Origin of the sequence: Blautia sp. MSJ-36 (assembly GCF_018917985.1) — a bacterium.
Lineage (GTDB): Bacteria > Bacillota > Clostridia > Lachnospirales > Lachnospiraceae > Blautia_A.
Window position 1 is genome coordinate 1 of record NZ_JAHLPQ010000027.1, and the last position, 42,297, is coordinate 42,297.

A 42,297-nucleotide genomic window follows, 5' to 3' on the forward strand; every position below is an offset into this window, starting at 1 on the left:
TTGTATGACTTAAACTGTTCTTATCCATTTTGGATACCTCCTTGATAATATTATGTGAGTTTTGCGGACCCACTTTTATATTATCACAGGAGGTTTTTTACTTGAAGCTAAAGCTACTCCCTCCACCTGCCGAGCAGGTGGTTTATTTTTCTGCCATACAACAAAACTGCACCGGGATCCATCTCAGGATCTTCCGGTGCAGTTCTTTTATTTTTATGAAATTACTGGAAACTTTGAAAATTTCTGTTATTTATGCCATCAGTTCATCCAGTCTTGCTTTGACAGCAAGGATAAATTCTTTACTGTTCAGCACCTGTACATCTTTCAGGGAAGTGATCAGCGCAAGGTCTTTTGTCATCTTTCCGCTCTCAATGGTATCCAGTGTTGCTTTTTCCAGTTTTCCCGCAAAGTCAGCAAGTGCTTCATTTCCGTCCAGCTCTCCTCTCTTGCGGAGTGCTCCTGTCCATGCAAAGATTGTTGCCACGGAGTTTGTGGAGGTTTCTTTTCCCTCAAGATGACGGTAATAATGTCTCTGAACCGTTCCGTGAGCAGCCTCATACTCGAAATATCCTTTCGGAGATACCAGTACGGAAGTCATCATTGCAAGAGAACCAAATGCAGAAGAAACCATATCACTCATAACATCTCCATCGTAGTTCTTGCATGCCCAGATAAATCCGCCGTCTGCTTTCATAACACGGGCTACGATATCATCGATCAGGCTGTAGAAGTAAGTCAGGCCGGCTTCCTCGAATTTATCTTTAAACTCTGCCTCAAAAATCTGCTGGAAAATCTCTTTAAATCTTCCATCATATGTCTTGGAAATCGTATCCTTGCTTCCGAACCATACGTCCTGCTTGGTATCCAGTGCATAATTAAAGCAGCTTCTTGCAAAACTCTTTACAGAATCGTCCAGGTTGTGCATGCCACGGAGAACACCTGCTCCGTCAAAATGCTGGATCAGTTCTTTACGTTCTTCTCCGTCCTCGCCCTCAAATACAAGATATGCATCTCCTGGTTTATCAATATAAAATTCTGTATTTTTATAGATGTCACCATATGCATGACGTGCAAGTGTGATCGGTTTCACCCAGTTCTTTACGCATGGCTCAATTCCTTTTACCACAATCGGAGCACGGAATACGGTTCCGTCCAGGATGGCACGGATTGTTCCATTCGGACTCTTGTACATTTTTTTCAGATCATACTCTTCCATTCTGGCTGCATTGGGTGTGATGGTGGCACATTTTACTGCAACTCCGTATTTCTTGGTTGCTTCTGCCGCATCAATTGTCACCTGATCGTCTGTCTCGTTTCTGTGTTCAAGGCCAAGATCATAATACTCTGTATTCAGTTCCAGATATGGTGTGAGAAGTTCGTCTTTGATGATCTGCCACAGGATACGTGTCATCTCGTCTCCATCCATCTCAACTAAAGGTGTCTGCATTTTGATTTTTTCCATATTATTTTCTCCTTTTGAGGTTTATTCTCCTGTCCGGATTCCAGGTGCTCTTTCCTTTAGAATCTTTCTTTGGCACTTTTACTGTACATTGTACTCATATTTTTCATTTCCGTCAACGCTTTTATGCTTTACCACACTATGTTTATAAGAATTGTATAATAATTTAGTTTTTTATTAATTTTTCACAGTTAAATTTACCCCATCCCTGCTGATTTCTGGGAAGTCCCATATCATCCGTGCTTTCTCTTAACAACATCTTCACTTCCACGTTGGAAAGCTGCGGCTCTTTTTCCAGAAGACAGGCAATTCCTCCAGATACCAGCGGAGTTGACATGGAAGTTCCGCTCTTTATCCGGTACGTATAGGGAAGCCCCGGTGCACAGGAAGTCACACGATTTCCCGGAGCTACCAGATCCGGCTTGCATACACACTCAAAGGTAGGTCCTCTTCCGGAAACTGCCTTGTTTCCCTGCAGCATATCACTGGAACCTACGGTAATAATCTTCCGGCTGCTTCCCGGTGCTGTTACTGTGCCGCCCCCAGGCCCCTGGTTTCCGGCGGCTGCCACTACTATGAAACCTTTATCCCACAACTGTTCCACACCTGCAAGAAGATCCGTCTGTTCATTTGCGCTGCGCGAAGTTGTTCCTACCGAAATATTGACAATGCGGATATTATAAATTTTCCCAAAATCTTCAATCCACTGAAAAGCCCGAAGTACATCTTCCCGGCTGCCATTTCCGAAACGGTCCAGAACTTTAAGCGCAACAATGCCACATCCTGGAGCTGCCCCTTTATATCTGCCCTGGGATGCCGTGCCGTCCCCGCCCAAAATCCCGCTGACATGGGTTCCATGTCCGTTATCATCATAGGGGCCTGATTTTCCTTCTGTAAAATCACAGAATGCCAAAATACGCCTGCCAAAATCTATATGTGGAAAAATCCCGGTATCCAGCACTGCCACACCGATGCCTTTTCCGGTATATTTTCTTCTATACATAAACAAAAATCTCCTGCCGGACAGATGATTTCTCTTTAGTTTATTCCGGTTACAGTTCAATGGCAACTGAAAACCGTTAAAATATCTTTGTGCTTTTTTTCATAGAATGTATAAAATCCAGTATTTTCTCCAATGCTTAACATATCTGAAAAATAAAGGAGGTTTTTCTATGCTTCTCTTTTTTCTTGTATTCTTCGGGATTCAGATATTTATTCTTTTCTGCTGTGCAGCGGCAGGTAACGATGCTGCTTCCCAGGAACTTTCCGACCAAGAACAGCTTCAGTTTATTGCGGAATGGAAAAAACAGCATCAGAAAAAGGACGTCTGCTGAAGAACGTCCTTTTTCACTGCAAAGAAGATATTCGCATTCCGCCTCGCTACATGCTCATGAACAAAATTGCTTCGTAATTTTGTTCATATGATAATACAAACCAAGCCGCCTTTGCTGTCGTTTACGATCTTCTGCATGGTATCCTGGAGTTTTACCTGGCTTTCTTCACTGATCATGGCCAGTTTGTTTTTGATTCCGTCTTCTACCAGCTGCTGGATGGATTTTCCGAAAATGTTGGTTTCCCAGATGCTTTCTCCCCGGTCCGGGCTTTCCTTGATATACTTTATCAGATCTTCTGCCTGCTGCTCCGTACCGACAATGGGGGCGATCTCCGTTTCGATCCCTGCCCGTATCATATGGATGGAAGGGCTTTTTGACCGGATCTTCACTCCGAATTTGTTTCCCTGGCGGATCACTTCCGGTTCCTCAATGGTGATCTCGGAAAGCTCCGGCACCACCACCCCATAGCCAGTACCTTTTACCGCCTCCAAGGCTGCCTGGACTTTTACAAACTGCTCCTTCATTCCGGCCAGTTCTTTCATAGTCTGGATCAGCTCATATTCACTTTCCATGGAGATTCCGCTCATTTCACTGAGCATCTGATAATAATAAATATCTTTTACTGCGATCCGGATACGGACCGTTCCGTCGGAAAGGCTGACCTGCTCAAGAAGTGTGTCTTCCACGTACGGACTTTCCAGATGTACCGATTCTCTGGTTACATCCCGCACATGGGTAAGTCCGGTCATCTTTTCCCGGATCTCCTTTAACAGTGCTGCTTTGACTTCATGTTCCGGAGAAAGCATTTCCACCCACTTCGGAACAAACAGTTCAATCTCACTGACTGGAAATTCATAGAGGATTTTTTCCAGGATTCTGGTCACATCTTCTTTACGGAGCTGTTCACAGTTTACTGCCAGAACGGATACTCCATATTTCTCTTCCAAATTTTTTACGGTTTTTCCGGTTTCCTCGCTGTATGGAGTCTGGGAATTTACCAGAATCAGAAATGGTTTTCCCTGGGCTTTCAGTTCTTTTATGGTCTGTTCCTCTGCCGGGATAAAATTTTCTCTGGGGATCTCCCCGAAGCTTCCGTCTGTTGTGACTACAATTCCGATGGTGGAATGCTGGCTGATCACTTTTTCCGTCCCGATGCGGGCTGCATCATGAAACGGGATCGCTTTTTCCTGCCAGGGAGTTTTAACCATCCGCTCCCTGCCCTCTTCCACATTTCCGGATGCATCTTTTACCAGAAAGCCTACACAGTCAATAAGTTTTACCCGGATTTTCTGTTTTTCCCCTATGGATACTTCCACTGCTTCTTTTGGAATAAATTTGGGTTCTACGGTGGTAATCATTTTGCCGGCACCGCTAAGTGGCAGTTCATCCTGAAGCTCCGCTCTTTTTCCCTCACTGATCGATGGCAATGCCACCAGCTCCATAAATCTCCGGATAAATGTGGATTTTCCTGTACGAACCGGGCCCACAACCCCTATGTAGATATCCCCGCCCGTCCGCGCCTGGATATCACGGTAAACCTGAAAGTTTTCCATATAAAAAAGCCTCCCTGCATATACTGGCCTGTAAGTTCCGGGAAACGTCTTAAAAAGGACAGTTCCCACATACCACAGTATATGCCCGGGAGGCTTCTTATATGCTGCTGTTCACCGGGAACAGCAGCTCTTCATATTTCTTACATCAGTCTTTGATATAGAACTCATTGTGAAGCAGATGATGCTCTTTGCCTTTGAGAAGTCCCTCATAAAGCTCCAGAACCAGTGGGTTCTCATCGGATTTCTTGATGATCATGGTGTTATCTGCATTGTACAGACCTCTTGCTCTGGCAGCCTTGGTTCTGTCACCGGATCTGGTCGGCTGACCTCCACCCATGATACATCCACGGCGGCATGCCATAACCTCGATCAGGTGATAGTTTGCCTCGCCGTTCTTTACACGTTCCATAACGGTTCTTGCATTTGCAAGGCCGCTGGCTACGCATACATTGATATCCATTCCCTTGTACGGTACGGTAAATTCCTTGATTCCCTCTTCACCACGAACACCGCACTCTGCAATCTCATGCATGGCTTCCTTGCTGTGATCCGGGCTCAGTCTTCGAAGAACTGCCTCGGTAACACCACCGGTAACACCAAAGATAACGCCACCGCCGGAACCAAATCCAAACGGCATATCACATGCTTCCGGATCCAGTGTCGCAAAATCAAGACCAAAGTTGTCGATCATGCGGAGAAGCTCTGTGGTTGTGATAACGATATCGGTATCCTGCTCGCCATCGGTAAAGCTATTCGGGCGGATCGCCTCTGCTTTCTTGGCGGTACATGGCATAATGGAAACCATAACAGTCTTCTTGCCTGCTGCATGCTCCGGATCACGGAAGTATTCCTTGATAACCGCAGACATCATTCCCTGTGGGGAACGGCAGGTAGAGATATTCGGAACATATTCTTTATACTGATCGGTGATGAACTTCACCCATGCCGGACAGCAGGAAGTCAGGAGTGGAAGGTTCTCGCCTTTTTCCACTCTGTTTAAGAACTCCTTGGTCTCTTCCATAATGGTAAGGTCAGCACTGAAGGTTGTATCATAGACTTCATCAAAGCCCATCTTATGAAGAGCATTTACGATCTTGCCCATTACACTTCTGCCTTTGGCAAGGCCATAATGATCACCAACTGCAACACGGACTGCCGGCGCGATCTGTGCAACCACACGGGTATCCTTATCAGCCAGAGCATCCCATACCTCGTCCATATGTGTACGGATGGAAATAGCTCCTGTCGGGCAGTAAACACGACACTGTCCACAGTTTACACACTGTGTTTCTGTGATCTTCTTGTTAAATGCAGGCATGACCATAGCCTCAGTTCCACGGAACGCAAAACCAAGAGCTCCGATTCCCTGAAGTTCCTCACAGGCACGTACACAGTTACCGCAGAGGATACATTTGTTCGGATCACGGATAATGGACGGTGAGCTTTCATCGATCTCATGCTGCTCTCTCGTATTTTCAAAACGGATGTTACGTACACCAAGGCGATGTGCCAGCTCCTGCAGGATACACTCACCGCTCTTTACACAGGTTGTACAGTCACGGCAATGTGCTGCAAGAAGTAATTCCACGATCAGTTTACGATATTTCTTAATACGGCCGGAGTTGGTATAGATAACCATTCCGTCTCTCGGCTGCTCGGAACAGGAGGCAAATGTCTTACCTCTGTCATCCTCAACTGTACAGAGACGACAGGCACCAAATGTGGAAACCTCTGAATGATAGCACAGTGTGGGGATATTGATACCGGCATTCCTGATGACTGTCAGGACATTTTTTTCGTCGGTAAATTCTACTTTTCTTCCGTCAATTGTCATTGTACCCATAAGATATCCTCCCTTCTATGCTTCCACATAAATCGCATCAAAGTTACAGTTATCCTTGCAGGAACCGCATTTGATACATACGTCGTTGTTGATTACATGTGGATGCTTGATCTTTCCTGAAATTGCGCCTGCAGGGCAGTTCTTTGCACATTTGCCGCAGCCGATACAGAATTCAGGATTGATATGGAATTGACGGAGCGCCGTGCAGACCTTCGCACGGCATTTTTTATCTACGATATGCTCTACATATTCGTCACGGAAACGCTTCAGAGTACTGATGACCGGAAGCGGTGCACTCTTACCAAGACCACACAGAGCCATACTCTGAACCATGTTTGCAAGTTCTTCCAGCTCATCCAGATCGGAAAGTTCACCTTTACCTGCAACGATCTTCTCCAGGATCTCAAGCATACGTTTGGTACCCTCACGGCAAGGAACACATTTACCGCAGCTCTCACGCTGTGTAAAGCTCATGAAGAAACGTGCAACCTCTACCATACAGGTATTCTCATCCATAACAACAAGTCCACCGGAACCCATGATGGCATCCAGTTTCTTAACAGAATCAAAATCAAGAGGATGATCGATCTGATCGTCGATCAGACATCCACCGGAAGGACCGCCGATCTGTACACCCTTAAATGCAGCACCACTCTTAAGACCGCCACCGATATCATAAATGATATGACGGAGGCTTGTTCCCATCGGAACCTCAATAAGACCGGTGTTCTCAATAGAACCGGTAAGCGAGAAAGTCTTGGTTCCAGGGCTTCCCTCTGTACCGATGGTATGGAACCAGTCAGCACCCTGAAGGATGATTTTCGGTACGTTGGCATAAGTCTCTACGTTATTCAGAACCGTAGGTTTGCCCCACAGACCCTGTTCAACAGTTCTCGGAGGTTTTACTCGAGGCATACCTCTGTTACCCTCGATGGATGCAGTCAGGGCAGAACCTTCACCACATACGAATGCTCCGGCACCACGGTTGATATGTAAGTGGAAATTAATACCGGAACCAAGGATATTATCACCAAGGAGGCCATAAGACTCTGCCTGCTCAATGGCCATTCGAAGTCTCTGTACAGAAAGAGGATACTCGGCACGTACATAGATGTAACCGTCTTCTGCGCCTACTGCATAAGCGGCGATCACCATACCCTCAATCATCTTATACGGATCACCTTCCATTACGGAACCATCCATGAAAGCTCCCGGGTCACCCTCATCACCATTACATACTACATAGCGTACTTTCTCCGGCTGGCGTGCTACCTGTGACCATTTCTTGCCTGCAGGGAAACCTGCACCGCCACGGCCACGAAGACCAGATTTCGTAATCTCATCAATAACGCCCTGTGGGGTCATCTCAAAGAAAGCCTTCGCCATAGCGGAAAATCCACCTACGGAAATATATTCATCAATAGACTCTGCATCGATCTTACCACAGTTCTCAAGAACGATTCTTGTCTGCTGGTTCAGGAACGGAATATCGCTTGGATGTGGACAGGCCTCATCATTGTGACGATAGAACAGACGGTCAACCGGCAGTCCGCAGATCACGGTTTTCTCTACGATCTCGCGGCAGTCATCTACCTGAACATGAACATACTGATAATCATATGGCTCAATTCTCATAAGAGGTCCAAGTTCACATAAGCCCTGGCATCCGGTCTTAACGATACCTACATGAGGAACATCTTTCTGCATCTCAACCGCAACACCCTCGATACCCTCACAGAGTCTTGACATTTCTTCGTAAATCTTCTGAGCACCGGAAGCGATACATCCGGTACCGGAACAGACGAGAACACGGCAGGTATAGCCATCAAGATTCTTCTTAACCTCAGCCTGTTTGTTTTTCAGATCTTCCATACTGGTTATACTCATACGCTCTCACCTCTCAATTCATTTAAAAGCTCAACAGCCTTCTCAGGAGTCATTTTCGGGTGAACTTCATCATTTACAGTCAGTGTCGGCGCCAGTCCACATGCACCCAGACAGGAAACAGTCTCAACTGTAAAAAGCATATCATCCGTTGTATGTTTCTTATGGGTCAGTCCAAGCTCTTTCAGCATGGCTTCCTTAACAGGCATGGACTTACGTACATGACAGGCAGTACCATCACATACCTTGATGATGTACTTGCCCTTCGGCTCAAAGGAAAAGTTCTCATAGAAAGTGGCTACACTGTACGCCTTCGCTTCTTTTACACCAATCTGTTCCGCAACATAAGTAAGAAGCTCTCCCGGAAGATAACGATACTCAGCCTGGATATCCTGCATGATCGGAATCAGTGATGCAGCTTTCCGGCCGTAGTGCTCGATGATCTCATCCGTTTTCTTGTAATACGTCTGGTCTAACATTCGGTTCCCTCCTTGTTTCTCATAGATTTTCCACTTGATCAACCTGTTCCACTACAGGTTAATCCTTTAACACTCTGTCAGTGCCCCGCGTTTATGCAAACCATTATTTTGCACTATTTTTGTGCTTTTAATTATAACTTATATCGTCATTTTCCACAAGTGCTTTTTTCAGTTTTTTCAGAATATATCGAAAAGTTTACAATGACTTACTGATTTTGTGTCTATTTTCTCTAAAAAATGTTCAATTTTTAACAGCTGTGATAATAAAGAAACAAATTTCTTTTATGTTCCTGGTAAAAAACATTTCCTTTTATTGATTTTATTTCTCATTTACTTTAATATGAAAGAAAAGTGCGTGGAAAACATTTTATTAATCTTATTTTGAAAAGGAGAACCTCTATGCGAAATCTCGACACACCAGTTAAACAGATCCGACGCAAAATTTTTACAGAAATTGCAAAGATCGGATTTGAATCCACGGACGAATCCCTGATCCACGATATTGAATCCATTCCCTACAATATTGTAGAAGAACGTGCGAAATACCGTGAAAGTATCTACCGCGAAAGAGCTGTTGCAAGCGAACGTGTCCGCCTGGCCATGGGCCTTTCTCTCCGTCCGGAGAACCGTTCCGTCCATCTGACTGACGGCGTAAAAGCCAGCAACATTGATGAGAAATATTACGAACCACCTCTTATGCAGGTGATCCCTTCTGCATGTTCCGCATGCGAATCCAACAAATACGAAGTCAGCAACATGTGCCGCGGCTGCGTCGCACATCCCTGTATGCTCACCTGTCCCAAAGGCGCCATCTCCATGGTAGACGGAAAATCTTTTATCGACCAGGACAAATGCATCCACTGCGGAAGATGCAAATCCGTCTGTCCCTACGACGCCATCGCCCACAAAGAACGTCCCTGCGAACGCGCCTGCGGCGTAAAAGCCATCGAAAGCGACGAACAGGGACGCGCATCCATCAATCAGGACAAATGCGTATCCTGTGGCATGTGCATGGTCAGCTGCCCATTCGGAGCCATCTCCGACAAATCCCAGATTTTCCAGCTGTCCCACGCCCTTCGCGAAGGAACCGAGATCATTGCAGAAATCGCTCCCGCCTACATCAACCAGTTCGGCGAAGACGTCACCCCGGGCAAATTCCGCTCCGCCCTTAAACAGCTGGGCTTCTCAAACATTTATGAGGTAGCACTGGGCGCAGACATCGGCTGCATCTCCGAGGCACACCACTACGCCAAAGAAGTAGCAACCGGCAATCTTCCGTTCCTCCTCACCTCCTGCTGCCCGTCCTGGTCCGTCATGGCAAAGAAATACTTCCCGGCCATGATCGATAACATCTCCCAGGAGCTGACCCCGATGGTAGCAACCGCACGCATTGTAAAAAAAGAACACCCTAACGCAAAAGTAGTCTTCATCGGACCATGCGCCTCCAAAAAACTGGAAGCCATGCGCCATTCCGTAAGAAGTGACGTAGACTTCGTAATCACCTTCGAAGAACTCTGGGGCCTCTTTGATGCCAAAAACATCACCCCATCCGCCTGCGAAGAACTACCGGAAGAAACCCAGGCCGCAACTGCAGCTGGAAGAGGCTACGCCATCGCAGGCGGCGTAGCCGGAGCCATCGAAAACTGCCTGAAAGAATACTACCCCGACGTACCCGTACACATCGAACACGCAGAAAGCCTTTCCGAATGCAAAAAAGTCCTCACCCTCGCCAAAGCCGGCAAGATCAAAAACTGCATGATCGAAGGCATGGCCTGCCCAGGAGGCTGCATCGGCGGCGCCGGAACCAATGCCGGCTTTGCCAAAACCTCCAAAGCCCTCAAAAAATACGTAGACACCTCAGAACCCAAGCTTCCCTCACAGGAACTGGAGAACCTGGAACTGAACTAATATATCGAAATATTTTTCCAGATAATTCCCAGAAATATTTTATACGAAACCAAAAACGGAGATGAAACCTTAATTAAACCTCAAGGTTACATCTCCATTTTTATCAACCAGGACAGGGCAAAGCCCGCCTCCGTCCCTCATCCACATCCTACCGTATAGCCAGACAGCCTACCACGGCCAACACACAGGCCCGGAAGGGAGTGAGGTTCTGTCTGCGGACGACTCTGCAGGAGGTGTGCTGGATCTTAGGCGGCGGGACTTCTGCGTTATTTTTCAAAAGTCAGCTGTCTGAGCGGCAAAAGCCGCAAGTTCTGGCTTTTGGAAAATGGTTTTAGCAGAATCCCGGCGCCTTAGAACCAGCCACCGACGAAGCCCGGCCGCGGACAGAACCTCACTCCCTTCCGGGCCGTCCCCTCCGCCACTACCTCTCCACCGTCTCCGTACTCTCCGGCCAGACATACTCCTCATCTTTCAGATCCGCCAGAAGGCTCCGAAGCTTATACCCATAACTCCTCCCAGCAGCCCATCCGCCCCCATAAGGATTCTCCTGAATCCCAAGCCACTCCACATAAGGAGCACTCTCCCGGGCAACATACTGAAACCGATTATCCACACAAGCCTGCACCAATTCCTCCGAAGACGCATAAGCCTTCAGATGCTGCACCTGCGCCCGGATCCCGGTCCTCACATCCGGAAACGAATTCCCGGCAACACCACCCCCAGTAGTCCCAAGCCCGGAAAAATTAAACTGCCCCGCACTGGCATCCCCGCCAAACTGGAGCCATCCAGTCTCAAGCATCGCCTGCTCATAAACAACTTCCCCACGGACACCCTCCGCATCCGCTTCCTCTATCACAATCGTGCAAAACGAATCAATATCCGGTGCACCACCCTCTGTCAGGACATCCGAAGGATATTCCACATTCTGCGCCTCATACTGCGCCACCATATCCTCCACATCCACTGTGGTACACCCCATGATCGTATAATATCCATAAGTATTATCTGTGGAATCATCCACAAAACTATCTGTATCACTCTCTCCGGATGACTGCGGCTTCGAAATCTGCCCTTCCATGGAATGATCCACATCCTCTGCCAAAACACCTGCAGGCGTTCCGAACACCAGAACGCCTGCAAGCACCATCATCCGTAAACAAAAACAATTTCGGAATCTGTACATATATAAATAATCAATCCTTTATTACTGCTATTACTGCGCTTTTCTCATTGCAGCTTCAACTACATGACCTACAAGAACAGAAGTTGTAACACTTCCAACTCCGCCAGGAACCGGTGTAATCGCATCAACGATCGGCTCAACTGCCGCATAATCAACATCACCGCAAAGTTTACCCTCAGCGTTTACATTGATACCAACATCGATGATTGTCTGTCCCTCTCTGACATAGTCAGCCCCAACAACACCAGCACGGCCAGCTGCAACGATAACAATATCAGCCTCTTTTGCAACGGATGGCATATCAACGGTTCTTGTGTGGCAGATAGTAACTGTCGCATTTTTCTTAACAAGCATCATGGCAGCCGGTTTACCAACTACAAGGCTTCTTCCGATTACAACAGCTTTTTTACCTGTGCAGTCGATTCCATAATGATCCAGGATCTCCATGCATGCCTGTGGTGTACATGGCGGGAATCCAATCTTTTTGCCTGTGAATACACCGGACATGGAAAGATCTGTCATACAGTCAACATCTTTTTCTGCTGCAAGAGCATTCTCGATCACTGCCTGATCCAGATGTTTCGGAAGCGGACGGAACAGAAGAACGCCGTGAATCTTGTCATCTTTGTTTACTTTATCGATAGTTGCAAGAAGCTCATCCTGGGAAACATCCTCCGGAAGAAGAATCTTCTCACATGCAACCCCAAGAGTCTCGCAACGTTTGGTTGCTCCTCTCTCATAGGAAATATCGCTTGGATTCTCACCAACACGGATAATGCAAAGTGTAGGATTTACACCTTTTGCCTGAAGCTCTGCAACGTTAGCTTTGATCTTCTCGTTAAGAGCTGCTGTTACTTCTTTACCTAATAACTGCTTTGCCATTTGTCTGGTTCCTCCTATTTCAGTCTTCCGAGAACACTGTCAAATGTCTCGTCTGCGATCTTTGTATATTTCTCAAGCATAGCGTCTGCTTTTTTGTTCAATTCCTCTGCATACGCACGATCTGCCATGGACTTTGTATTGATGTATACATTCAGGCTTGCTCCCTTAAGAGCAGCTTTGCAGAATGCAGCACCTACACCAGCATCGCTGATTGCAAGCTTGGAACCTTTTGCACCGAACTCAACGATAAGTTCAATGGCCTCACAGCATTTCTCCATGATCTCCATCGGAACAGAGCAGGCTTCTTTCAGAGCAGCCTCCATAACGCGGGCTTTCTCTGCTTTTTCTTCCTCTGTCTCTCTTGGCATTCCGTAAGCTTTGGAAAGAGGCTCAAATACTTCTGCGTCTCTCTCGATCAGATGAAGAAAATCTTTCTGAAGCTGATCACATTTCTTTTTCAGCTCCCACATCTCGTCCTCAACATCTGCATATTTTTTCTTGCCAACAGTAAGGCTTCCAACCATGTTTCCAAGAGCTGTACCAACCGCACCTACAAGAGCAGAAGCGCCGCCGCCGCCAGGAACCGGTGCCTTGGAGCTTAATACCTCAACAAATTCAGTACATGTACTGGTAGAAAATCCCATAGGACTCTCCTCCTTATATTCTTATTTTAGCACTCTTTAGAGCCCATTGGGGGCTTTTATAAAAAGCCCCCTCCGGTAGTTTTTGATCTTATGTTCCGATTAGAAGAGGCCTGTGATCTTACCTGTCTCATCTACATCGATCTTGGTTGCTGCCGGAACTTTTGGAAGACCTGGCATGGTCATGATCTCACCTGTCAGGGCAACGATAAATCCTGCACCTGCGGAAATCTTCAGGTTACGTACTGTTACCTCAAAATCTGTCGGTGCACCAAGTTTTGTCTGATCATCAGTCAGGCTGTACTGTGTCTTAGCTACACAGATCGGGCAGTTGCCAAATCCAAGAGCTTCCAGCTGTTTTGCCTGTTTCTGAGCGTTTGCTGTCAGAACAACTTTCTTACCACCGTAAACTTTCTGTACGATGTTGTTCAGTTTATCCTCGATAGATCCCTCAAGCTCATAAGCATATGTGAAGTCATTCGGCTCCTCAACAAGACGGATCACTTCCTCAGCAAGCTTCATGCCGCCTTCGCCGCCTTTTGCCCATACCTCGGAAAGTGCAACGTTAACGCCAAGCTCTTTACATTTTGCCTCAACCAGGTCAAGCTCTGCCTTGGTATCGGTCGGGAATGCATTGATAGCAACTACACATGGAAGTTTGTATACATTCTTGATATTGCTTACATGTTTCAGAAGGTTTGGAAGACCTTTCTCAAGAGCCTCAAGGTTCTCGTTGTTCAGATCTGCCTTCGGAACACCACCGTTGTATTTCAGTGCACGAACAGTAGCTACGATAACAACTGCGCTTGGATGAAGGCCTGCCATACGGCACTTGATGTCAAGGAATTTCTCAGCACCAAGGTCTGCACCGAATCCAGCCTCTGTGATAGCATAATCTGCAAGTTTCATAGCCATCTTGGTAGCTGTTACGGAGTTACATCCATGAGCGATGTTTGCGAATGGTCCGCCGTGAACGATTGCCGGAACATGCTCCAGTGTCTGTACAAGGTTTGGTTTCAGGGCATCTTTCAGAAGTGCTGTCATAGCACCCTCTGCATGAAGATCACCAGCTGTTACCGGTTTCTGCTCGGAAACTTTACCATAGGTATATCCGATGATAATTCTGGAAAGTCTCTCTTTCAGGTCTTTGATGTCGCTTGCAAGACAGAGAACTGCCATGATCTCAGATGCAACTGTAATGTCGTATCCGTCTTCACGTGGCATACCGTTTGTTCTTCCGCCAAGACCATCTACTACATTACGAAGCTGACGGTCGTTCATGTCCACGCAACGTCTCCATGTGATCTTTCTCGGGTCAATGTTCAGGTCATTACCCTGGAAGATATGGTTGTCGATCATTGCTGCAAGAAGGTTGTTTGCCGCACCGATCGCATGGAAGTCACCGGTAAAGTGAAGGTTGATATCCTCCATCGGAACTACCTGTGCATAACCGCCGCCTGCTGCACCACCTTTTACACCGAATACCGGTCCGAGGGATGGCTCACGAAGAGCAACCATCACTTTTTTGCCCATTTTCTGCATTGCATCTGCAAGACCAACGGTTGTTGTTGTTTTTCCCTCTCCTGCTGGTGTCGGGTTGATAGCTGTTACGAGGATCAGCTTACCATCTTTCTTGTCACTCTCTTTTAACAGATTGTAATCAATTTTTGCTTTGTACTTTCCGTACTGCTCCAGATATTTGTCATCAATACCTGCCTTCTCTGCAATCTGTGTGATTGGAAGCATTTCGCACTCCTGTGCAATTTCGATGTCACTTTTAAATCCCATAATGTTACCTCCCTTTAGGTATTTTTACAGTTTTTAATCCCTTAAAACTGCATTTCTATAAAAACAGGTCCCATCCTGTTCTTAACTATTTTTCATTTTTAAAGACATTTCAGAAATGCCTTTAAAGACCCAATGATAACGTCTCCCATAACGGCCATATCCTCAGCCGCAAAGGAAACCGGAAAATTATCAGAAAACAAGATCTGTGAGGACGGCGGGAACTCATCATCGCCCTCCCAGAGGATCATCTGAACTACATATCCTGGAAAGATCTCCACCTGGTATGCAATATCTCCATGATCCACGGGAACCGCATGGATGTGTTCCATAATTTCCTTGAAATCCTTAAGTCTGTTTCCGTATGTGAAAGCCAGGCGTTTGATGCACCTGCCATCAAACTGACGGAGATAAACCTCTCCCCAGGGCATTTCCCTGTATGTTTTAAACCTTCCGCTTCCCTGAGATACATTCCCGTTCAGCAGAAAACGGATAGCAAGGATCTTTGCATAATGCATTTCCTCAAGAGGATAAAATCCCGCATCATCTTCCTCATGAGTTACCTGAAAATCCGGCCAGGAAATATAATAAACGCTTCCCAGGAATTTCAGAGTCAGTTCTTTCTTCTCTTCGTCATAAGGAAGTGAAAGACGTCCGGCAATTTCTGCCGGGTCTACCTTAGCGAACTCCTCTGTATAATGCTCCCAGGGCATTCTTTCTTTGCTGTCTTTTTCATAATTCAAGTCATTTATACTAAAAGCCATGTTTTACCTCTGCTGTTTTAGTCTGCTTTATCTCTTCTGCTGTTCTTCCATAACAGACGGAAACAGATTTGTGTCCGTATGCGGAATAAAGCATGCACCTACAAACTCATCCATATAGGTAGGAACTGTAGAAAGCTCCAGGTAAGTCATATTTGAAGCCAGTTCATAGGTTTTCTTCTCTGCTGATGTGGAATGAAGCATCAGATAAGCACCCGTCAGAGAAGAGTTACCAATGTAATGGAACTTCTCAAGAGGGATATCCGGGAACATTCCGATATGTACTGCATTAGCCATATTGATCCCGCTTCCGATTCCACCGGCAACATATACGTCATCGATCATGGAAACATCGAAATCAAGAGAATTCAGCATAGTACGGATTGCAGAGAAAATAGCACCTTTGGCACGGATAAAATTATCAATATCTACTTCTGTGATCTCAACATCCTTGGCAGAACCGGCTTCCTCTTCAAACGCGATCACATAGCTTCCCATGCCATAATGATCGTGACGGATTCTTTTGCCCTCACGGACAAATTTTCCCTTCGGATTGATGATTCCTGTCATAAAAAGTTCACTGATCACATCAATGATACCGGAACCGCAAAGTCCTACCGGTTTGGTTCCAGGTTCACCTACAACCTTATATGTCGGCTCCATAGTTTCTTTATCAATGGTACATGCCTCAATAGCACCGTCTGTAGCACGCATACCGCAGCTGATATCTCCACCCTCAAAGGCAGGACCTGCGGAACATGCACAGCTCATCATAAAATCGGAATTACCGAATACAAGCTCTCCGTTAGTACCAAGGTCGATAAACAGAGAAAATTCCGGTCTGTTCCAGATCATACTTACCAGTGTACCGGCAGTGATATCTCCACCTACATAGCTTCCGATATTCGGAGCCATGATAATATGTGCATCCGGATTGATCTCAATTCCCACATCCGATGCAAACAAGGAATTTGTTTTGAAAAACGTAGGAATATACGGTTCCATACGAAGCGGATCCGCATTGATCCCTGCAAACAGATGATTCATGGTTGTATTAGAAGCAACACACATCCGGTAGATCTGTTTCTCCGGGAAATGAATACTTCTGCACATCTCATGGATCATCGGGTTAATGGTCTCTTTGATCACCGCATCCTGAAGTTTCTTCTTTCCGCCAGGTTTCTGAGATTCGATGATACGGTTGATAACATCCGCACCAAAACGGATCTGTCCGTTTCCGGAAGAACTCTTGGCCAGGATCTCTCCTGTTTCCATATTGATCAGGACTGCCGAAACGGTTGTGGTACCGATATCTACAGCAAGACCACCGATCACAACATCTTTCTTACTGTCAAAAATATCATAAACATACATGTCATTTGGTGCTGTACGAACCACGCACTTCACAGAAAATTTACTCTCACGAAGTACATCTGGAAGCTTCTTAAGCACCGCATACGGAATTCTGACACGCTTCAGGTTCATAAACTTCTGAAGTGCACGGGTCAGTCTTTCATTATCCGGCATGGTATCATCCAGTGATGGAATATCCATCTGAAGTTCCACAACATCAAGACTGTTTGTAAGTTCTATGCCAGCCATCTCAACTTCATGCTTGGCATTTTCAAAAATAGCGATTTCTTCTTTTGAGCTCAAATCAGCCACTTTCATTCGGCTCTTATATGCGGATGCAATATCCGGAACAAGAACCTCCACATCTGCACTGATCTTGCTCATACAGGCCAGACGCCAGCCTGCGCCATATTCTTCATCCGAAATATGAAGAGTTTTCTTTGAGTCCAGTTCTCCGCTTTTTAACTGTACCCGACATTTTCCACAGGCTCCGTTTCCGGAACATGGTGCATCGATAGCCACATTGGCACTACGAGCAACCTCCAGTAAATTATCCCCCGCATTGGCAAATGCTTCTACCGTACTGCCATTTTCAAAAGCAAACGTTACTTTAAACATTCAGTAACCACCTTTCTCGCCTCGTGAATGTTTTGTCTTCCACCTGTGGCGCTGGGAGTTAGACTAAACTATATTAGTAAAAAAGAGGCTGAAGGCCGAAGCCCCCAGCCTCTGAAATAGCGCTCCTGTTTTGTTCACACGCCAAATTAGATCTCAAGGTAAGAATCTGCGTAAAGTGTGTTACCCTTAAATACGTCACAGGATTTGATTGTTTCCATAAGACGAAGGTCATTAGGGTTAACGATTGCAGATGTAAGACCATTCATCATAGCCATAGCTACGAGAGCGGAGTCCATGATCGGACGGATATGTTTTGGCATACCATTGCTGTTATTGGAAAGACCACCTGTGGAGTTCAGGCCCATCTCGGAGAACATCTTGATTGCCTCAAGAACTTCCATCTGTTTGTCCTGCATTCCTTTTACAACCAAGAACAGCGGGTCGAACCAGAGATCCTCTGCTTCCATGCCAAGGCCAAGGCCTCTCTCAAGCATGTTCTGGCAGTGCATCATACGCTCGTCGTTGTCTGCTGCAACCATACCGGAAGAGCAAAGTGCGATACAGATCGCATCGTTAGCTGCTGCGAGATCAATATTGGAAATTCTGTCACCAGCATCTGCAGAGTTTACGATCGGTTTACCTTTGCTTCTGTTGTATACAGAAATACCAGCCTCGATTGCTTTCTGGTTTGTTGTATCCAGAGCAAGCGGAACGTTGTCAAACTCGGACTGAAGGAGCTGTACTGCCCATTTCATAAGATCCTCGCCATCGTTCTCAGCCGGTCCGATATTTACATCAAGATATGTAGCGCCTGCATCAAGCTGCTGTTTCGCTCTTTTGATGATCGGCTCAGGATCTCTCTCAGTAAATGCTTTGTTTACTGCCGGTGCTGTTGTTGAAAGTCTCTCCCCAATTGTTACAAATTTTGCCATACTCGTGTTCTCCTTTACATATTAGTAGGATATGGCTGTGCAGCAACCCTGCACAGCCTCTTATAACTGTCGGCGGCATTGCCGGACAGCTGATTTCTCAAACCTTAAGATTATGCGTCAAGGTCTTTTAAGAATTTCACAAGCTGTACTGCTTCTCTTGGTCCTACGATGATCTCCCATCCAGGAAGCTTAGCCTCAAGGTCTCCCTTAAGAACTGCTACTTTACCAGGAATAACCAGTCTTCTGCATTTAACCTTCGGCTCAACATTCTCTTTGATGTACTCGGAGATGCTGTTTCCGGAGAATTTACCGGCTGCCCAGGATGTCAGTACGGAAAGTCCGCCTGCATCATTGATTACCAGGTTAAGCGGAACGCCGGAACGCTCCAGCTCGCCAGATACTACGAAGTATGTAAGAGCAAAGTCTACTGTTGTTACAACGAGAGAATTCTCGTCTGCTCCGTTCAGAGGATAGATGCCCGGCTCTACCTTCATTGGCTTCTGCGGGTCTGTAAATACGTTCTGACGAAGTCCGAACAGCGGAAGTGCCTCTGCATATGTCATCTGCTCCATAACGATGATGGAACCATATTTCATAGTAAACATAGAAGCAAGTGCTGCCTGTAAATGTTTGTCACCCTTCGCAAGTTTAACAAGGTTAACGATGGAAGGATAACCAAATGTTCTGTCCTGATTCTTAAGAGCTGCACGACGAACCTGTACAGTGTTTGCAAAAGTCTCTTTGATGTCAGCTCCTGTTGTGTCAAGTACGAGATTCTTGTTTCCAAGTTTCTCGATAGCTGCTGTAGTATCATATAACTCGTTGATGTCCTTACCGGATACACCAAGAACTACGCCTGCATCTGTAGCAACTTTGCTCATTGCCTCATAGTTGGAAGCGTTTGCTCCGTTAAGAACCGGTTTGCCGTCCTTACATACTTCAAGGGCAGCTTTTGCGATTTCAGGATCTGTACAGCCAAGGATCAGTGTTCTTCCAAGGCCTTTCGCCTTCTCTACAAGTGCTGTGAATTTTGCAGCATCTGCATTCTCATCGCAGTTTACATATACAAGCTCTACATGCATTCTCTCACCGATACGGTCGTAATCAACCTGTGGGATCTCTGCAAGTTTAGCTTCTACTTCTTCATCACTCATGCATGTGCAAAGTGATACGGCATATCTTGTTTTGCTTACGAATGTCTTCTCATGTCTGAAAAGAACAGTCTCTCCACCAAGTGTAAACTCTCCGTCGCCTGTTCCGATCTTGATAGTTTTCATTGGCGGTGCAGTTGCCTCAGAAAGAGATGCTAATGCATCCTCGGACATATGAGGACACTGCTCAATTTTCATAGCGCCCTGTGCAACTTTCATAGAGAAAGCCATACATGTAGGGCATCCACATTCCTTACAGTTTTTCTTTGGTGTTAATTTAAAGATCTGAATACCATTCAGTGCCATAGCTCTTTATCCTCCTATTTATTACGCAAGTGCTTTGATCAGCTTGGAAATTGTCTTAACGGATTCCGGATGTCTTAAGATAACTGCATCAGAACCAGCTGCAAGATCAGCTGCTGCTGTCTCAACTTCCATGTCGATTCCACGCTCGTCCTGTGGTCCCCATGCCGGCATGTCAGCCTCGGAAGCCATAGCCTCTTTAACATTCCATGTCTCTGCGGATACAGGTGTAATAATAGGCATCTGCAGCATGTTATCATCCTGGCCTAAAGCGGCACCTTTGATACGGTCCATAGTAGATACTACGTACTCATATCCATAACCAACTGCTGCACTACCGATATTCATAACGATCTTCTTAGCATCTACACCAAGCTGTGTAGTAACAACGTTAAGCTGTTTAGCAAGGTTGATATCAACGGCAGACTCAGCGCCTACGATCTGATTGTAAGCAAGACCTGCTGCTGCACCGATTGCTTTGTAGTTCTCCTCTTTCTCAGAAAGGATCAGTGCGTTTCTGCCCTGAAGAGCCTCTGCAACCTTCGGAAGGAGCTCTGCATCCTTCTCAACATTCTTGCAGCCCTCTACAACCAGTGGACAGTCAACTGCATCTGCAACTTCTTTAACAACTGCGATCAGCTCATCGATGGATTTGTTAACACCGTTCGGGTCACCGCCCTCAAGGATAAGTGCAACAAAGTCAGCACCTTCCATAGCTGCAGCTTTCTTAGCGATGTCAGCCATTGTAGTAGCGCCTTCATAGTAAGCTTTGATACCTTCAGATACGCCCTCAAGACCCATATCAGAGATCTCTACGCCGATTTTCGGGCAGTTCTCTGACTCTGCGTCAAAGGAATAAAACGGGAATGTACAATCCCCACCAATTGTCACAGTCTTATCTCCGCTTCCGATTGTGACAGCATTAATCTTTGCATTGAACTTTTGTGGTTTCTGATTAAACGGCATTTTTCGTTAGCCTCCTTAAAAATAATAATTAAAAACTACAGAGCTTCTTATATTATACTACATAACACCAGTTATTGGCAAGATGTAGTCCCATATTTCTGTTAAAAAATCAACAAACTTTTTAACATTTTACAGGAGAAAGGATGTCCGCACATCCTTTCTCCCTGATAAATTACATCATCGGATCAAGTCCGAGAGCCGGATGTCCTTTTTCTGTAAGGAATGCAACCAGTGTCTCTGGATCTTCCGCGATTGTCTCATCACCGATCATGTCTGTAAAGTTATCGATTCCGTAAAGCTCTTTTGCAGTCTTATTAAGTCTGTCAGCTACGAACTCTTTCAGTTCTTTTGGCATCCATACGATACGCTCGATACCGCCCTCAGCCTTCATGAACTTCTTGGAGGAAATGAAATGTTTACCATGTCCCATGAATCCAGGTGTCTGAACTCCACCACCTGTCATGGATGCCATCTCAGGGAATGTCATTCCAAGTGGTGTCATACCTGCATACTCACGGTTGGCAATAACAACACCGTTGGAGAATGGCTCAATACCACAGATACACTCGAAGCATCCGCAGGAAGTCATCGGATCCTGCATGATGGAGTACAGTGTAACGTGCTCCAGAGCACCCTGGGAGAATTTCTGAACTGCCTCATCAACGTCCTCATAAGAACCAAGATTCTCATCGATCGGACGCTCTTTTGTGATGATCTGGCAAGGACCAGCCGGGTCAAGCTGATGTGTAGCTTTTGCATCCAGCCATGAAACCGCACCACAAAGACCAAGTCTCTCAGGTGTTACTACACATACGTGGCTTGGTGCGAATGCCTGGCAAAGGATACAGCTGTAATATACGTCAACAGACTCATCTGTCAGAGTATCAAGACGCTCATCACGTTTGTCAAAGATCGGGATTGCAACCTCATGACGGATTCTTGTACACTCAGCAGGATCTGTATAGATAACAACCTCACATTTATCAACAACTGCATCGAACTCATTCTTAACAGATGCATACAGAACCTCACCGATATGTTTGATTCTGAATCCTGCATTAAATGCATCAATGCTGATACGGATACGCTGCATATCACGCTGTCCTGTATGGTATACACCCTCGATACAGTTGATGTAGTTGTGGAATTTACGCTCGATAACCGGCTCAAAGTCAGCCTGCATGTTCTTACCTGCAACTTTAACAACATATGCAATGCTGTTCTTGCTGCCGAATTCCATCTCATCTACTTCAGGTCCGATCACTGTGATCTTGTGATCCTCGATCTCAGACGCATCGCAGGTATGTACAAGCTCTGCACAGTCTACACGGGAACCATCGAACTCAACCTGCATATCTTTACGACGGATGATCTCACCCTCGAATGCAGATGCGAAAGCAACCGGGATATCGATATTTGTGATCTTGATCTTAATGTCACGTGCCTCAAGAGAAGTAGCGTTAAATTTACTTACGTCCTCCTGAACGATAAGGCTCTTCGGTACACGGAAGATATTCTCTGTCTCATTTGTAACAACCGGGAATCCAAGTGCGATAGCGCCTGCACCGCATGCTACGATCACATCATCCAGCGGTTTGAATGCGTTAACAAATGCCGGTACACGATCCATTGTGTATTTCATAAGTGTTCCTGCATCTCCAGGTGTTACGTTACCGAAGATCAGAGCTGCACGGATCGCAACGGAAACTACATGAACAACAGATGTAACATCTTTTCCAAGAGGAATAACACGTACGTTAGCGCCTGTCTTCATTCCGGCTTCAGCAACCTGGTCGATGATTCCGCCAACAAGTGTTACCAGGATACCCTGTGCTTGATAGCTCTTTACAAGTGCAACACCCTCTTCTGTAGTAGGAGCAGCACCAAGGATAACAGCAACGCCTGGGATATCGCCTGTTACGAGCGGTACACCGAGCTCACGGATAACAGCATCACCAAGATGTCCATAGCATGGCTCTTCGTAAGGAGTTGCTCCGTCGATATATTTCAGAACCTCGATGAACTCTGCGCAGAGTGCTGTAGCAACACCGGACATGAATGCATCGTTCAGTCTTTTCTCTCTTGTCATAAGTGTTTTTACAACGCCAAGAGCTTCTTTTAATTCTTTTAATGTTGTAACTTTTGTTCCTGTTACAGCATAGTAGCAAGGAAGGCTGTAAGCGGTATTCGGGAAGCTGACAGCTTTGTCTTCGCCATACTGAGCGATCGCGCCGTCAATAGCACCCTCTGTTAAACCATATACAGCATCGTTTCCGCCGAATACTCTATCAAATAAAGTCACTGTAATACCTCCTATTTTTACAGAATTGAATTCTGATCAATTTTGTCTTTGATTTTTCTGATTTCAGCTGTTACAGTTTCACTGAAATCGTAGGGAGATTTTCCCTGACGATCAGCATCTATAACTTCTGTATTGTAGTGGATCATTCCAAGCAGATCCTCCGCCGGGATCTTATTCCGGATAAATTCCTCATCCTCCGGATTTCTTACCTTATTAGCCACGACCTTAACCTGAGAAACTCCCAGATCCTTTGCAAGACGTTTAACATTCTTATATGTCTGTACACTTCTTGCCCCTGGTTCGATCACTACAATAAATTCATCCATGCTCTCCGTGGTGCCCCGGCCCAGATGTTCCAGGCCGGCTTCCATATCCATGATCACCACATCATCTCTGTGGATCACAAGGTTATTGATCACTCTTTTAAGCATCACATGTTCAGGACAGACGCATCCGCCTCCACCTGTTTCCACAGTCCCAAGGACAAGCAGCTTTACGCCATTACAGGTTTTTCCATAAGTATCCGGAATATCGTCTACCTTTGGGTTCAGCTTATAAAACTGATTCTGACTGTTGGCTCCGGTACGTTCTTCTATAAGCTTACGCATTTTTGAGATCGGAACAATAGAATCCAAGGTTTCCTCGTCAAATCCAAGGGCAAGACCCAGGTTCGCATCCGGATCCACATCTGCCGCAAGGACTTTTTTTCCCTCATCTGCGTATAATCTTGCAAGTGTTGCTGCGAAAGTTGTTTTTCCTACTCCGCCTTTACCGGTTACTGCTATTTTCATTTTACGTCTTCCACCTTTTATAACATTTTAAAGATCGCAACGGATTAGATTCCTAATGCTGTTCTCTTCTCTTCAATTCTCTCGATCATAAGATCAACTAATTTCTCGATGTCTGTCTCTACTGTGTAAGCAGCACCTGTCCATTTTCTTGTTCCCTCTGTAAGAAGCTCGCACATTTCTGAAGAACCGGAAACATATGGATCAACGCCAAGGAATGTATCAATACCAGTACCAACTACGTAGTTACCGATGGATACAGCTTTTTCAGACATCCACTCAGGAGCACATCCTACTACAGGAAGCTGATTGATCTGAAGTCCTGCATCTTTTGCAAGTTCAGCAGCCAGGATCATCATACGGGAGATATCTACGCAGGATCCCATATGAAGTACTGGTGGGATATCAGCCAGCTCACAGACACGTTTCAGACCTGCACCGCAGAGATCTCTTGCGGATTTGTCCATCAGACCAGCTTTAGCAGCTGCCTGTGCGGAACATCCGGAAGCGATGATAATGATATCATTTGCGATACACTTCTTCATCAGTTCGATATGTGCATAGTCAGGACGGATCTTAGGATTGTTACATCCAACCATAGCAACAGCACCACGGATAACACCAGAAGTGATGCACTCAAGTAATGGTTTGGTTGTTCCTGTTACATCAACCTGAGAGTTTGTAACACCATCAAGAACTTTAACGATCGCTTCTACTGAATAACCAACAGTAGCTTTCTGTTTCAGCTGTGGGATATGTACAAGCTCAGGTTTTCTGTTCTTGAAGTTATCGATAGCCATCTTAACGATTGCTTTTGCATTTTCTCCTGCTGTCTCAGCGTTGAATCTGATAAATTCAGAATCCGGCATCTGAGCGATCGGAGAAGTTGTAACAAATTTAGTATGGAAGCATTTGCTCAGAGGTCCTAATGCAGGGAAGATACACTGAACATCAACTACGATCGCCTCGCAGGCACCTGTCAGTACTACGTTCTCCTGCTGCAGGAAGTTACCAGCCATCGGAACACCACGACGCATAGCTACCTCGTTAGAAGTACAGCACACACCGGAAACGGTGATTCCTTTTGCTCCTACAGATTTTGCATAATCGATCATTTCTTTGCTGTCTGCATACTCACAGATCATCTCAGAAAGACTCGGATCATGTCCGTGTACAACAATGTTTACGTTCTCTTCAACCATTACTCCAAGGTTAGCCTCTGTATCAAGTGGCTTCGGAGTTCCGAATAATACATCAGAGAACTCTGTTCCCATCATGGAACCGCCCCATCCATCAGCCATACCGCAGCGAAGAGACTGTTTTACAAGTGCCTCCGGAAGAGATGAACATCCCATATGAGACATATGCAAGGAGCTTGCAACCTCACGGTCGATAGCACGTGGTGCGATTTCATTCTCGATCAGTTTTTCTTTCTGTCCTGCAGGCATTCTGTCAAGGAATCTCTGATATCCGAACGGTTTACCATATTCCATAAGACCGATCTCAGCCATCTCATGAGCCAGATCATAGATATCCTTGCCTTCTGTTTCCACACCCCACTCTTTAGCGATGCGAAGCAGTTTCTCAGGATCTTTTACCTGATAATTTCCGCCCTCTTTTGCACAGTACAGTGTATGGCAGATCTCACGACCATGATCGGAGTGAGTAGCTGCACCACCGGCTGTAAATTTAAGGAAGTTTCTTCCTACGATACCATGAGCATCACATCCGCAGATTCCTCTTGGAGCCTTCGGTGTAATACGACACGGTCCCATTGCACAGATACGGCAGCAGATACCCTGCTCACCGAATTTACAGTGCGGAGTCTGGTTTTTTGCACGGATCTGCCATGCATCTGCTCCTACCTTTGCACCTGTCTCGAGAAGACGGGCTGTAGCGGCTTCAAATTCCTCCACTGTAGTTAATTTGAATTCACTCATTATAGACCTCCTTTAATAGCACATCTATTTTTATTTTTCTTTTTATAATAAGCCCAGGGCAGGAACCCATCCCCACCCATGGGTTATTTTCTTTTTTAAAAAAAGGTTTATATTTCGTTATAAACCTAATTTATCAAAAATTTCAAAAGCTGCTTTTCTCATCGGATTATCCTCAGGAAGAGTAACGGTTGGTTTACCATCGCAGTCATATTCATAAACTGCCTCATCCTGTGGTACCACACCGATCAGATCGAGTCCCTGATTCCGGATCTCCTCAAGGATTCCTGGATTCAGTTCTGCTTTTGGCGCGCGATTGATAATAAGACCTACTCTGGAAGGCTTCATATCGCATTCCTTAATAAGTTCTGCGATTCTGCCAACTGCCTGTACGCCTCTTCTGGAACAGTCGCTTACAAGGATCGCTGTTTCCATACTCGGAAGGATTCCTCTGCTGATATGTTCCATTCCTGCTTCATTGTCCACAACAATATATGGATAATTCTTCTGGTATTTGGCAAGCTGGGCCTGAAGCAGACCATTCACAAAGCAATAGCATCCTTTTCCCTGGGTTCTTCCCATTACAAGAAGGTCGTAATCGTCTTCCTCTGCAAGTGCATCTTCGAAACGTACCTCAGCATAATCAGCTTTGGACATTCCTGTCGGGATCGGGCTTTTCTCTGCCATCTCCGCATGGGCAATCTCCTCACGGACATCTCCCAGTGTGGTATCTACTTCTACGCCAAGAACCTCATTCAGGTTTGAATTGGCATCTGCATCTACAGCCAGTACAGGTCCTTTTTTCTTTTCGCAGAGATACTGGATCAGCATTCCGCATAATGTAGTTTTTCCAACGCCGCCTTTTCCGGCGACTGCAATAACATGTGCCATAAAACGGGCACCTCCTGATTTTATATCTGTTATGCCGGCGCATAAGGGAGGTGCCTGATACTGTTCTGGCACCTCCGCATCGTGCCGGAAATTGTATTTAACTTTAGATAAGTGTACGAAGTCCGGATCTGTCAATGATCTCGGATACATCTTTCCATTTGTTCAATGCATAAAGATGGATACCGTCAACACCAAGGGCGCGATACTCATCGATCTGTCTGATAGTGTATTCGATTCCCTCTTCTTTGAAACGTTTAACCTTGTCCTCATAGAACATGTCAAACGGTTTACCGTCAGCGTCTTTTGCATTGAACGGATTCGGGAACAGCCAGTTTCTGGAGATCAGTCTACAAAGCTCGCTGTCCATCACACAGCCATTACGTGAAAGAGCCATGTTAATGGTAGCTGCCTGATCCAGGATCGGCATTACTCCAACATCTACAGGCATTGTCACACCAGCCTCACGGATAGCGTCCAGCCAGTATTTGAACTGTTCCATATCCCAGCAAAGCTGAGTCATAATGTAGTCAGCGCCATTGTCCTGTTTCTGTCTTAAAACAGCGATATCCGCATCCAGGCTTCTGCATGCGATATGGCCTTCCGGTGAGCCGGCTACTGCGATCTCAAATTTATCGCCAAATTCATCGCGGACAAATTTAACAAGATCGGTTGCATAATTGAAGTCTCCACATGTTGTTGTCTCACCAAGCGGAATATCTCCACGAAGCGCAAGCATATGGTCTACGCCTTCAGCCAGATACTGTTCCAGCTGCTCTTTGATGCCTTCTTTTGTATTCTTGATTACTGTGAAGTGTGTTACAGGAGTGGTTCCTGCATTCTTGATCATCTGGCATACTTCTCTGTTTGCGCCGACATTTCCGCCGCCGGCACCGTATGTACAGGAAATATACTCCGGTTTATACTTCATGAGATGTTCAATGGTTCCCGGCAGATTTGCCATGCCTTTTTCTGTCTTCGGTGGAAAAAGTTCAAAGGAAAGCAACATTTTTTCTCTCATTGCTTCAGATAATTTCATTGATCGTCCCTCCACGTCTTAGTGTTATTATATTTTTATAGGAATGATCTCTGTCATTCCCTCAGCTCACATTTCCATAAAACTGCTGTAATATCAGTCACACTGCAGTTTCACGATACTGTTCGCCAGATCTACCATGAGAATACTGCCCTCTACCACGCGCTCATCTCCCATGATATCACGAAGGATCAATTTATTTCCGTCCACATCAATGCGGCTTACATTTTTAAAAATTACTGAATTATCTTCTTCTTTATATACAGTTGCAAGACACATAATCAATTCCTCCAAATAAGCGGTTTTCTGTTCTTCCGCTCTGCTGTCAAAATCATTCTGTCAGTTTATTTCAGTTCTTCCTTAACAAGGGTAAGGGCAAGTCCTAGTCTCATATTACCCTTCTGGAAATCGGATACTGCTTCCTTGATTGTCTTGGCAGCTGCATCCATGTTAAGTTTCTTAAGGTTGTCAGCCATCTGGTCAAGTTCTGCCGCATGATGCTCATTATGCTGCAGCATATAGGTAAGAAGTGCTACAGTCTCATTCTTGCAGTCACCGGACTCGCAGGAACCGCAGTGGCCATCGCCGTGTGTATGGCAGTGGCTGTCTCCTTCTGCATGACTGTGTGTATGGCTGTGAGTCACTCCATCCTCGTGAGTGTGCTCATGTGTATGTTCGTGGCTGTCCGCATGTCCATGCTGAACAAGGTTGCCATTCTCATCTTTGATTAAATGCATAAATACCCCTTTCCTGTATCCGCAGGGCGGACACGCTCATGACAAGAATTTATCAATTAAATTCATTATACATCTTTTTGCCTTTATTATCAAGAAAATTATTATAAAAAATATCCAAAATTATGCGCCATTTTTCTTGATTTTTCAAAAACTTTGACAGTTAATTAACCCGATTGTTTCGATTTTAACGAAGTTAGTTTCTCCAAACCATCTAATATTGCTCATAGCAGCTTTGAAATCCGGATCAAGCTTTATCACTTTTGTAATATATTTGATGTGATTCTTTCATATTTTTGTGCTATAATAGCAAAAACATGGGAAACAGAACAAACAAGGAGGAATTATTTTGAGAGAGACTGTTTTTCTGAATAACGACAGAGAAATGCCCCTCCTGGGGCTTGGTGTATATAAGTTGCCCGACGACGTACAGGCTGAGGCTGCTGTCATTTCTGCAATCTCTGCAGGTTATCGCATGATTGATACTGCATCCGTTTACAAAAACGAAGAAAGTGTGGGACGTGCCGTTGCCAGATGTGGGGTTCCCCGTAAAGATCTTTTTATCACCAGCAAGATCTGGAACACCGCTCAACGTCTGGGTGATGTTCAGGGTGCTTTTTCCCGCAGTCTTGACCGCCTGAAACTCAGTTATGTTGATCTCTGCCTGATCCACTGGCCGGTTCCCGGCTGCTACCTCAGCACCTGGAAAGAACTGGAAAAAATCCTGGAATCCGGACGTGCTTTAAGTATTGGTGTCAGCAATTTTGACATCCGGCATCTGGAAGAGCTCCGTAAAATTTCCGGAATTATTCCGGCTGTAAATCAGATTGAATGTCATCCCCTGTGTTATCCATCCGAGCTGATCGAATACTGTAAGGCTTTTGGCATTCAGGTACAGGCTTATGCCCCTCTGGCAAGAGGTGCCTATTTTGACAATGATGTCATGTGTGTTCTGGGAACCAAATACGCAAGGACTCCTGCACAGATAGGTCTTCGCTGGGCCATCCAGAAAGGAATTTCCGTTATTCCAAAATCCAGCAATCCGGAACGTATCCGAAGCAATGGAAATATTTTTGATTTCAATATCGAAGATGAAGACATGGCGATCATTGATACGCTTAATGAAGATCTTCATACTTCTCATGTTCCGGAAGATCTCCGTGACATTCAGTTTTAGTTTTTTCATAATAACATAAAAAAGATATCTGCCTGATCCTAAAAAAATCTTCTGGCAGATATCTTTTTTATTTTTTTAACTGAATTTCATATGTTTGAAGCGGGCGAATGTTTCTGGCTCATACATTTTCCCAGGGGAGCATCGGTGTTTCCACTTTTTTGTCACGCAACATCAGATCCATTACCGCTTCTGCTGCAGATTTTCCCTCAAAAAGTACACGGTTCACTTCCGTTATGATAGGCATCTCCACTTCATATTTCTCCGCAAGTTCTCTTGCGGCTCTTGCGGAATAAACACCTTCCACAACCATCTGTACCTTATCCATAGCCTGTTCCATTGTACATCCCTGACCGATCAGATATCCGGCTTTTCGATTACGGCTGTGTACGCTCGCACAGGTTACGATCAGATCACCAATTCCGGAAAGTCCGTAAAACGTTTCCATCTGTGCTCCCATTTTCTTTCCAAGCCTTGCAATCTCCGTGATTCCCCTGGTGATCAGAGCTGCTTTTGTATTGTCTCCATATCCCAATCCGTCAGCGGTACCTGCTGCCAGTGCAATCACATTCTTAAGTGCTCCCCCAAGTTCTACTCCCAGAATATCCGGCGTTGTATACACGCGGAATACAGGACTCATAAAAATACTCTGAAGATATTCTGCAGTCACCCTTGTACGTGCGCTGACCACGCAGGTCGTAGGAATTCCTTTTCCAACTTCTTCCGCATGACTTGGACCTGAAAGAACTGCCACATCTCCCTCAGGAATTTCTTCCTCAATTACGTCACTGAGTGTTTTCAGTGTTTTTTCTTCGATACCTTTTGCAACATTGACAATCTTCTGACCCTTCCTGATAAATGGTGCCATTTTATGAGCCGTACTTCGAATGTACGGAGAAGCCACTGCCAGCACTGTTACATCAGCACTTTTAATCGCCCGTTCCAGATCTGTCAGAATTTCAATGTCTTCCGGAATCTGTACACCTGGAAGCCGGTCAGGATTTTCTCTTTTTTCCCGGAGTTTCCGGGCATCCTCCGGTCTTGCTGACCAGAGAAGGACTTCATGGCCGTTATTATGCAACAGGAGTGCCAAGGCCATGCCCCAGCTCCCCGAACCCAGTACGCTGATTTTCGCCATAAATTTTACCTCTTATTTTTTATTCTTGCTGCTTAGGAATACTTTATTCTCAGTTCCATGAAGAAGCCTTCCAATATTGGCTCTGTGCCTGTAAAAAGCCATAGCTGTAAGAACCGCCATCACAATATAGAGTTCCACAGTATGTGGCTGATCCATCCCGTATTTTCCCATATGTCCAAAAACAAGGACCAGGATAAACGCTGCCGCATAGGCACTGAGGGAACAGAGAGATACGTAATGTGTTGTAAAAAACAGTGCAAAAAAGGCAACTGCACATACAATAAAAATCCGCCAGTCAAAAGCAATGATCATGCCCACAGAGGCTGCAATTCCTTTTCCACCACGAAATTCCATGGAAATCGGGAAATTATGTCCCAGAATACAGCCCAGCGCAGCATAAAGCGTCAGAAGCGGGAGAATACCGCTCATGGAGTTCCCATAAATCATTCTCACGATCACAATGGCAAGCACACACTTCAGGCAGTCTCCCAGAAGTGTAAGCGCTCCCGCCTTTTTTCCGAAAGTGCGGAATGCGTTAGTCGTTCCCGCATTTCCGCTTCCATGCTCTCTGATATCTGTCTTGTGAAGCTTTCCTATAATATAACCTGTCTGGAAAAGTCCGCATACATAACCAATAACAAGGCAAATAATACGTTCCATATTTTTATTCCTTTTCCCCGCGCTCGCGGATGATGAATTTCAGGGAAGTTCCGGAGAATCCAAAGGCATCCCTGATCTTGTTCTCCAGATATCTTACATAGGAGAAATGCATCAGTTCTTTATCGTTGACAAAAATTACAAATGTCGGCGGTTTTACCGCAACCTGTGTCATGTAGAAGATCTTCAGCCTTCTACCACGGTCGGACGGCGGCTGCTGGAGAGCAACTGCCTCAGAAAGGATCTCATTGAGAACACCGGTCTGGATACGGAGTGTCTGATTCTCGATAACTGTATCGATATTCTCAAAGAGCTTCGGAAGTCTCTGGCCTGTTTTTGCAGAAATAAAAATAATCTGTGCATACGGCATAAAGGAAAGGATCTGACGGATCTTCTCAGTATGCTTGTAGATGGTCTTGTCATTTTTCTCAATGGCATCCCATTTGTTTACAGCTACAATGATACCTTTTCCTCTGTCATGGGCGATTCCCGCGATCTTGGCATCCTGCTCGGTAACTCCCTCGGAAGCATCAATCACAACTACGACCACATCTGCACGCTCTACAGCTGTTACTGTACGGATAACGCTGTAGCGCTCGATCTCTTCTTTTACTTTTCCTTTACGGCGAAGTCCTGCAGTATCAATAAATACATAGTCCTTATTGTTCCAGGTAACCTTGGTATCAATGGCATCACGTGTAGTTCCCGCAATGTTGGATACGATCACACGCTCCTCACCAAGAAGTTTGTTGATCAGAGAAGATTTTCCAACGTTCGGCTTTCCTACAATGGCGATCTTCGGGATATCGTCCTGATCTTCCTCCTCGCTCTTATCTGGGAACTCTTTGATTACCTCATCCAGCATATCTCCAAGACCCTGTCTGTTGGCTGCGGAAATTGGGATCGGTTCTCCGATTCCAAGATTATAGAATTCATATACATCCATCATGTACTTCTGATGGCTATCCACTTTGTTGACTACAAGGCGTACCGGCTTGCCGCTGCGGCGAAGCATATCTGCCACCTTGGCGTCAGAATCCACAAGCCCCTGGCGGACATCTGTGATAAAAATAATCACATCTGCCGTGTCAATGGCAATCTGCGCCTGCTCTCTCATTCTGGAAAGAATGATGTCGCTACTGTCCGGCTCAATTCCGCCTGTATCGATCAGGGTAAATGTCCGGTCAAGCCATGTGACATCTGCATAAATTCTGTCACGGGTTACTCCTGGTGTATCCTTTACTATGGAAATATTATCACCTGCCAGAGCGTTAAACAGAGTGGATTTGCCTACATTAGGCCTTCCCACTATCGCTACTACTGGTTTGCTCATAAATTTGTCTCCTTCTTGTTGGTTTATGTTTCGGAGGATTGATCACAGCCTCTACCAGATCACGTCCTCCTGTGTCTACAATTACAATTTCTGTTTTCAGTGCCTCAGAAAGTTCTTTAAGTGTCATATCATCCAGAAAAATCTCTTCATCACCTTTCAGCATGCTGCATGGGATCAGAAGTTTTTCTCCCAGGTCAAGGCCGGAAAGCTGTTCTTTCAGATCCTGCCCTGTGATCAGACCGGACACCGTAATCTTTTCGCCGAAAAAGCGATTCTCGATGGTTGTCACCGGAATCTGCACATTGGGAAATTTTTTCTTGATTTCTTCTATATAGCGGGCAATAAAAGGCGCCGCCAGTTTTCCTGTGGCGATCCTTCCTGTCACTTTACGGTCGTCACCGGTAAGTTCCTTAAGTGTTTCCTTTACTTCGGTTTCCAGAAGTCTTAACATTCCCACGCCATTTTCAAGCTGCAGATATCCGTCGTATTCCTCCTCACAGGGAAGCTCCCTTCCTGCCAAAATATACCACTCATCCGAAGCATGGATAAAATGAATCCCGTACTTCTCCACCATGATCTTCTGCCAGCGTTCGATCTGACTCAGAACTTTTTCTGCATCTTCTTTATTAAAAGGTTCCAGAGGATAGAGACCTTTTCTGTATTTGGTAAGTCCCACCGGCACAACAGAAACACTCTGAAGAACCGGAGCATAGGCGGAAAGCTTCTCAAGGCTGTATTCCAGCTCATCCCCGTCATTAACACCTTTACACAGTACGATCTGTCCGTTCATGGTGATCCCTGCGTTATACAGCATATCCACCTTCTCCAGGGCCTTTCCTGCAAAGCGGTTATGCAGCATTTTGCACCGGAGTTCCGGATTCATTGCCTGGAATGAAATATTGATCGGTTCCAGATGATAGCGGATCACTCGCTCAATATCCTTCTCGCTCATATTGGTAAGCGTCACATAATTTCCCTGAAGAAAGGAAAGCCTGGAATCGTCATCCTTAAAATACAGCGTCTCACGCATATCCGGCGGCATCTGGTCAATAAAACAGAACATGCACTTATTTGAACAGGAACGATAGTCATCCATCAGTCCCCCGTTCTCAAATTCTATTCCAAGGTCTTCCTCATATTCCTTCTCTACCTCCAGCTCCCACTCTTCGCCATCGGGCTTCTCTACCAGAAGCACCACAAGCTCTTCATTCATGAGATACCGGTAATCGAAGACATCCTCCACAGGCTGACCGTTTACAGACACAAGTCTGTCCCCTGGTTCCAGCCCCAGCTCCTCGGCAATACTGTCGGGCAGCACCCTGGAAATCATATGCTTTCTTAATTTCATCATTATCTCCCTTTTCTATCCCGTATATAATAACAACTTTGGTTCCAAAAATCAACACTTTGAGAAAACACCTTGACTGACACGTGCGTCTGATGTTATAAATAGACTGAGAATTTTTTTATGACATACACTTAGGAGGAATATTATGCCAAACATAGAATTGCTGGAGAAGTCTATGCCTGTTGCCCCGATCCGAATCGCTGCACTTGCCGGATGCCGCGAACTGGCCGAGGAGGTTGACAAAAAGCTGGTTAAATTCCGTAAAGAACTTGTAGCAGCCAAGAAATCCACCATTATTCCACAGGGCTATGCAGAGAAATCTTTCCTTGTAGACTGCGAATGCCCACGTTTCGGAACCGGTGAAGGTAAAGGTTACATCAAAGAATCCGTTCGTGGTACAGACCTTTACATTATGGTAGATGTGACCAATTACAGCCTTACTTACAGCGTATGCGGCCACGAGAACCACATGTCTCCGGACGATCATTACCAGGATCTGAAGAGAATTATCTCCGCAGCCACCGGTAAAGCACACCGTATCAACGTTATCATGCCATTCCTTTACGAGGGACGTCAGCACAGACGTACCAAGAGAGAATCTCTCGACTGTGCACTTGCACTTCGCGAGTTAAGCGCAATGGGCGTTTCCAACATCATTACTTTTGATGCTCATGATCCACGTGTGCAGAACTCTATTCCACTGAAAGGTTTTGATAACTTTTTCCCGACATACCAGTTCCTGAAAGCACTGGTCAAAAATGTCCCGGATTTCAAACTCGATAATGATCACCTCATGATCATCAGCCCGGATGAAGGCGCTATGTCACGTGCTGTATATTTCTCCAATATCCTTGGAGTTGATATGGGTATGTTCTACAAACGCCGTGATTACTCCACCGTTGTCAATGGCAAGAACCCGATCGTTGCCCATGAGTTCCTTGGAGATTCCGTAGAGGGTAAAGATGTTGTCATCATCGACGATATGATCTCTTCTGGAGAGAGTATGCTGGATGTTGCCCGTCAGCTGAAAGAGCGTAAAGCCGGACGTGTATTCGTCTGCACAACCTACGGTCTGTTTACAGATGGTGTGGCCAAATTTGACGAATATTACGAAAAAGGCTGGCTGGACAGAGTCATCACAACCAACCTTAACTACCGTATTCCGGAACTTCTTGACCGTCCATACTATATCGAGGCAAATATGAGCAAATATCTTGCAAGTATCATCGATATCATCAACCATGATGTATCTGTCGAGAAAGTTCGTTCCAGTAACGAAAAGATCATGGATCTCATGAAAAAAGTCAACGAACAGTAAGAAATGCTCCCAGGTTTCCACGTTTTCCGTGAGAAGCCCTGTGTGAATAAAGAAAGAGCGGATTACAGCAGGTGCAGATGCCCGGCATGGAAATCCGCTCTTCTTTTATGCCTGCATCCAGAAAGATTCTTCGGTTTGCCTCCCAGAGATTCAGCTGATATTTTCCATCTGGTTTCTCATAAAAAAGTACATCCCAGTATTTTTCTTCAAATGCTTCTTTAAACTGATCGATCACATCTTCACTGACTTCATAACAGTCCTGACAGATAGACGGACCGATGGCTGCGTAAAGTTCTGAAGGGTCTGTCTGAAATTCCTCAGCCATTTTTTCCACCGTCACTTTACCGATCTTTCCTACCGTACCTCTCCACCCGGAATGGGAGAGTCCTATCGCTTTATGTACCGGATCTACAAAGAAAAGTGGTACACAGTCCGCATAAAAGGTCGTCAAAACCAGTCCAGGTACATTGGTAATCATTCCATCCATATCTGTATAAGGCCTCGGTTTCGTGATTCCATTTCCCCGGTCTTCTTCCGTAACCACACGTACATTGGTGGTATGTGTCTGATCTGAAGTTACGATATCTTCCATGGAAAATCCCATGGCATCCGAAAGTCTGCGGTAATTTTCCCGCACTGCATCCTCGTTATCTCCTCTTGTAAAGCTTAAGTTCATGGATTCATAAATTCCCTGACTCATTCCGCCCAGACGGGTGCTGAAGCCATGTACGATCCCGGGAATTTTTTCAAAAGCAGGATACGTCAGCCACGTAACTCCGCTTTTCTGATTTACATTCATTAACTGCTTATCTTTGTACCATTTTATTTTCATCTTATGTAACCAGTCCTTTCATCTGCAAAAATCAAAAGCATTTTTTATCCAGTGAATCTCTTTTCCATCAATACCCACTACGTCAAAACGGCAGGGAGGCAACTCCCGGTATCCATGTGCAATCAAGTAAAACATTGCCACTCTGCTGATGATCCGCTGTTTTTCTCTCCCTACCGCTGAAAAAGAACTTCCACTTTTTCCGTTCTTTCTGTATTTCACTTCAATAAATACCAGATATCTTCCATCCCGTCCAATGAGATCGATCTCACCACTTCGGCAGCGAAAATTTCTTTCCCTGATCTTCAGTCCTTTTTCTTCCAGGAATGATGCAGCAATTCCCTCATAATAGCTGCCCTTCTGTCTTCTATTTTCTTTCAGAAAAACAAAACCTTTCTGTTTTTGATGTCGGTATCTTTCGTATCTTATTTTTTATACAAAATGTGTGATAAACGTTTTTCTGTGTATCGGACTTGGCCCGTATTTCTTCAATGCTTCAATATGTGCTGCAGACCCATAGCCTTTGTTGGAGGCAAATCCATACTCCGGAAGAACCTTGTCATATTCTTCCATCATCCGGTCTCTGGTCACCTTCGCCACAATGCTTGCCGCTGCAATGGATACACTTTTTGCGTCACCTTTGATAATGGGTACCTGCGGGATCTGGATCCCCGGTATGGTAACCGCATCATTTAAAAGCAGCTGCGGCTGCACAGAAAGTTTACTTACCGCCTGGCGCATTGCCTCATAAGTTGCCTGCAGGATATTGATCTCATCAATTCTCTCCGGACTTGCCATTCCGATCCCAACGGAAACTGCCCCTTCCATGATCACATCATAGAGCTCTTCTCTCTTTTTGGCTGTAAGTTTCTTGGAATCATTGAGCCATAAAATATCGCAGTCTTTCGGAAGGATCACCGCACAGGCTACTACCGGGCCGGCAAGGGGGCCTCTTCCCACTTCATCGATCCCACAGAGATATCCCAGGTGTTCATACTTATGTTCATATTCCTTCATGATCTCTGTGCGCGCACGCTCATTTTCCAGCGCCTGAAGTTTTTTGCGGTACTGCTGGATCAATTTCTGTACACCGCTTCTCTCATCGTTTTCATAATGCTGAAAAAGGGCGTTGTATTCGCCCTCCTTCGCTGACGCAAACTGCGCCTTGATATCTTTCATTGTTTCCATTATGCTTCCTCTGTTTCTTTCGGGAATTCCAATGTCACCTTTCCAAGTTTTCCGGAACGGAATTCTTCCAGTAAAAGACGGGATGCCTTCTCATAATCAAGCTCTTCGCCCTTTTTCAGGCAGCCTCTTGCCTTTGCAACTGCAGTGAGGATATCCAGCGGCTTCTGTCCTTCTTCCACATTGTATCTCTCTCTCAGTGCTGCCGGGTAAAACTCCTGCAGATATCCAATGAGCCCAAGAGCAAGTTCTTCGATATTCAGAATGTCATCTTTGATAGAGCCGATATAGGCAAGACGCATTCCCACCTCCTGATCTTCAAACTTTGGCCAGAGAATTCCTGGTGTATCCAGAAGCTCTACGCTTTTATTCAGGCGGATCCACTGTTTACCTTTTGTAACTCCCGGTTTATTGCCGGTCTTGGCGCAGGCTTTTCCTGCAAAGGTATTGATAAATGTTGATTTTCCAACATTCGGGATTCCTGCTACCATGGCGCGTACCGGACGGTTTTTGATTCCTCGTCTCCGGTCTCTCTCTGTCTTTTCCTTACAGGCTTCCGTGATTGCCGCAGAAACAGCCTTCATGGAGCCCTTATTGCGGGAATCAATACTTACTGCATAGATTCCTTTTTCTTTAAAATATTCCATCCAGGCACGGTTCTGTCTCTCATCGGCAAGGTCTGCCTTATTGAGAAGGATCATACGTGCCTTGTTTTTTCCAAGTTCATCAATATCCGGATTACGGCTGGAAAGCGGAACTCTTGCATCTACAAGTTCAATGATCAGATCGATCAGCTTGATATCTTCCTGCATCTGGCGTTTCGCCTTCGTCATATGGCCTGGATACCACTGTACGTTCATAATTCACCTCATTTATCTGTACTTTGATCTATTTTATAAATCCTATTTTATTTTTTGGAGAAACTGTAAACCATATTTTTCCAACAATATACTTCTTGTTAATATTTCCGATATCGCTGAAGCGGCTGTCCTCACTGTTGTTACGGTTATCACCCAGGACAAAATATTCTCCACTTTCCAGTGTTACGGCACTGTCTGCAAGTCCTCCATCTGTCATATCCTGATAAGCTCCGTTTTCTTCATAAACTTTACCATTGATATAAACCTGTCCGTCTTTAACCTGAACAGTCTCTCCCGGAAGGCCGATTACACGTCGAATATGCAAAGCTGCCGAGTCACTGGCACTTGTCTTAAAAACGATCACATCTCCACGTTTTGGCGAACTGAACTTGTATAAAGCCCTGTTTACAAAAAATTTTTCACCTACAGAATATGTGGGTTCCATGGCGCTTTCCTGCAGTGTCACGGTCTGAAATGCGGAAATCGCAACCAGCACAGCAAAAACCAGAGTTACAATAATCTCAAATACCCACTTCACGATTCCTCTTGTCCTGTCATCCCGAAGCTTCTCCCTGGCTTCGGAAACAGCTCTGTTATCCTTCAGATCCTCAATCTTTATTTTCTTATTTAATCCCATATTCTATCCCCTGTATGTGTTTTTACACGCATACGCACTGATGTAAAAAGAGGGACAATAGCAAATGTTATTGTCCCTGCCTCTTTACTTATGAAATTATTTTACAAGCTCTTTAACCTTAGCTGCTTTACCTACGCGCTCTCTCAGGTAGTTCAGTTTCGCACGACGTACTTTACCATGACGGATAACCTCAACTTTAACTACGTGTGGGGAATGAAGTGGCCATGTTTTCTCAACGCCAACACCGTTGGAGCTCTTTCTTACTGTGAAAGTCTCTCTTGTGCTTCCGCCCTGTCTCTTAAGTACTGTACCCTCGAAGATCTGAACACGCTCACGTGTTCCCTCTTTGATCAGTGCGTGTACTCTTACTGTGTCTCCTACGCGGAACTGCGGTACTTCAGCTTTCAGCTGAGCGGACTCAATGTTCTTAATAATTTCGTTCATGTCTTTCTCTCCTTAATTATACTGGATGTTCTTAATACACATGTGGTAACAGAGGACCATCTTTTTTCACAACATAAGTGATTATACACTAGATAACTTCCTATTGCAAGAACTTTTTTCCTGGATTTTCGAGTGTTTTTACCAGCAAAGTACTTCATGTCCCGTCTCTGTGACAAGTACCATGATCTCCCACTGTGCAGACGGCAGGCCATCTTCTGTCCGCACTGTCCAGTCATCAATCTCATCTGTATAAATTTCGTCAGATCCCATATTAACCATTGGCTCAATGGTAAAGATCATTCCCGGAACCATGAGTACTCCTGTATCTTCTTTGGAAGTGTAACTTACCCACGGATCTTCGTGAAACTCAAGGCCTACACCATGTCCGCCAATTTCTCTGACAACGGTATAACCGTTTTCTACTGCATGTTTATGCACGGCACTTCCCATATTTCCGATCGGTGTCCATGGTTTTACCTGCTCGAGGCCAAGCTCTACGCATTCCTTTGTCACACGGACGAGTTTCTCCTTCTCCGGACTTACCTTTCCGATACAGAACATACGGGAGGAATCGGAAAAATATCCCTGGTAGATGGTAGATACATCTACATTGACGATATCTCCCTCTTTTAAGACAGTCTCTTCATCCGGGATTCCGTGACACACTACCTCATTGATTGATGTGCATACGCTTTTTGGAAAACCTTCATAATTAAGTGGTGCCGGAATTCCCCCATGGCGTACGGTTTCCTCATGTACCCAGTCATCGATCTGCTGTGTGGTCACGCCTGGTCCAATGTGCTCTGCAACATAGTCAAGAACTGCGATATTGATCTTGCAGCTCTCTTTGATCTTCTCGATCTGTGCAGGTGTCTTGATTAGATCATGGTCAAGAACTGCATATCCTTTCTTTTTCATGAGTTCCATTTTTTCATCAAATGCTTCATGGCATTTTTTATATTTTTTTCCGCTTCCGCACCAGCAGGGATCATTTCGTTCGATTTTTTTAGACATCTTTTCCTTCTCCTTTTCGCAGCTGTATGACTGCTTTTTCTTTTGTATTTTATATGTTCAGATATGTGGTATCTGTCTGTGATATTTTTTATGGAGAATTACTCCGCCTGATTATCATAGCACAACTTTGTTTAAGTGAAAAGTATTCTTTGTGTTTTTGGTTTGTTTTATTTAACTTTTTATAATTTTCCATTAAAAAAGGAATCGCAATATTTTGAACGATCCCTTTTTATTTATGCATTTTTTATTTTTCAGCGGCTGCAGCCTGTCGGTTTCCACCGGTTGCCATCACCCGCATTCTTCCAAGTGCACTGGACACTGCTGGTATGGAAATCACAACAATAGTAAGTACTCCTTCCAGAAGAATATAACTGTAATTGTAAATGATCGGATACAAAGCTGTCAAAGACTTCGGAAAATTATCCGGCATATAATCCATCCAGTAGAGGTATCCACCAAGTGCGTGGAATGCACCTCTTGCCAGAATTGCTACAATGTAGGCTTTCAGAAGGCCATATTTCTTGGATTTTGTAAATAATCCGGAAAGTCCCATTGCTCCAAATGCCAGGATATAATCACAGCATACCTGGAAAAAGGAAAGGACATATGGCTCCTGAAGGAACTGGAAAATTCCATATACAAGACCTGTGAGAATTCCTACTTTAACACCGTACCAGTAACCGATCAGAACGATAAACAACATACTGAATAAGGTTACAGATCCACCAAATGGCAGTTTAAATAATTTAATGTAAGAAGTTACATATGCAAGCGCCAGTGCTACTGCACAGGTAACCAGCTGCTGTGTGGTGAGTTTCAATGCGGATGTGTTTTTCTGAAGTAATGCTGCTACCAGGATTACCAGAATCAGAACTGCAATCACAGATACGACATATCCTGCCGTTGTGAGACCGCCTTCGGCAGTTACAAGAAAATTAAACATACTCTTTCTCTCCTCCTTACGTTGGGATTACCCAAATCAAGTTCAAAGGTCGAAGCTTGCGCCTCCTCTCAGCCTGGTCAGGCTCCCTTGGTCTTACCTATTGTAGCATATGGGGAGGGGGATGTAAATGGGGGGGAATTGTGTATACGAAAAAACAGGAAAGAAATCTGTATGTGGATTTCTCTCCTGTTTTACTCTTTCCCTTGTAGCTTGAAAACTACATACATGTGGTTGTTGATGATTGTTAATCGTTTTTGAATCAAGTTTTACCTGCGTGCCGATTTGTAGCTTTTTTCACGGGCTCGCAGCTAAAGCTGCATCGCCTGTTTAGTAGGCTACTCCAGCGGGGGTCATCTCACGACTCCGTCGTTCGATGTCATTTGCTTCGCAAATGTTCAGTCTGTATCATAAATGGTTCTCCACAAGCAAGCTTGCTCCGCCCCATTTCTGCTACATCCTGCCCGCTTCCTCGGCTGGTTGGTCAAGCCCTCACCCGATTAGTAACAGTCAACTCCATGTGTTACCACACTTCCACCTCTGCCCTATCTACCTCGTCGTCTTCAAGGGGGTTTACTTCATAAGAATGGGATATCTCATCTTGAGGGGGGCTTCACGCTTAGATGCCTTCAGCGTTTATCCCTTCCGGACTTGGCTACCCGGCCATGGCTTTGGCAAGCCAACCGGTCCACCAGCGGTC

The 42,297-nt window shown here is 45.3% G+C and carries 38 protein-coding genes, 1 rRNA gene and 1 riboswitch; of the genes, 4 read left to right on the top strand and 35 right to left on the bottom strand.

Going from position 1 to position 42,297, the window contains the following annotated elements; genetic code table 11:
• Nucleotides 1-250: 250 nt before the first annotated feature.
• Nucleotides 251-1,462 carry an NADP-dependent isocitrate dehydrogenase gene (locus tag KQI39_RS14160; RefSeq protein WP_148447203.1) on the bottom strand — a complete coding sequence of 404 codons (1,212 nt, stop codon included), beginning with the start codon at nt 1,460-1,462 and terminating at the stop codon, nt 251-253.
• A gap of 163 nt (nt 1,463-1,625) precedes the next feature.
• Complete coding sequence (locus tag KQI39_RS14165; protein WP_216419121.1) at nt 1,626-2,462, bottom strand: S8 family peptidase; 837 nt, start codon at nt 2,460-2,462, stop codon at nt 1,626-1,628.
• A gap of 169 nt (nt 2,463-2,631) precedes the next feature.
• Between KQI39_RS14165 and KQI39_RS14170 the strand changes: the two genes are divergently transcribed.
• Nucleotides 2,632-2,793, top strand: coding sequence for a hypothetical protein (locus tag KQI39_RS14170; protein ID WP_173762604.1), 162 nt, complete (start codon nt 2,632-2,634; stop codon nt 2,791-2,793).
• 83 nt (nt 2,794-2,876) lie between these two features.
• Here KQI39_RS14170 and spoIVA read toward each other — a convergent pair whose 3' ends face one another.
• The 4 genes from spoIVA to KQI39_RS14190 all read right to left on the bottom strand — a co-directional run bounded on the left by spoIVA (nt 2,877) and on the right by KQI39_RS14190 (nt 8,552).
• Nucleotides 2,877-4,346, bottom strand: coding sequence for a stage IV sporulation protein A (spoIVA, locus tag KQI39_RS14175; RefSeq protein WP_216419123.1), 1,470 nt, complete (start codon nt 4,344-4,346; stop codon nt 2,877-2,879).
• A 145-nt stretch (nt 4,347-4,491) separates the two neighbouring features.
• Nucleotides 4,492-6,189 carry a [FeFe] hydrogenase, group A gene (locus KQI39_RS14180; protein WP_216419125.1) on the bottom strand — a complete coding sequence of 566 codons (1,698 nt, stop codon included), beginning with the start codon at nt 6,187-6,189 and terminating at the stop codon, nt 4,492-4,494.
• Between the two features lie 15 nt (nt 6,190-6,204).
• Entirely contained in the window at nt 6,205-8,076 is a 1,872-nt protein-coding gene (locus KQI39_RS14185) for an NADH-quinone oxidoreductase subunit NuoF (protein ID WP_216419127.1), read from the bottom strand.
• Complete coding sequence (locus KQI39_RS14190) at nt 8,073-8,552, bottom strand: complex I 24 kDa subunit family protein (RefSeq protein WP_021977710.1); 480 nt, start codon at nt 8,550-8,552, stop codon at nt 8,073-8,075. The genes KQI39_RS14185 and KQI39_RS14190 overlap by 4 nt, the downstream gene beginning before the upstream one ends.
• Before the next feature lie 399 nt (nt 8,553-8,951).
• On the opposite strand from KQI39_RS14190, the gene KQI39_RS14195 reads away from it, so the two are divergent.
• Nucleotides 8,952-10,460: a 4Fe-4S dicluster domain-containing protein gene (locus tag KQI39_RS14195; protein WP_216419129.1), complete on the top strand. Its 1,509-nt coding sequence runs from the start codon at nt 8,952-8,954 to the stop codon at nt 10,458-10,460.
• A gap of 421 nt (nt 10,461-10,881) precedes the next feature.
• Here KQI39_RS14195 and KQI39_RS14200 read toward each other — a convergent pair whose 3' ends face one another.
• The 16 genes from KQI39_RS14200 to KQI39_RS14275 form a co-directional block, all read right to left on the bottom strand.
• Entirely contained in the window at nt 10,882-11,643 is a 762-nt protein-coding gene (locus KQI39_RS14200) for a glucosaminidase domain-containing protein (RefSeq protein ID WP_330654069.1), read from the bottom strand.
• Nucleotides 11,644-11,673: 30 nt separating this feature from the next.
• Entirely contained in the window at nt 11,674-12,525 is an 852-nt protein-coding gene (locus KQI39_RS14205; protein ID WP_118062494.1) for a bifunctional 5,10-methylenetetrahydrofolate dehydrogenase/5,10-methenyltetrahydrofolate cyclohydrolase, read from the bottom strand.
• Between the two features lie 14 nt (nt 12,526-12,539).
• Nucleotides 12,540-13,169: a cyclodeaminase/cyclohydrolase family protein gene (locus KQI39_RS14210; RefSeq protein WP_021977714.1), complete on the bottom strand. Its 630-nt coding sequence runs from the start codon at nt 13,167-13,169 to the stop codon at nt 12,540-12,542.
• A gap of 99 nt (nt 13,170-13,268) precedes the next feature.
• Nucleotides 13,269-14,954, bottom strand: a complete 1,686-nt coding sequence (locus KQI39_RS14215; protein WP_015525292.1) for a formate--tetrahydrofolate ligase — start codon at nt 14,952-14,954, stop codon at nt 13,269-13,271.
• 98 nt (nt 14,955-15,052) lie between these two features.
• Nucleotides 15,053-15,715, bottom strand: a complete 663-nt coding sequence (locus KQI39_RS14220) for a DUF3786 domain-containing protein (protein ID WP_118369155.1) — start codon at nt 15,713-15,715, stop codon at nt 15,053-15,055.
• Nucleotides 15,716-15,742: 27 nt separating this feature from the next.
• Entirely contained in the window at nt 15,743-17,683 is a 1,941-nt protein-coding gene (gene acsV / locus KQI39_RS14225) for a corrinoid activation/regeneration protein AcsV (protein WP_015525294.1), read from the bottom strand.
• 146 nt (nt 17,684-17,829) lie between these two features.
• A complete protein-coding gene (acsE, locus tag KQI39_RS14230; protein WP_118062497.1) occupies nt 17,830-18,615 on the bottom strand; it encodes a carbon monoxide dehydrogenase/acetyl-CoA synthase methytransferase subunit in 786 nt (261 codons plus the stop codon).
• 110 nt (nt 18,616-18,725) lie between these two features.
• Nucleotides 18,726-20,072, bottom strand: coding sequence for an acetyl-CoA decarbonylase/synthase complex subunit gamma (gene acsC / locus KQI39_RS14235; RefSeq protein WP_118071626.1), 1,347 nt, complete (start codon nt 20,070-20,072; stop codon nt 18,726-18,728).
• A gap of 21 nt (nt 20,073-20,093) precedes the next feature.
• Entirely contained in the window at nt 20,094-21,035 is a 942-nt protein-coding gene (acsD, locus tag KQI39_RS14240; protein WP_118071625.1) for an acetyl-CoA decarbonylase/synthase complex subunit delta, read from the bottom strand.
• Nucleotides 21,036-21,207: 172 nt separating this feature from the next.
• A complete protein-coding gene (gene acsB, locus KQI39_RS14245) occupies nt 21,208-23,337 on the bottom strand; it encodes an acetyl-CoA decarbonylase/synthase complex subunit alpha/beta (protein ID WP_216419131.1) in 2,130 nt (709 codons plus the stop codon).
• A 17-nt stretch (nt 23,338-23,354) separates the two neighbouring features.
• Nucleotides 23,355-24,128, bottom strand: coding sequence for an ATP-binding protein (locus KQI39_RS14250; protein ID WP_118514473.1), 774 nt, complete (start codon nt 24,126-24,128; stop codon nt 23,355-23,357).
• A gap of 44 nt (nt 24,129-24,172) precedes the next feature.
• Nucleotides 24,173-26,065 carry an anaerobic carbon-monoxide dehydrogenase catalytic subunit gene (gene cooS / locus KQI39_RS14255; protein WP_118071624.1) on the bottom strand — a complete coding sequence of 631 codons (1,893 nt, stop codon included), beginning with the start codon at nt 26,063-26,065 and terminating at the stop codon, nt 24,173-24,175.
• A 117-nt stretch (nt 26,066-26,182) separates the two neighbouring features.
• Nucleotides 26,183-26,953 carry an ATP-binding protein gene (locus KQI39_RS14260; protein ID WP_216419133.1) on the bottom strand — a complete coding sequence of 257 codons (771 nt, stop codon included), beginning with the start codon at nt 26,951-26,953 and terminating at the stop codon, nt 26,183-26,185.
• 103 nt (nt 26,954-27,056) lie between these two features.
• Nucleotides 27,057-27,989, bottom strand: a complete 933-nt coding sequence (locus KQI39_RS14265) for a methylenetetrahydrofolate reductase (protein WP_021975844.1) — start codon at nt 27,987-27,989, stop codon at nt 27,057-27,059.
• A gap of 93 nt (nt 27,990-28,082) precedes the next feature.
• Nucleotides 28,083-28,265: a CooT family nickel-binding protein gene (locus tag KQI39_RS14270; RefSeq protein ID WP_021975843.1), complete on the bottom strand. Its 183-nt coding sequence runs from the start codon at nt 28,263-28,265 to the stop codon at nt 28,083-28,085.
• A gap of 65 nt (nt 28,266-28,330) precedes the next feature.
• Complete coding sequence (locus tag KQI39_RS14275) at nt 28,331-28,723, bottom strand: hypothetical protein (protein ID WP_021975842.1); 393 nt, start codon at nt 28,721-28,723, stop codon at nt 28,331-28,333.
• Nucleotides 28,724-29,069: 346 nt separating this feature from the next.
• On the opposite strand from KQI39_RS14275, the gene KQI39_RS14280 reads away from it, so the two are divergent.
• Nucleotides 29,070-29,897: an aldo/keto reductase gene (locus tag KQI39_RS14280; protein WP_202031007.1), complete on the top strand. Its 828-nt coding sequence runs from the start codon at nt 29,070-29,072 to the stop codon at nt 29,895-29,897.
• Between the two features lie 118 nt (nt 29,898-30,015).
• Here KQI39_RS14280 and KQI39_RS14285 read toward each other — a convergent pair whose 3' ends face one another.
• From KQI39_RS14285 to KQI39_RS14300, 4 genes are read right to left on the bottom strand one after another with little or no spacing between them, the layout of a single operon-like run.
• The gene (locus KQI39_RS14285; RefSeq protein ID WP_173763136.1) at nt 30,016-31,032 is read right to left on the bottom strand and encodes an NAD(P)H-dependent glycerol-3-phosphate dehydrogenase; all 1,017 of its coding nucleotides are present in this window, start codon (nt 31,030-31,032) and stop codon (nt 30,016-30,018) included.
• A gap of 12 nt (nt 31,033-31,044) precedes the next feature.
• Nucleotides 31,045-31,692 carry a glycerol-3-phosphate 1-O-acyltransferase PlsY gene (plsY, locus tag KQI39_RS14290; protein ID WP_216419135.1) on the bottom strand — a complete coding sequence of 216 codons (648 nt, stop codon included), beginning with the start codon at nt 31,690-31,692 and terminating at the stop codon, nt 31,045-31,047.
• Between the two features lie 4 nt (nt 31,693-31,696).
• Entirely contained in the window at nt 31,697-33,022 is a 1,326-nt protein-coding gene (gene der / locus KQI39_RS14295; protein ID WP_021975838.1) for a ribosome biogenesis GTPase Der, read from the bottom strand.
• Nucleotides 32,985-34,370: a DUF512 domain-containing protein gene (locus KQI39_RS14300; protein ID WP_173763134.1), complete on the bottom strand. Its 1,386-nt coding sequence runs from the start codon at nt 34,368-34,370 to the stop codon at nt 32,985-32,987. Before KQI39_RS14300 ends, der begins: the two co-directional genes overlap by 38 nt.
• Before the next feature lie 145 nt (nt 34,371-34,515).
• On the opposite strand from KQI39_RS14300, the gene KQI39_RS14305 reads away from it, so the two are divergent.
• Nucleotides 34,516-35,688, top strand: coding sequence for a ribose-phosphate pyrophosphokinase (locus KQI39_RS14305; protein WP_015525311.1), 1,173 nt, complete (start codon nt 34,516-34,518; stop codon nt 35,686-35,688).
• Here the strand turns inward: KQI39_RS14305 and pgeF are convergent.
• The 9 genes from pgeF to KQI39_RS14350 all read right to left on the bottom strand — a co-directional run.
• On the bottom strand, nt 35,675-36,520 hold the full coding sequence (gene pgeF, locus KQI39_RS14310; RefSeq protein ID WP_216419137.1) for a peptidoglycan editing factor PgeF: 846 nt from the start codon (nt 36,518-36,520) through the stop codon (nt 35,675-35,677). The genes KQI39_RS14305 and pgeF overlap by 14 nt on opposite strands.
• 18 nt (nt 36,521-36,538) lie before the next feature.
• Nucleotides 36,539-36,898, bottom strand: a complete 360-nt coding sequence (locus KQI39_RS14315; RefSeq protein ID WP_148447259.1) for a YraN family protein — start codon at nt 36,896-36,898, stop codon at nt 36,539-36,541.
• A 51-nt stretch (nt 36,899-36,949) separates the two neighbouring features.
• Complete coding sequence (locus KQI39_RS14320) at nt 36,950-37,705, bottom strand: ribonuclease HII (protein ID WP_148447227.1); 756 nt, start codon at nt 37,703-37,705, stop codon at nt 36,950-36,952.
• Complete coding sequence (gene ylqF, locus KQI39_RS14325) at nt 37,705-38,562, bottom strand: ribosome biogenesis GTPase YlqF (protein WP_215707024.1); 858 nt, start codon at nt 38,560-38,562, stop codon at nt 37,705-37,707. The genes KQI39_RS14320 and ylqF overlap by 1 nt, the downstream gene beginning before the upstream one ends.
• A gap of 28 nt (nt 38,563-38,590) precedes the next feature.
• Nucleotides 38,591-39,199 carry a signal peptidase I gene (gene lepB / locus KQI39_RS14330; protein ID WP_173763130.1) on the bottom strand — a complete coding sequence of 203 codons (609 nt, stop codon included), beginning with the start codon at nt 39,197-39,199 and terminating at the stop codon, nt 38,591-38,593.
• Between the two features lie 96 nt (nt 39,200-39,295).
• The gene (gene rplS, locus KQI39_RS14335) at nt 39,296-39,643 is read right to left on the bottom strand and encodes a 50S ribosomal protein L19 (RefSeq protein ID WP_216419139.1); all 348 of its coding nucleotides are present in this window, start codon (nt 39,641-39,643) and stop codon (nt 39,296-39,298) included.
• A gap of 138 nt (nt 39,644-39,781) precedes the next feature.
• Nucleotides 39,782-40,657: a methionyl aminopeptidase gene (locus KQI39_RS14340; protein WP_148447233.1), complete on the bottom strand. Its 876-nt coding sequence runs from the start codon at nt 40,655-40,657 to the stop codon at nt 39,782-39,784.
• Between the two features lie 244 nt (nt 40,658-40,901).
• Nucleotides 40,902-41,600 carry an energy-coupled thiamine transporter ThiT gene (locus KQI39_RS14345; RefSeq protein WP_148447235.1) on the bottom strand — a complete coding sequence of 233 codons (699 nt, stop codon included), beginning with the start codon at nt 41,598-41,600 and terminating at the stop codon, nt 40,902-40,904.
• A riboswitch (TPP riboswitch) is annotated at nt 41,597-41,699 on the bottom strand. Its footprint overlaps the gene before it by 4 nt.
• A gap of 378 nt (nt 41,700-42,077) precedes the next feature.
• Nucleotides 42,078-42,297 (bottom strand): 23S ribosomal RNA (locus tag KQI39_RS14350); the annotation flags it as partial.

Excerpts from the sequence above, each read along its gene's own strand:
- KQI39_RS14195 (WP_216419129.1), top strand. The coding sequence starts at position 8,952 with ATGCGAAATCTCGACACACCAGTTAAACAGATCCGACGCAAAATTTTT.
- KQI39_RS14200 (WP_330654069.1), bottom strand. The coding sequence starts at position 11,643 with ATGTACAGATTCCGAAATTGTTTTTGTTTACGGATGATGGTGCTTGCA.
- pgeF (WP_216419137.1), bottom strand. The coding sequence starts at position 36,520 with ATGAAAATAAAATGGTACAAAGATAAGCAGTTAATGAATGTAAATCAG.
- KQI39_RS14185 (WP_216419127.1), bottom strand. The coding sequence starts at position 8,076 with ATGAGTATAACCAGTATGGAAGATCTGAAAAACAAACAGGCTGAGGTT.
- KQI39_RS14285 (WP_173763136.1), bottom strand. The coding sequence starts at position 31,032 with ATGGCGAAAATCAGCGTACTGGGTTCGGGGAGCTGGGGCATGGCCTTG.
- KQI39_RS14305 (WP_015525311.1), top strand. The coding sequence starts at position 34,516 with ATGCCAAACATAGAATTGCTGGAGAAGTCTATGCCTGTTGCCCCGATC.
- plsY (WP_216419135.1), bottom strand. The coding sequence starts at position 31,692 with ATGGAACGTATTATTTGCCTTGTTATTGGTTATGTATGCGGACTTTTC.
- KQI39_RS14160 (WP_148447203.1), bottom strand. The coding sequence starts at position 1,462 with ATGGAAAAAATCAAAATGCAGACACCTTTAGTTGAGATGGATGGAGAC.
- KQI39_RS14210 (WP_021977714.1), bottom strand. The coding sequence starts at position 13,169 with ATGGGATTTTCTACCAGTACATGTACTGAATTTGTTGAGGTATTAAGC.
- KQI39_RS14190 (WP_021977710.1), bottom strand. The coding sequence starts at position 8,552 with ATGTTAGACCAGACGTATTACAAGAAAACGGATGAGATCATCGAGCAC.
- KQI39_RS14215 (WP_015525292.1), bottom strand. The coding sequence starts at position 14,954 with ATGGGATTTAAAAGTGACATCGAAATTGCACAGGAGTGCGAAATGCTT.
- lepB (WP_173763130.1), bottom strand. The coding sequence starts at position 39,199 with ATGGGATTAAATAAGAAAATAAAGATTGAGGATCTGAAGGATAACAGA.
- KQI39_RS14265 (WP_021975844.1), bottom strand. The coding sequence starts at position 27,989 with ATGAAATTATCTGAAGCAATGAGAGAAAAAATGTTGCTTTCCTTTGAA.
- der (WP_021975838.1), bottom strand. The coding sequence starts at position 33,022 with ATGAGCAAACCAGTAGTAGCGATAGTGGGAAGGCCTAATGTAGGCAAA.
- KQI39_RS14345 (WP_148447235.1), bottom strand. The coding sequence starts at position 41,600 with ATGTTTAATTTTCTTGTAACTGCCGAAGGCGGTCTCACAACGGCAGGA.
- spoIVA (WP_216419123.1), bottom strand. The coding sequence starts at position 4,346 with ATGGAAAACTTTCAGGTTTACCGTGATATCCAGGCGCGGACGGGCGGG.
- KQI39_RS14250 (WP_118514473.1), bottom strand. The coding sequence starts at position 24,128 with ATGAAAATAGCAGTAACCGGTAAAGGCGGAGTAGGAAAAACAACTTTC.
- acsV (WP_015525294.1), bottom strand. The coding sequence starts at position 17,683 with ATGTTTAAAGTAACGTTTGCTTTTGAAAATGGCAGTACGGTAGAAGCA.
- KQI39_RS14180 (WP_216419125.1), bottom strand. The coding sequence starts at position 6,189 with ATGGGTACAATGACAATTGACGGAAGAAAAGTAGAATTTACCGACGAA.
- KQI39_RS14205 (WP_118062494.1), bottom strand. The coding sequence starts at position 12,525 with ATGGCAAAGCAGTTATTAGGTAAAGAAGTAACAGCAGCTCTTAACGAG.
- KQI39_RS14165 (WP_216419121.1), bottom strand. The coding sequence starts at position 2,462 with ATGTATAGAAGAAAATATACCGGAAAAGGCATCGGTGTGGCAGTGCTG.
- cooS (WP_118071624.1), bottom strand. The coding sequence starts at position 26,065 with ATGAGTGAATTCAAATTAACTACAGTGGAGGAATTTGAAGCCGCTACA.
- rplS (WP_216419139.1), bottom strand. The coding sequence starts at position 39,643 with ATGAACGAAATTATTAAGAACATTGAGTCCGCTCAGCTGAAAGCTGAA.
- acsC (WP_118071626.1), bottom strand. The coding sequence starts at position 20,072 with ATGGCACTGAATGGTATTCAGATCTTTAAATTAACACCAAAGAAAAAC.
- KQI39_RS14270 (WP_021975843.1), bottom strand. The coding sequence starts at position 28,265 with ATGTGTCTTGCAACTGTATATAAAGAAGAAGATAATTCAGTAATTTTT.
- KQI39_RS14340 (WP_148447233.1), bottom strand. The coding sequence starts at position 40,657 with ATGTCTAAAAAAATCGAACGAAATGATCCCTGCTGGTGCGGAAGCGGA.
- KQI39_RS14260 (WP_216419133.1), bottom strand. The coding sequence starts at position 26,953 with ATGGCACATGTTATTGCAGTCGCCGGAAAAGGCGGCGTTGGAAAAACT.
- KQI39_RS14300 (WP_173763134.1), bottom strand. The coding sequence starts at position 34,370 with ATGAAATTAAGAAAGCATATGATTTCCAGGGTGCTGCCCGACAGTATT.
- acsD (WP_118071625.1), bottom strand. The coding sequence starts at position 21,035 with ATGCCGTTTAATCAGAAACCACAAAAGTTCAATGCAAAGATTAATGCT.
- KQI39_RS14220 (WP_118369155.1), bottom strand. The coding sequence starts at position 15,715 with ATGGCTTTTAGTATAAATGACTTGAATTATGAAAAAGACAGCAAAGAA.
- ylqF (WP_215707024.1), bottom strand. The coding sequence starts at position 38,562 with ATGAACGTACAGTGGTATCCAGGCCATATGACGAAGGCGAAACGCCAG.
- KQI39_RS14170 (WP_173762604.1), top strand. The coding sequence starts at position 2,632 with ATGCTTCTCTTTTTTCTTGTATTCTTCGGGATTCAGATATTTATTCTT.
- KQI39_RS14275 (WP_021975842.1), bottom strand. The coding sequence starts at position 28,723 with ATGCATTTAATCAAAGATGAGAATGGCAACCTTGTTCAGCATGGACAT.
- acsE (WP_118062497.1), bottom strand. The coding sequence starts at position 18,615 with ATGGCAAAATTTGTAACAATTGGGGAGAGACTTTCAACAACAGCACCG.
- KQI39_RS14320 (WP_148447227.1), bottom strand. The coding sequence starts at position 37,705 with ATGGAAACAATGAAAGATATCAAGGCGCAGTTTGCGTCAGCGAAGGAG.